Origin of the sequence: Curtobacterium sp. NPDC089185 (assembly GCF_040685235.1) — a bacterium.
Lineage (GTDB): Bacteria > Actinomycetota > Actinomycetes > Actinomycetales > Microbacteriaceae > Curtobacterium > Curtobacterium citri.
Window position 1 is genome coordinate 1 of record NZ_JBFBHK010000001.1, and the last position, 56,755, is coordinate 56,755.

Sequence of the window (56,755 nt, forward strand, 5' to 3'; positions counted from 1 at the left end):
CACGCGGCCCGGGACGGCGCCTGCCGGGACGCTTCCCGAGCCGGTGCTCGCCGGGCCGGCGGTCACCGGGAGCTCCGGCGTCCGGTCAGCACGTCAGTCAGGGCACCCCGGTCGATCTTCCCGGTCACCAGCGCCGCGACGAGGGCACCGACCAGACCGAACACGACCACCAGGACGAAGCCCCAGAACCCGAACTGCAACGCCACGACGGCGAGGATCGCCCCGATCAGGGCACCGATCAGCGTGTTACTCAACGCGGGACTCCTTCTTGTCGTCGTTGTCGTCGTCGTCACCCGGGATGAAGACGTCCTGCACGGTCACGTTGACCTCCGCGACCTCCATGCCAACGATCTGCTGCAACGCACGCGCGACCGAGGAACGCACCCCGTCCGCGACCTGCTGCAGCGACACCGGGTACTCCGCGACGATCACGACGTCAGCGGCGACCTGCTTCTCACCGACCTCGACCTTCACACCCTGACCGTGGTCACGCTGCCCGATCGCGTCACGCAGCGCACCGATCGCACGAGCGGCACCGCCACCGAGCGAGTGCACACCGTTCACCTCACGCGCAGCGATCCCGGCGACCTTCGACACGACCGTGTCGTCGATCGTGGTCTTGCCCGACGTGCCCGAACCGTTCGCCTGCGAACCGGTCGTCCGCGTCGCCGTCGTGGCCGGGGTGGGGGTGGTGGTGTCAGCCATGTTCATGCTCCTCTCGAGACCCGCCGGGACACGTTCCCAGCGGTTGCTGTTCACGGATGAGACGGGGTGACACCGAGGTTCGTCACGTCCCCCGTTCCGCGTCCGGCGATTCCCCAGGAAACAGGCCTCAGGGGTCGATCTTGTCCCCCGATCGCGCCTCGTGCCCGTCGTTGTGGTGCGCAACCGGACAGCGTCGGTGCGTTCGGACCGGAAGGCGCGCGACGACGGACGGGAGGCGCCGCACCGGTCCGGTGCAGCGCCTCCCGTCCGTCAGGGGGCTCAGTGCGCGGCGAGCTGCGCCGTGATCAGCGTCGCCACCTGGTCGACGTGCGGTTCCCGGAGGACCGAGCTGTGCTCGGCGTGCACGCGGACCTCGTCGACCTCGCCACGGAGGTAGCGGGCCCACCGCGCCGGACCCGACTCGTTGCCGTCGGCGATGACGAGCGTGACGGGGCCGTCGTAGGGGCGGGGCTCGTAGCCGCGCGAGATGAGGAGCGCGTGGTCGAAGAAGGCGCGGAAGTGCCGCTGCCCCTCCCAGCGGAAGACCCCGGCGCCGTGGCCGCGCGCCCGGCGGGCGATGCGCGCGAACGGAGCGTCGAGCTTGCTCCGGAGCAACGCCGTCCCGGACGCCGCCCGTTGCAGCGCGCCGGGGAGCGCTCTCCTGGCCGGGCGCCCGAGGTCGAGCTCGCCGAACTCGACGACGTCGGCCTGCTCGGACGCCTGCTCGGGCAGGAACGTGTCGAGGAGGACGACCCGACGGACCTCGTGGCCGGCGTCGGTGAGCACCGCGGCCATCTCGAGCGCGACCAGGCCACCGAACGAGTGACCGACGAGCGTGTACGGCCCCTGCGGCTGCACGACGCGCATGAGCTCGATGTAGCGGCGGGCCATCGCGCCGATGCTCCGGTCGGGCAGTGCGCGGCGCTCGAGCCCGTGCTGCTGGAACGCGAAGAGGGGGCGGTCGCCCAGGTGCCGGGCGAGCGGGACGTACGTCAGCGCGAGCGCCCCCGCGCCGGCCACGCAGAAGAGCGGCTCGGCACCGTCGCCACCGCGTGCGGTGAGCGTCACGATGTCCGGGTGGCTCGGGACCGCCGCGGCGCCGAGGCGGATCCGCGCGGTGAAGGTGCGGAGGGTCGGGTGCTCGAGGAGCTCCGAGGACGGCACGTCGACACCGAGCCGGTCGGCGACGGCGGCGAGCATCTCCTCCGCGGACAGCGAGTCGCCGCCGAGTGCCGAGAAGTCGTTGTCGAGGCCGACGGCGGGGAGCTCGAGCGGGCCGACCGAGGGCAGGCCGAGGACCTCGGCCCAGATCTGCCCGACCGCGAGCTGCCACTGGTCGTAGGTGTCCTCGCCGAGTTCCTCGCCGTCCTCGCCGACGGTCGTGCCGAGCGCCGGGGCCTCGGGCAGCGCTGCCCGGTCGACCTTGCCGCGCTCGTTCCGCGGCAGGGCGGGCAGCGGCACGATCGACGTCGGCACCATGTAGTCCGGCAGGAGTTCGCGGAGTGCCTTGCGGATCGCGGCCGGTGACGGCGAGCGGCGTCCGGGCCGGCTCACCACGTACGCGACGAGCCGGGTCGGGGCCGGCGGTGCCTTGACGGCGATCACGACGGCCTCGAGCACGGCGTCGACCGTCCGGAGCGCCGCCTCGACCTCGCTGGGCTCCACGAGGTACCCGCGGACCTTCACGGCGTCGTCGGCGCGACCGAGCAGCGTGAGCACGCCGTGCTCGTCGAAGCGTCCGAGGTCGCCGATCGCCCACGTCGGGGTGCCGTCGGCGGTCGTCCCCGCACGGGTCGCGGTCACCTCGGGGGCACCCCAGTAGCCGCTCGTCATCGCGTCGGAGATGCAGACGACCTCGCCGCTCTCGCCCGGGTCGGCGAGGCTGCCGTCGGGACGGCGGACCTCGATGCGCTTGCCGGTGACGATCCGGCCGGAGGGCACGCTCCGCTCCGGGACGGGATCGCTCGCGCGGATCTCGTGCACGGCGTACACGGCGGTCTCGCTCGATCCCGTCCAGTTGCAGAACGACGTCTCCGCTCCGAGCAGCGGGCGGATGCCGGCGATGTCCGTGCCGGTCACCGCCTCGCCCACGGTCGCCACGAGGCGCAGGCCGCGCAGTCGGTCGTCCGACGGGTCGAGGGCACCGGTCATCGAGCGGACGAGGTGCGGTGTGGTGTGCAGCGTCGTCAGGCCGGCGTCGTGCACCCACGTGACGAGGCGGTCGACACCGGTCTTCCGGGGGTCGGCGACGTGCAGGGACGCTCCGGCGAGCAGCGCGGACAGGACCAGCGTGAAGCCGGCCGCGAACCCGTGCGGCAGGACCGACGCGATCCGGTCCTCCGGCACGAACCGGAAGGACGCGCGCTGGGCGACGGTGTCGACGACGATCTGCCGGTGCGTCATCGTGACGCCCTTCGGCGCACCGGTCGAGCCGGAGGTGAAGATGATGTCCATCGGGTCGCGCCCGCCGCGGTCGCGGGCCCCGGGGACGACGGCGATGTCGCCGGGGGTCGCGGCGATCACGCGGGCCTCGCCGAGCAGGTCCTCGAAGGGCAGGACCCGACCGTGCGCGGGCACGAGCGTGGCCGCGCGGTCGGCGTGCTCGACGTCCGCGACGACGTCGACGATCCCGGCGAGCGCCATCACGTGCTGCAGACGGGCCTCGGGCAGGAACGGGTCGAGCGCGACGATGACCCGACCGGCGTGGAGCAGTCCGAGGAGCGCGACGACCGACGCGGCCCCGTGCCCGACCATCGTGCCGACGGGGACGGTCTCGACGCCCGCCTCGACGGTGACACCGCGACCGGAGTGGTCGTCGGGCGTCAGGCGCTCGTGGAGCAGCAGGCCGAGCGCGCGGGCGGTGCGGTCGAGCTCGCCGTGCGTGGTCTCGCCGTGCTCGTCGACGAGCGCGAGCGAGTCCGGTGCGCGCTCGGCGACGGCGGCGAGGCCGTCGAGGACGGAGGTCTCGGTGTCCGGTGCGGTGGTCGTGCTGCTCGCAGCCCCTGCCGGTGCCGACACGTCGCGCGCCGTGCTCCCGGCGCTCACGACCCGGGTGGTGCGGTCGTCGGGGTGCGGCGCCGATGCCGCCCCCGTGGTGTCGGTCGAGATGAGCATGCGGGCCCCTGTTCACCGTGCTGCGGACTGTGGTCGGCTGACGCTAACCCGGCGCCGTGCTCCTGCGGACGGGCTGTGCGGGAACCCGCGGAGACCTGCGACTTCCCGCAGGCGGGCGGAGCGGCGGGGTGCGCGGTGCCGCGGGTTCCCGCACCGGGGGTCGCGGGGGCTCGGAACAACGACGAGCACGTCGCACCACGTGATCACGTGGTGCGACGTGCTCGTCGTCGTTCACAGACGCGTTGCGCCGACCGGTCCACCGGCGAGGGCGGGCTCCGACGCAGCGCGCGTCAGTGGATGCGGACGCAGCGCGCGTCAGTGGATGCGGAGCTGCGTCACCATCGGGCAGGCGAACGGGTCGCGGGCAGCGAGTCCGACGCGGTTGAGGTAGCGGACGACGATGCCGTAGGAGCGCAACAGCGTCGTCTCCGTGTAGGGCACGTCGAGGGTGTCGCAGTGGTCTCGGACGAGCAGTCGGGCCTGCTTGAGCGCGGGCCGCGGCATCGACGGGAAGAGGTGGTGCTCGACCTGGTAGTTCAGGCCGCCCATCAGGAACGACACCCACCAGCCCCCGCGGATGTTGCGGGAGGTGCGGACCTGGCGGGAGAAGAAGTCGACCTTCGCGTCGTGCGCGATCGTCGGCATGCCCTTGTGGTTCGGGGCGAACGAGGCGCCCATCATCACGCCGAACACGGCGAGCTGCACACCGAGGAACGCGCAGGCCATGCCGAACGGCAGGAACCAGAAGACGACCGTCAGGTAGATGCCGAAGCGGGCGACGAGCATCGCGGCCTCGAGCCAGCGGTGCTTGCGGTCGGCCTTCGTCCCGTTGCCGGTGACGATCGAGACGACCGCGTACCGGTGCAGGTTGAGGCCCTCGAGGGTGAGGAGCGGGAAGAACAGCCAGCCCTGGAAGCGCGTGAAGGTCCGCAAGATCGGCCCGCGGACCGCGGCGGCGTCCTCGGGCAGGAACCGGATGCCGTCCGGGCTGATGTCCGGGTCCTTGCCCACGGTGTTCGGGTTGCCGTGGTGGCGGGTGTGCTTGTTCATCCACCACGAGTAGCTCAGGCCCACCATGAACGTGCCGAGCCACCGACCCGCGTGGTCGTTCCACTTCTGCGAGGCGAACACCTGACGGTGGGAGGCCTCGTGCGACAGGAAGGCGAACTGGGTGAAGATCACGCCGAGCGCTCCGGCGACGATGAGCTGGAACCAGGAGTCGCCGAGGAAGGCGAACGCGACCCACGCCAGCGCGAGGCCGACGACGAGGCTGCCGAACACCGACCAGTAGAACCCGGTGCGGCGACGGAGCAGTCCCTGTTCCTTCACCTGCGCCAGCAACGCCGAGTAGGTCGAGGTGCCGTTGCGGCTGCCGGGGCCGGGTCGGGTGCGGGTGAAGCCGGGGGCGAGCGGGGTCGTGGTCATCGGGGACCGACCTTCCGTGGTGAGCGATCCTTCGACCGGTCCGAGGAGTTCACGCATCCGCGCTTCCGAGAACCGTAGGGTCGCGACCTGGGGAACCGCCTGGCGTTCCGCGGCGAGTCCGGAGAACGCGAGCGGGCCCGTCCGCGGGCGGGCGTGTTGCCCCGGATGACGCCGCGCGGGAATGCCCGACAGGTGATGTGCGATTGTACGGACCCGTGAGCACCGTCGAGCCCTCCCCCACGTCCGTCCCCGAGCCCGCCTCCTGGCACGCCTGGCGCGAGGCCCGTCGACAGCGGGTCACCGGACCGCAGGGCGACCTGGCGCTGGTGCAGACCACGTGGCTGCCGGACGGCGCGGAGCCGGACCTCGAGCAGGTCCTCGTCGGCCAGCCGGCCTCGGTGACCGCCACGGCCGTGCACCGGAAGGACATCGACACGGGCGCACCCGAGCACGGGTACCGCCTGTGGGACGCCGAGTCGCCCGCGAACCGCTCCTACGACGGCACCCCGGTCTTCCCGTACGACCCCGCGTGGCGCATCGAGGCGCGCTTCACCCCGGCCGAGCCCGGTCGCACGATCCCCTACGAGCACCTCCGCGACGCCGCCGGCAGCACGCGCGACCTCGTCGTCCCCGGGGACATCACCGCGACGATCGACGGTCGCGAGTACCGCCTCAGCGCGTTCGACGACGACGGCACGCTGCTGCTCGTGTTCGGCGACCCGACGAACCGCAGCACCGACGACGCCGAGCGCACCTACGGCACCGGACGCTTCCTGTTCGTCGAGCGGCCCGAGGGGTCGTCGACCGGCGAGGAGTCCGCGGTCGTCCTCGACTTCAACCACGCCTTCGTCCCGCCGTGCGGCTTCAGCGACCAGTACAACTGCCCGCTCCCGCCCGCGCAGAACCGACTGCACGTGCCCGTGCACGCCGGCGAGCGGTACGTCGCACACCGCGGCTGAGCCCGCCCCACCCTCCCCGACCCCCCGCTTCCCCACCAGGAGTCCCGTGAAGTCCCGCACCCTCCCCATCGTCGCCACCGGCGTCGCCCTCGCCCTCGCCCTCGCGGGCTGCTCGTCCGCGAACGGCGGGTCGTCGTCGGGCGCCGACGCGACCGTCGTCGTGGGCTCGCTCTACGAGCCGACGAACCTGTCGAACGTCGACGGCGGCGGCCAGGGCGTCAACGAGGCCTTCCAGGACAACGTGTACGAGGGGCTGTTCCGCCTCGGCGACGACGGCGACGTCACGCCGCTGCTCGCCTCGTCGTACGACACCTCGGAGGACGGACTGACCTACACCTTCACGCTCCGCAAGGGCGTCCGCTTCCACGGCGGCGGCACCATGACGAGCGCCGACGTGAAGAGCAGCATCGAGCGCGTCACCGCCGAGGACTCGCAGTCCTCGCGCAAGTCGAGCCTCGCCGTCATCAAGGCGATCGACACCCCGGACGACGACACCGTCGTGGTGCACCTGTCGCAGCGGTCGATCTCGTTCGTCTACAACCTGTCCTACGTGTGGATCGTCCCGTCGGCCGAGAAGTCGCTCAAGACCGAGGAGGACGGCACCGGTCCGTACGAGCTCGCCGACCGGAAGCGCGGGTCCTCCCTGACCCTCGACCCGTTCTCCGGCTACTGGGGTGAGAAGCCGAAGAACGGCGGCGTCGAGTTCCAGTACTTCACGAGCGCCTCGACCCTGTCGAACGCCCTGGCCAGCGGCAGCGTCGACGTCGTCACGAGCATCCAGTCGCCGGACGCCCTGTCCCGCTTCACCGCGGACACGAGCAAGTACACCGTCAGCGAGGGGAAGTCCACGACCAAGGAGCTCCTCGCCTTCAACGACGCCCAGGGCCCCTTCACCGACGTGGAGCTCCGCCAGGCGATCTCGGCCGCCGTCGACCGCAAGGCACTGCTCAAGGCGATCTGGGGCGACTACGGCACGGTCAACGGCTCGATGGTCCCGCCGACCGACCCCTGGTACGAGGACCTGACGAGCGTCAACGCGTACGACCCGGCGAAGGCGAAGGAGCTCCTCGCCGAGGCCGGCAAGGCGGACGGCTTCACCTTCACGCTCGACACCCCGACGTACGACCCGCACCCCGCCGTCGCGCAGTACCTGCAGAGCGCGCTGCGGAAGGTCGGCGTCACGGTGAAGGTCAACTCGATCAGCGCCGACGAGTGGTACACGAAGGTGTACCAGCAGCACGACTTCGAGGCGACGCTGCAGGAGCACGTCAACGACCGTGACGTCGTGTTCTACGGCAACCCGGACTTCTACTTCGGGTACGACAACACCGACGTGCAGAAGGACATCAGCGACGCCGAGCAGGCGTCCTCGGAGGACCAGCAGACGGCGCTGCTGAAGCAGGCGAACGAGCAGATCGTGCGGGACGCGGCCAGCGACTGGCTGTACCTGTACCCGCAGATCGTCGTGTCCGACAAGGACGTCACGGGATACTGGAAGAACGGGCTGAACTCGCAGTTCCCCGTCTCCGGCATCACCGTCGGGTAGTCCCCGCCCAGCCGAACAGAACCGACAGCACCGCCAGCCCGACAGGATCCCGCTCCCCCGCATGACCCGCTACGTCCTCCGCCGCCTCGGCATCCTCGTGGTGTCCCTGCTCGTGGCACTCGTGGTGGTGTTCGCGCTCCTGCGGATCCTGCCGGGCGACCCGGCGAACGCGCTGCTCGCCGCCAACGCGACCCCGGACCAGGTCGAGGCGGCCCGGCGGGCGGTCGGCTCCGACCTGCCGCTGGCGCAGCAGTTCGCCACGTGGCTCGGGCAGATGCTGCGGTTCGACCTCGGCACCTCGTTCACGAGCGGCCTGCCGGTGCTGCCGGACCTGGCGCAGCGGCTCGTCGTCACCGTGCCGCTGACCCTCATCGCCTTCGTCGTGGCCGTCGTGCTGGCGAGCGTGGTGGGCTTCGTCGCCGCGGCCCGGGCCGACCGCTGGTACGGCGTGCTGCTGTCCGGCATCACCCAGCTCGGCGTCGCCGTCCCGGTGTTCTGGATCGGCATCCTGCTCGTGCAGGTCGTGTCGCTGCAGTGGGGACTGCTGCCGTCGAGCGGGTTCCCCCGCGACGACTGGGCGTACCCGGGTGACGCACTCGAGTCCCTCGCCCTGCCGATCATCACCGTCGCGGTCGTCATGACCGCGTCCATCGCCCGCTACGTCCGGAGCGCCGTGCTCGACGTCCTCGGCGCCGACCACATCCGCACGGCCCGGGCCCTCGGGGCGTCGACCGCGTCGGCGTTCCTCCGGCACGGCGTCCGGTCCGCGGTCGTCCCCGTGATCGCCGTGCTCGGCATCGAGCTCGCGTCGACCTTCCTCGGCACCGTCGTCGTCGAGAGCGTGTTCGCCCTGCCCGGCCTCGGCAGCATGCTCATCACCGGCATCGAGCAGCACGACTACCCGAGCATCCAGGGCGTGCTCCTCGTCTCGACGGTCGCGGTGCTCGTCATCGGCTTCGCCGCCGACGTCGTGCAGCGGATCGTCGACCCGCGCCTGCGCGCGACCGTCTCGGGGAATCGATGAGCGCCCGCCGCTCGGCACGCCGCTCCGTGTCGCTCGTCGTCGGCGCCGTCTTCGTCGGCATCGTCCTCGTCACCGCCGTGGTGTCCCTGTTCTGGCTGCCGTACTCGCTGTACGACACGACCGGCGGTCGACTGACCCCACCGGGCGCAGCGCACTGGCTCGGCACGGACACCCTCGGCCGCGACCTCGCGTCACAACTGCTGGTGGGCGCGCGGATCGCCCTCGCGACCGGCCTCGGCGCGGTCCTGCTCGGCGGGCTCCTCGGCACGGCGATCGGCCTGGTCGCCGCCTTCGCCCGCCCGTGGCTCGACGACACCCTGTCCGCCGTGCTCGACATCGTCATCGCGTTCCCGACGCTGCTCGTCGCGATGCTGCTCGTGGCCGCCCGGGGCGCATCGCTCGGCACCGCGATCGTCGCGATCGGACTCGTGATGTCCGCCGTCGTCGCGCGCATCGTCCGCATCCTCGCCCGTCGCGTGCTGCGGCAGGACTACGTCACCGCGGCCCGCACGTCCGGCACGTCCTGGGCCGGCATCGTCGTGCAGCACGTGCTGCCGAACGCCTGGCCGACCCTCGCCGTGAACCTCGCGCTGCAGTTCGGGCTCGCCGTCCTCGCCGAGGCGAGCCTGTCGTACCTCGGCCTGGGCGCCCCGCCGCCGAACGCGTCCTGGGGACGCATGCTGCAGGACGCGCAGCAGACCGCCTTCGAGGCCCCCGCGGGCGTCCTCGCGCCCGGCATCGCCCTGGTGGTGCTCGTGATCGGCGCGAACCTGCTGGCGGACGGGCTGCGCGACGTCGCCGACCCGACCCGTCGCGGACGCGGCGCGACCCGGGGACGCGGGTCGCGCCTCCAGGCCGGACCGGCGGCCGCGGCCACCGAGACCGGAGCGACGGACGGGAGGCCCGCATGACCCCGGCAGTCCAGGTCACCGACCTGCGCATCACCAGCGCCGACGGCGCGGTCCTCGTGGACGGCGTCACCTTCGCCGTCGGCGACGGCGAGCGCCTCGGCATCGTCGGCGAGTCCGGCAGCGGCAAGTCGCTGACCGCCCTGGCGGTGCAGGGCCTGCTGCCCGCCGGTCTCACCGCGTCCGGGTCCGTCCGCGTCGGCGACGTCGAGGTGGTCGGCGCGTCCGAGCGCACGCTCCGGGGTGTGCGCGGCCGCGCCGTCGCACCGGTCTTCCAGGAGCCGATGACCGCCCTCGACCCGCTCATGCGCGCCGGCGACCAGATCGCCGAACCGCTGCGACGGCACCGGGGACTCCGCGGTGCGGAGCTCCGCGCCGCCGTCCGTGGAGCCGTCACCGACGTCGCCCTGCCCGACCCGGACCGCGTGGTCCGGTCGTACCCGTGGGAGCTGTCCGGCGGGCAGCGGCAGCGGGTCGCGATCGCCATGGCGCTCGCCTGCCGGCCCCGCGTGCTCATCGCCGACGAGCCGACCACGGCCCTCGACGTGACCGTGCAGGCGCAGGTGCTCGACCTGCTCGACCGCGCCGTCGCCGACCGTGGCATGGGACTGCTCTTCATCAGCCACGACCTGCCCGTCGTCGCGCGGACCGTCGACCGGGTCCTCGTGCTCGAGCACGGTCGGACAGTCGAGGAGGGCCCCGTGCAGGACGTCGTCCGGTCCCCCGCCCAGCCGTACACGCAGCGGCTCGTCGGGAGCGCCCGGGCACTGCAGGACGCGCTCGACGCCGGACGGAGGGGTGCCTGATGGACCCGTTGCTCGCACTCGACGCGGTCTCGTACCGGTACCCGGGCCGGAACACCGGCCTCGCACTCGACGACGTGTCGTTCGCCGTGCCGCCCGGCGGGCACGTCGGCATCGTCGGTGAGTCGGGGGCGGGCAAGTCGACCGTCCTCCGGCTCCTGCTCGGGCTGGCCGCGCCGCACACCGGGTCCGTGTCCTTCGACGGCGCACCGCTCGACCTGCGCGACCGGGCCGGCATGCGTCGCTTCCGTGCCGCCGTGCAGCCCGTCTTCCAGGACCCGTACTCGTCGCTCGACCCCCGGCAGCGCGTGGACCGCATCGTCGGCGAGCCGCTCCGGTCGCTCGCCGTGGCGTCCGGGGCCGAGGCGTCCGACCGGATCGAGGCCGCGCTCCGCGACGTCGGGCTCGACGGGGACGCCGGCCGGCGCTACCCGCACGAGTTCTCCGGCGGCCAGCGGCAGCGCATCGCGATCGCCCGGGCCGTCGTGTCCGGGCCGCGGGTGCTAATCGCCGACGAGCCGGTCAGCGCGCTCGACCTGACCACCCGCGTGGCGGTGCTCGAGCTGTTCGAGCGCCTCGCGGCGGAGCACGGGATGACGATCGTGCTCGTGTCACACGACCTGGCGGTCGTGGCACGGCTGTGCGCGAGCACGGTGGTGCTGCGCGGCGGCCGGGTCGTCGAGTCGGGAACGACCGGGCGGGTGCTGGCGGAGCCGGAGTCGGCGTACACGCGGGCACTGCTGGACGCGGTGCCGCGGTTGCCGGTCTGACACCGGGTGCGGTGGGGCATCGTCAGGGACCGGGTCCGCCCGCTCCGCACCGTGCGGACCCGGTCCGGCCGCTCCGCACCGTGCGGACCCGGTGCGGAGCGGCCGGCGACCGTCAGGGGCGGAAGACCGCCCGGACGCACCCGTCGGTCTTCTCCTTGAACATCGCGTAGCCGTCGGGCCCGTCGTCGAGCGGCATGACGTGCGTCGCCAGGTGCTCGGTGACGATCTCGTCGCGCGCCATCCGTTCGAGGAGCATCGGGATGTACCGCTGCCCGTGCTGCTGCGCGGACCGGAGCGTGAGTCCCTTGTTCATCACGGCCCCGAGCGGGAACTTGTCGACGAACCCGCCGAAGACGCCGAGGACGAAGAGGCTGCCGCCCTTGCGCGCCGCGAACACCGCCTCCCGCACCGCGGTGGGTCGGTCGGTCTGCAGCCGGAGCTGCTGCTTCAGCTGGTCGTACGCGAAGTCCGGTCCGTCCCGGTGCGCCTCCATCCCGACCGCTTCGATGCACACGTCGGGGCCGCGACCTCCCGTGAGCTCCCGGAGCTCGGCGGTCACCTCGCTGGTCTCGTAGTTCATCGTCTCCGCCCCGATGACCTGTTCGACCTGCGTGAGCCGCTCCTGGAAGCGGTCGATCACGACGACCCGCTCGGCGCCCAGCAGCAGCGATGCACGCGCCGCCATCTGCCCGACACCACCGGCACCCCACACCGCGACGGTGTCACCGCGCCGGACGCCTCCGAGGTCCGCGCCCATCCACCCGGTCGGCGCGGCGTCGGAGGCGAACAGCGCCCGCTCGTCGCTGACCCCCTCGGGGACGGCGAACGCTCCCTGGTCGGCGTACGGCACCCGGATGTACTCGGCGTGGCTGCCGGCCCAGCCCCCCAGCGCGTGGGAGTAGCCGTAGCAGCCACCGGGAGCCTGCCCCCACAGCATCTCCGGGATCCCCGCGTTCGGGTTGCCGTTGTCGCAGAGCGAGTAGAGCTCGTTGCGGCAGTACCAGCACCTCCCACAGCTGATGAACGAGCAGACCACGACACGGTCGCCGACCGCGTGCTTCCGCACCTCCGAGCCGACCTCGACGACCTCACCGATGAACTCGTGTCCGAGCACGTCACCGGCACGCATCGTCGGCACGTACCCGCCGAGCAGGTGCAGGTCCGACCCGCACGTCGTGCTCAGTGTCACCTTGACGATGACGTCCTGGGCATTGAGGATCCCGGGGTCGTCCACGGTCTCCACCGAGAGTTCGTTCACTCCGGTCCAGCACAGCGCCTTCACAGCACACCCTCGCCCTTCGCATCGTCCTCTGCCGCGTCCACCGCGCCGCCGAGCAGCGTGCGCGGTCGTTCGCCGTGCGGCCGCGGCGTCCCGCGTAGGACCTCGCCCGTCTCGAACACCTGCTTGGCGTCACGGAGTGCCGCACGCAGGACCTTCCCCGGGTCGTCTCCCGAGCCCGGGTCGGCGTCGGCTCGGAACCGGGCGTGGACCTCGAAGCCCTTGTCGCCCGGTGCGGGTTCGATCCGGACCTCGAGCGAGTCGGCGAGCCGTCGCAACGGCTCCGGGTACCCCCCCCTCCGGAACGCCTCGGCGTCGCCGAGCACGGTGACGGCCTTCCACCCCTCCGGGTGCGGGGCGTCCCCGTCGGAGGCGCGGCCCTTCCTGACCAGCGAGCGGGCGACGAGGCCCGCCGCCAGACCCGCGACACCGAGCCCGACCGCGGCAGCGGCCTTCCCGTCGGCCACGGTCAGGCCGCCTTGCCGGGCTTGAGCACGATCTTGGTCCAGCCGTCGTCCCGGTCGTCGAAGTGCTCGTAGGCGTCGGGAGCCTGGTCGAGCGGCAGCTCGTGGCTCACGATGAACGACGGTGACGCCTTCCCGGCGGCGACGAGGTCACGGAGCCGACGGTTGTACTTCTTGACGGGTGCCTGTCCGGTGCCCATCGTCTGGCCCTTGAACCAGTGCAGGCCGATGTCGAACGCGACCTGTCCCTGCTTCGCCAGCTCGTCCGCACCGCCGGGGTCCTGGGGGACGAACACGCCGACGGTGCCGATGCGCCCGGTGAACCGCACGGACTGGACCAGGCGGTTGAGCGTCAGGTTCGGCTGCTCGTCCCCACCCGGATCGTGTGCCTGGTAGCCGACGCACTCGCACCCGTTGTCGGCGCCGAGCCCCATCGTCTGCTCGAGGACGGCCCGCACCGGGTCGACCTTCGAGTCGTCGATCGCGATCGCGCCGATCGACTCCGCCAACCGGAGTCGGTCCGGGTGCCGGTCGACCACCATCACCTTGCTCGCGCCCTTGATGGTCGCCGACAGCGCCGCCATCAGACCGACGGGTCCGGCACCGTAGATCACGGTCTGGTCGCCCGGCTGCACGCCCGCCATCTCGGTCGCGTGGTACCCGGTCGGGAAGATGTCGGCCAGCATGACGTAGTCGGCCGACTTCTCCTCGGCGTCCTCGCCCAGCCGGAGGCAGTTGAAGTCACCCCACGGGACCCGCAGCAGCTCGGCCTGACCGCCGGCCCACGGACCCATGTCGGCGAACCCGTAGGCAGCGCCGGCCCACTCCGGGACGGGCTGCGCGGTGAGGCAGTAGTTCGTCAGCCCGCGCTCGCAGTTCTTGCAGTGCCCGCACGCCACGTTGAACGGCAGCACGACGTGGTCGCCGACCCGGACCTCGTCGACGCCGGGGCCGACCTCGATCACCTCGCCCATGTTCTCGTGCCCGAACCACCGCCCGGTCTCGAAGCTGGTCCGACCCTCGTACATGTGGAGGTCGGATCCGCAGATGTTCGTCGTGGTGATGCGCACCAGCACGTCGGTCGGGCGCTCGATCCGCGCATCCGGGACGTCCTGCACCGCGACCTTCCGTGGCCCCTCGTAGACGACTGCTCTCATGGTGTCCTCCTTCCAGGTACGGCCCGTCCGGCGGTGGACGCGGCTCGGTCGGTCACCCGACGGCTCAGTGTCCGGTCGTCGGGAGCGGAGCCGCCATCGGCAGACCTGCCCACGCGAATGCGCGGCCGACGGGCACGCGCCAGCGCCCCGGTGGTAGGCCAGCACGCAACGGACAGCTCGCTCCGTACCCGTCACCGATCGTCCGAGGGGGCCGCCACCCGTGACACCGAGACCAGCGCTCCGGCTCGTCGGGCCGGACGACATCGCACCCGAGGAGCGTCCCGACGCCGAGGTCGTCGAAGCGACCCGGGCCTCCTCGGCGGAGGACCGCCTCATCCGCGGGCTCGGAGCCTCGGCGGCACTCGTCGACGGCGTCCGGGCGGGTGTTGCCCTGCTCTCCCGACGCCGCGTCGTCCCCCTCCCGGGCCTGCGCGTCGACGAACTCCTCGGCCCCGGCTCCGCGGTGGTCGCCGCCGCGGACGACGCGATCCGCGACGGGGCGGACCACGCCTCGTTCCTCTGGCCGCGCGGGTGCCGGCAGTCACCCGACGGCTACGTCCGGGTGACGGTGCTCGCCTGTGACGGGGCACTCGGTCCGGCGGCCCGGGGCGTGGTCGTCCTGTCGCCCGCCCCGCGGCTGCGCGGCCTGACGCCGCGCGAACTCGAGGTGCTGGGGCACCTGGTCGAGGGTTGCTCGAACCTCGAGATCGCCCGAGCGCTCGCGGTGGCTCCGCGGACCGTAGCCGCGCACGTCGAGCACATCCTCTTCAAGCTCGACGCGACGTCGCGGACGCTGGCAGCCGTCCGCGCCGAGCGCGCCGGCCTCTACGTCCCCGTCGGGTAGCGCGAGCGCCGCGCACCGGGACCACCGTCAGGACACCAGGAGGCACCGTCATGTCACACCTCTCGATGCAGGCCGGGATCGCCGCGCTCGTCGGGCTCGCGGTGGCGGCGGTCGCCGTGCTCACGGGCGTGCCCGACCTGGCGCCGCTCCTGGGGTGGGTGGTGGCGTCGGCGGTGTTCCTCACCTGGGCATGGCGCCGCGCGTGGCCCGCTGACCCCGGCCGGACCCGGGCGCTCGCGCGGCACGAGGACCGGTCCAGGAGGCTCGTCGACGTGCTGATCATCACCGCCACGTTCCTCAGCCTGGTCCTGGTGGTGTTCGCACTCGTCCGCAGCCAGCAGCAGGACCTGGTCGGGTCGGTCGCCGCGATCCTCGCGGTCGTCGGGGTCGTGGCGGCCTGGGCGCTCGTCAACACGGTCTACGCGTTCAAGTACGCACGGATGTACTACCTCGACGACCACCACCGATTCGACTTCGACCAGGACGAGGAGCCGGCCTACAGCGACTTCGCCTTCACGGCGTTCTCGATCGGGATGGCCTACAGCGCGAGCAGCATCACGCAGTCGTCGACCCCGTCGCGCCGCATCGCCATGGGCCACGCGCTCCTGTCCTACTTCTTCGGCACCTTCGTGGTGGCGGTCGCGATCAACCTCATCACCGGGCTCACGCAGGGCGGATGAGGGGTTGCTCCTGCCGGAGACCGGTGACGAGGAGGGTCACCATCCGACGGGCGTCGTGGTCCGGGTCGCCCGGCGCGAACGCCACCAGGTCGCCGACCGCCCGGAGGAGTTGGTAGGGGGTCACCTCCGCGACGACGTCACCGGACCCGCGTGCGGCCGCGAGCAGGTCGGCCAGGACGGGGACGAGACGGTCGACGAACAGGGTGTGCAGCGCCGTGAACCCGGCTGCGTCGCCGTCCCACACGCGCGCCAGCCCGTGCTTCGTCCCGAGGAAGTCCACGAACTCGTGCACCCAGCGCAGGACGGCCGTGAACGGCGTCGGCTCCGACGCGAGCAGCGCGGGTCCGGACGCCGCCAGGCCGTCGATCTGGTGGCGGTAGACGGCCACGACGAGGTCCGACCGCGTCGGGAAGTGCCGGTACAGGGTGGCGACGCCGACCCCCGCGGCCGCTGCCACCTCGCGCACCGGAGCGCCCACGCCGGACCGCGCGAAGACCTCGGCCGCGGCGTCGAGGAGGGCCTGTCCGTTGCGCTGCACGTCCCGACGCCGGGACGGCTCGGGAACGGGGGCAGGAGCGGGGGCGGACGGCGGCACGCTCCGATCCTGCCATGTCCTGCGCCTCGTCGGAACCGTGTTCCGTTTCCTCTTGCGAAACGGATCAACGTTCCGTATCGTTCGGCGGGTCCGACCCTTCCGCTCCGCTCGAGAGGCCCCCGTGTCCCGATCAACGTCACCGTCCCCCGTCCTCAGCATCCGCCCCGTCCTGCTCCCCGCGCCCGACCGCGGCACCGACCTCGCGGTGCGGGTCACCGCACCGACGACCGGGACCGACCTCCCCGTGATCGTCCTCGCCCACGGCTTCGGCGGATCCATGACCAGCTACGACCCGCTCGTCGACCACTGGAGCGCGAACGGCTTCGTCGTCGTCCAGCCGACGTTCCTCGACTCGTCGACGCTCGGCCTGACGCCCACCGACCCGCGGTACCCGGTCATCTGGCAGCACCGGGTCGACGACCTCGTGCACGTGATCGACGAGGTGGACACGCTCGTCGCGTCCCTGCCCGGCCTCCGCGAGCGCGTCGACACCGACCGTCTCGCCGTCGTCGGGCACTCGTGGGGCGGGCAGTCGGTCGGGATGCTGCTCGGTGCCCGCGTCCTCGACGCCGAGGGACGTCCCGGCGCGGACCGCACGGACGACCGCGTGCGAGCGGGTGTGCTCCTGGCCACCACCGGCGTCGCGCGGGGGGACCTCGTGCCGTTCGCCCAGGAACACTTCGCCTTCATGGACCCGGACTTCACCGGGCTCACCACCCCGTCCCTCGTCGTCGCCGGCGACCACGACCAGTCGGCGCTCTCGACGCGCGGACCCGACTGGTTCACCGACGTGTACCACCGGAGCCCCGGCGCACGGCACCTCGTGACGCTCCACGGCGGTGAGCACAGTCTCGGCGGCATCCAGGACTACGCGTCGACGGCCACCACCGACGAGAGCCCCGAACGCGTCGACCTCGTCCGTCGCGCGACGACCGCCTTCCTCCGCACCGCCCTCGACGTCGAACCGGACGCGTGGGCCGAGTTCGCGGCGACGACCACCGAACCCGTGGGTTCCCTCGACTCCGCCCCGACGACACCGCTCCGCTCCGGACTCCGCGGTGGGGACCTCACGGAAGGCTCCGCAGCGTGATCGACGACCAGCACCCGGTCCCCACCGGCTTCACCGCATCCTCGACGGCCGACGACGTCCTCCGCGGGGTCGACCTCACCGGACGCGACGTCGTCGTGACCGGGGGGCACGGGCGCCTCGGACGCGAGGTCACCCGCTCGCTCGCCGCGGCCGGTGCGTCGGTGGTGGTGGCGGCACGCGACACCGAGCGGGCCGCTGCCGCGGTGGCCGGCATCCACGGGGTCGAGGTCCAACAGCTCGACCTCACGGAGCCGACCTCGATCGACGCGTTCGCCCGTCGGTGGGTGATGTCCGGCCGCCCCCTGCACGCCCTGGTGAACAACGCCGCCCTGCTGTTCACCGCCGAGCGGCTCGTCGACGCCCGCGGCAACGAGCGGGCCTTCTCGACGTCGCACCTCGGGCACTTCCAGCTCACCCGGGCGCTCCTCCCAGCGCTCCGGCGAGCGCACGGGGCACGCGTGCTGACGGTGACGTCCGGCGCCGCGCGGATCGGGCAGATCCACTGGGACGACCTCGCCTTCGCCCGACGGTACGACGCCGGTGCCGCCTACGCCCAGTCGAAGCGTGCCAACGTGCTCTTCACGGTCGAGCTCGACCGTCGCCACGCCGAGGACGGCATCCGCGCCTTCGCGGCACACCCCGGTGTGGTCATCGGTCCGGGTCCGCACGCTCCGGACCGGATCGCGGCCTACCGCGAGCAGGGCCTCGTCGACGAGCACGGCGAGACGGTCGTCGACCCCGACAACGGGAAGAAGACCGTCGAGCAGGGCGCGGCCACCCTGGTCCTCGGCGCCGCGAGTCCGCTGCTCGACGGGCTGGGCGGCGTCTACCTCAAGGACGGCGACGTCGCGCGGATCGACGACGAGGTACGGCCGCTCACCGCCGACAGCATCCCCGCCGACGCCTCCTCCGCGATGCTCGACCCCGACGACGCCCGTCGGCTGTGGGCGGTCAGCGAGCAGCTGACGGGTTGAGGTCGACGGCGGGGCCCGGAGTCTGGCCGGTGGCGTCGATGCCGCGCGATCAGCGCGTGATCTCGTCCTCCTACCCGGTGGGACCAGCGCTCCGCGCCCGTCGACCAGCGCGGACGGACGCTCCGATCTGGGCCACGGCGAGGAGCGACCAGACGACCGCCATCACCGTGTGGAAGCCGGACGGCTCGGCGACGGCCACGACGATCCAAACGACCGCCGGGGCGGCCCACACCCATTCGAGCCACGGCAGGCGCTTGCCGACGAGTCGTTCGAGGAGGCTCCGCTGCTTCGTCGCGATCACGAGCGCGAGGCCACCGCCGCCGTCGCGGTGGCGTCTCGCATCCGCCGGACGGGAGGCGCGTGGCCGGGCCGCCCCGCGCCTCCCGTCCGGCGGGTGCTGCGTCCCACCAGCCGGTGCGGTCCCGGTGCTCACCGTGCCGAGCCTGGTGCCACGGTCGGATGGCTTGCTGCTGCTCTTGAGCCCTCGAGCGGCGACACAGTGCCGCTGCCGCTGCCGCTTCCGCGACGACGCCGGTCGCGGTGTGTACCGGGGACTGCTCGATGACGCGCAGTTCGGCAGCAACCGTGCGTCACCCTTCCGGGAATCACTAGCAGCTGGAAGGCATTGTGAATGTGACGTACCACGTGCAAGATGGGCCGTGTCAGGCAGATGCCAGGCCCAGCGTCGCAGCTGGACACGGGAGGACCACCATGAGCTACTTCACCGCCGAGCCCGCTCGCTTCAGCCTCGTCGCGGCCGCCACAGCAGCCGTGGTCGGGTCGATGCTCATCGCCGGACCTGCTGATGCCGCAGAAGCTCGCATCACGTCCGAGGAAGCCGCAGCCATGCGAGCAGCGATGACCGACGCCGGCATCTCGGCGAGCGCGCAGGACTCGTTGATCGCGAAGTTGCAGTCAGGGCGACGTGCCGACTCCGAGCGTCTCGAAGCCCATCCGGTGTCCGTGATCGAGTCGACGCTCCCCGATGGCGGAACCTCGCGCGTGGCGACCTTCGCGGACGGGTCTCAGCGCACGACGTCAGAAGTGCCGATCACTGTCTCGGGAGCGGACGGGCCGATCACGACCTTCACGACGTTCGAGTGCAACCTCCTGCACTGCACTGCGCTCATGAGTCGAGCGCAGACGAAGACGATGGCCACCGGGTCCGCGGCGGCGAGTGCCATCATCGCAGCACTCTGCGGGCCGGCCGCGTGGGCCTGCGCGATCGGGGTCGGGATCATGGTCGACACGGCCAACCGGGCTGTCAACCAGGGCAGGTGCGCCGGCATCCGCAGGTTGACGACTGCGGCGCCCATCTGGCCGGTCATCGAGCCGTGCCGGCAGTGACCTTCGAGAGGACGGAGTGCGGACGATGACCACTGTCACGCGATCGAGCTTTGCACCGCGTACTCGCACAGGGCTGCTGATCAGTTCACTCGGATTCGCGGCGCTCGCGGCTCCGGGAATCGCCCCGGCCGTGGACGCCGCGGTCAGCCCGGTGATGGGGATCGGCTTCGTGGCTGCGATCCTGCTCACCTCGACCGTGCCGAGGCTGATCCGTCCCGGGCGGACCTGGTTCCGAGCTCCCGTGGGACGACGGTCCGCGACGGCCGTCTTCGTCGGGTCCGCGATCGTCGCACTGATCGCGGTGACGGCTCGCGCGTCCCATGGTCCGATCGTGTGGGGGCACGTCGCGACGGCCGTGCTCGTCCTCGGTGCGGTCGTCGTCGCGGCGCTTCCACCCGAGGGCACGCCTCGACGTCGACCCTGATCGCGGAGCAACGAAGCGAGGCCCGCAACCGTCCGGTTGCGGGCCTCGCTTCGTCACGGGGTGCTCGAGCATCCGCTTCGGTGGGCTGTCTTAAGAACTCGCCAAAGCCTGAGCCCGCGCGGGTCTTCGGATCGCAGGACGGCGCCGTATCCCCTGACGAGCAGCGGCCTATCCTCTGACGCTGCCCGCGCGTCCATGAGAGCCCCGTCATCAGGCAATTCTTGCCCTCGGGCTCTTCGTTGCCTAACGAGGGCCAGGACCGTCTGGAAGCCGCTACGTTGAAGCTGAATCACGAGGAGCGCCATCGCTTCTATGATGGGGGCGGTCGGATCCGGCCTGCTGAGGACGCAATCGACAGGTGAGCGGGCGGGAGAAACGTGGCTGACTGGAAACCTCTCTCCCTCGCGTCGCCTCTCTACTCCTCGCCATCCGTCACGACACCAGCGCCGGTGATGGGCAAGCTCGACGAGCTGCCCTTCACATCCCTCGGTTGGGAGGACTTTGAGCGGCTCCAACTCCGGATGATGCGAGATGTCGAGGGACTGCGCGACGCTCAGCTCTACGGCGACCGCGGTCAGGCCCAGCTCGGACTCGACATCGTGGCCCTAGCGCCGGACGGAGACGGCGTCGCACTCCAGAGCAAGGACTACAAGCGCTTCAACAAGTCGCATCTGACGGCTGCGATCAAGAAGTTCCGTGACACGAAGCGCCCCTTCGAGGTCGAGCGCCTAATCCTCGGCGTCGCGTGTGCGGTCAAGAGCACCGGTGCAGTCGAGGAGTTGGCAGTACAGCGCAAGGCGCTGTACCCGATCGTCCTTGACCTGTGGGATGCGCAGGAGCTCTCCACACTGTTGCGTAATCGTCCCGAGATCGTGATCGAGTACTTCGGTCTACCCACCGCCGAGGCATTCTGCCTGCCGTTCGAAGTTGGCCTCGCGCATGTGCCGTCCGCGGACGCGGCGGCTGTCCGTGAGGCGATCGCGCGCACACCAGAAGTATCAACCGGCGCACAGGTTCTCTTCGAGAAGGCGGCCGCCACGACCGTCCCTGCTGACGCGCTCACCCTCGTCGAGGAGGGCCAGTCGACTCTCCGGAGCGCGGGCTTCGGTCCCCACGCCTCGACGCACGACAAGGAGCGCGTCCGCCTTCTGGCGGTTGTGGGACGAGCTGATGAGGCAGCGCGTCAGATCCTCGACGACTTCTGGGTGGCGTTGGACCAGGGTCTGTCAACGACCGCCCAAATGACCCGATCTCGACTCGACGAACTGCCGAGCTCGGCGGACGCCGACGAGACCGTGGCTCGCTATCGCCGGGTGCTCGAGACGGCCATCAACCTCTACCAGAACCCGCTCGGTCACGTTCCAGAAGTTGCCAGCCTGCGGACGGGAGATCCCTTAGATCAGGCTCGTCTCGTCCTGTTGGCAGGCGAGACTGCGCTCGCTGGTGATCAGTCGGAGTGGCTGACGAAAGCCGTGCCCTCGTTCTCGGAGTACTCGTTACTCCCCGCGGTCGATGAGTCTCGGCGCGTGCGGCTCCGCATCCTTCTCGCAGAGTCAACCGGTGAGTGGACGGAGCTTCTCGACGACGCACGAAAGCTGAAGACGGGGTACGGCTTATCCGGCCTCGTCACTGCACGCCACGCGCGAAGTCTCGCCTTGCACCAGAAGTTCCGCGAGGCTGATCTCGCGTGGGACGAGGCATCCGGTGCCGCCTCGTTGGCCTCGCAGTGGGGTGAGGCATCGACTTGGATCTTCAGCCGACGCGCCTTCCGCTCGCGCTGGAACCCATTCACCAGCAATGAGCTACTCCCCCTGCAGACGGCAGTGCGGGAGATGGGTAGTTCCAGGCCGCTTCTTCCAACCTCGAGCGACGCGTACGTAGACGCGCTGGCCGCACTGAGTGAGGGGAACCTGCGATCGGCCTCCATCTCCGCACAGCGAGCACTACGCGACGCCATCACCACAAGCGACTGGGTGGGCGAGGACCGCGCTAGGAGAGCGCTCGCGTCAATCCTCATCGAGTCGGACGAGCCCGCTCTCGCCGCCCACCACCTCGCCCGAGTCGGGGCTACCAAACAGATCGAGGCTCTTGGAAAGTCCCTGACCTCTGACTTCATCGACATCACTCCGGACCTCGACGCTCCAAACTATTGGACGGTCGGCGCAGCCTATCGACTCCTGGGGACGCAGGCAGACCTCGTGCCAGACGATCAGGTCGATCTCATCGCCACGCGCATCACAGCCGAGCTCGACGCCGCGGAGAAGGGCACCTACCCTGACCTGCGCTGGTTTGCTACGTCGCGATACAACAACGCCATCAAGGCACTAGCTGGAATCGCCGGACGTCTCGATTTGACCGCCGCGGACGCCGTCCTCACGCACTTCGTCGCACAGCCCGCCGTCGAAGAGAACCACTACCGGTATCACGATGACGATGAGGCCCTTACGGTCGCCAGGATCGCGCTCACCCATCCGAGCTTGGCGTCGCGTGCCATCGCACACCTCGTGCCCCTCCTTGCACGTGCGCAGGGAGGCCGGAGTCAGACTGCCCGGGAAGCGATCGCCGCACACGCGACACTCGCGCACGACAAACTCGCCGAACTCGCCGAGGAGGGCAACAGCTGGGCTCAGGAGACTCTGGCGCTGGACGATCCAAAAGCCACAGACAGCGCCGTTGCCGCCAACGCACTGGCACGACTCACCACGCCACTCACATACGAGACAGGCGTCTACAGCGTTGGCACGGGCGCGGTCAGAGACTCACTGCTCATCAGCCACCTCGACGCAGGCTCACTCGACACGGCCGTCACGGAGCTTCTCGTCCGAGCAGATCATCCTCATCTCAGCTCCAGCGACCGGGGCGATTACCTGGTAGCCGCGAGCAATCTCGCCCCTCATCTCGACGAGGCGCAACGCTCCAAGCACTTCCCTACCGCGCTGCGACTCGCCGTCTCTCCCACACCATCAGAGCACGACGAGATGAATCAGCAGTTCACCCACAAGCTCGGCGGCCTCCGCATGAATGGCATGCCGCAACACAGCCGTGGGCAAGCACTAGCGCTCGCAGCCACGCTCGCTTCGACTGACGCCGAGCGCAAAGAGGTGCGGCGCGTTGTGTACTCGCTGTTGGGCGAGGACGCGGACTACTGGCCAACGATCGCGCTGCAACGACTCGGCGACACCGTCGACGACGATCTGACATTCCTCGCGGTGCAAGGCTGGGCGATCCGCAGTTTCGTCGCACTGCGTTGGTCGGAACATGGCAAGCCGGAGCACTTAGGCCCAAGGCTTGCGAGAGACCCTGATGCGCGCGTTAGGCGGGCCCTCGCCCGAGCGCTCGCGCAGCAGCCCGACGGCATCCATGCCGAAGTCGAGGATCTGCTCGCCGCCGACCCCGCATACAGCGTCCGAACCGCACTTAGGACTCCTGCACCCTAACGTTGGCAGCAGTCTCAACCAACGAGTTCATCGCCCCTCGAATCAGCGTAGGACACCGGGACCTACTGGCATGAGCGTGTCACAGTTGACGGATGGCCGTTGAGTTGGCAACTCCGCTGAACATGCGGCGCGACCAGACACTCAGAGAGGAAGGTCCACAGACTCTGCCGCGGGTTCCGCGGGTCCGTTAACTGCAGCGTTGTTCATCACCGAGAACAGCGCGACTTGTACCTTGCGCCGTTTAGCACTTGCAGCGACAAACATGTCTTGCTCCGAGGCCACCTCCATCTTCACGTCGTAATGAGCGGTGGACACGGCCCGTGCATCTCTGACGCACGTATCTCGCCACTCTGAGCTCGTCGCAACCACGCCGGACTCCCGCGTCCGCCACAACATTACGAAGTTCGAGACCCCGTGATCCGTCGTCGCTGGTAACTCGACTGCCAGCTTCCTCGAATCGTCGCGGAGCTTGGTTGGCGAGTACGCACCGAATTCGACCCGTGCTTCCTCGTTACGCTTCGCGTTGAACAGGCATACGTCCACCGATCGAGGCCGGCCCCGCTCACCTGTCAGAAAAGTCCGTTCCCAAACAGCCTCTGAACCGTGCGCGGCGAAACTCACGGCCCCCAGGCGCATGAAGCCGTCGACCACAGACACCTCGTACGAATCATGCTTGCCGGCGCTCCTGATGGCTTCAGTCAGGAGTGTGGCTCCTGCCTTCCGGCGCGCCGTCGCCGACACGGAGTCCTGCACCCAGCGTTCGACGCTCGCCAGCGCGACCGCCGCTTCCATGAGCATCACCAGTTCGTTCAGGTTCCCCCGGGCGGCCTCCGTCGGCCGCCCCGATCCCTGCCGATACTTGACGATACGCTTCCGCTCTCCCCCTAGAAGACATCCACTACCTGCCGCAGGCCGGTCGGCTGGCACTCACGATATCTATATAGTCCACGCCAGCACACTCGAGCACGTCGGCATCGTCGTCGCCACACATACTTGATGCTTGTATCCAAGCAAGGTCTCGACTAGTCTGCGTTCTCCGAGCACGTTGCCCAGGCCAGACACGGTCGTCGAAAGCGGTTCGACCGATCGAGATCATCCCGGTTCGCTCGAGATACCGGAGCCCTTCGCGACCTTCGTCCCGGTGATACAGCCGAGGCGAGCGACCGCGATTACATCGCGCCGGAACGCTTCCGCCATAATCAAATCCTTCCTCCGAGGACCATATGCTCGCAGTTTGGGAATCAACCGAACAGCCAGCGGTCCCCCGATTGTGTCAGGCGGACAATCGCTTGCAGGCGAACTCCCCAATCTGGTCCTCGATGAGGAACTCGTCCCCAACCATGTCCGCGTACACGGACGCGATGCCTTCCGGTTCGCCCGCGGCTCGGAAGCGGATGCGGTCAGAGTCTGTATGAATCAGATAGGCGCTGCACTCGCACGAAGTCATGAATGCGTAGAACCGCCCCTGGTGCGCTTCTCGCAGTAGGGCCGCGGGGTAGTAGATGTCGTGCTTGCGGCACAGCGCAGGGACTCTGATTGCGCCGTTCTCGAAGGCGCTCTGCGGGAGGTGAGCTGCGTGAGACCAGGGTCGCAGTCGCACCTCCCCACCCGTTGCGCGCAACATCCCCCCATCCGCGAGAGCGAGCAGAGACTTCTCCGTGCACGTCTGCCCCGCTGGCCACATCACCGACGTCTCCGATGGCCACAGCGCTGGCAACCCCAGCTCCGTCTTCGTGTCCGCCTGAAGACCTGGAGTAGTGAACCGCACGCCGTGCAGGAGGAGCGCTCCGACGACGATCGTCATCGCGTAGCCCTGGGGCAGCGACGGCTCGGGGAGACCTGGGATGCGAACCGTCAGCGGGGTGACGCGTACAGCCGAGAACCCCTTGATTCCCTCGAATCGGCCGACCCAGAACTGGCTGAAATCCAGCGGTTGCACCAGCTCGCGGCGCTCGTAGAGTGCCCTGTATTCCGACGGGGCGAGCCCGTAGCCATTTTCCCGCTGCTCCCTGCTGGAGAGGAGCATCGCGGTCAGCGCGGTCTTCTGCACCCACGTTGCGATCGCCGCCTGGTCTTGCGGCGCGATCATCCCGGGCTCGTCGAGGATCAACGGGGTCAGCACTCGCTGCGCGACCGTTTCGAGGTTGCTCATCCATCCGTTGTTACAAGAGGCGCAGAAGCTCTTCACTGTCTGCCGGAATGGGGGCTGCTCCCCCATGTCCCGCGGCAGAGCATTCAATGGGCCCGCGTGATGACGCATGGGAGCGAGATCTAAGCCAGTCCTGCTCACCCACTCACCGAAAACGTGCTCGCGGGTCAGGGGACCCACCGACCCGCAGAAAGCACATGATTCAGGCATGCACCCATTCTCCGGCACGGGTGCCGCTCCTCGACCTGCAAGACGCGTGATCGCTCTGAGGCCAGGGAACGACGAGGGATCAGGTGGGTCATCGCCGGCATCCGAATCGAGTGCTGTGACGATCGACGGTGGACCCGCTCCGTGGGCGTTGGCACGCACCGACCGAAGTTCAACAGCTTGCAGCAGCGCTTGACGCGCAGCCGCCCTACGGGCTGATGGTCCGTCTCGCGGCCTACACCGGTCGCCGAGCCGGAGACCTGGCTGCGCTCCGCGTCCGCGACGTCGAACTGCTCCACAAGGAGGTCCGGGTGCACCAAAACATGACACACACCTCCGCCGGATACGTGGTCGGAGTGCCGAAGACAGCGAACAGCAAGCGCGAAGTGCCGATCCTCGTCGACTCGCTCTTGCACGAGGTGCGGGACTACCTGGCTCAGCACCCGCACCGCAGCGACCCGAACGCCGGCCTCTGGCCGGGCAAGGTTGAGGGCCACCCATCCTGACCTACGACCGGCCGTTCGATCCCAAGGGCTTTCACCGGTACACGTTCAAGCCCGCGGCAAAGAGCATCGGCCTACCCACGCTCAAGCTGCATGAACTACGCCACACGTTCGCGACGCTCGTTCTGGAGTCTGGCGCGTTCGACATGTTCGAGCTGTCCCGGCTCATGTGTCACGCCTCGGTCGCGATCACCGACAAGATCTATGCGCACCTGCGGAAGAAGGACTACGCCGCGCAGCGGGCTAGATTCTCGGCGTTCCGCAACTTGGCCGAAGAAGTGTCTAAGGACGCCGTTGCGGGGTGACCTTTGCCACCCCGCCTAGCGAAGCCCAGCATCGTCGAGTCGGCGCAGGAGCATCGATGTAAGCCCTAGGTGGTCGAGACAAGTGTCGGGATCATCGACGACCGCCGCTTGGTGTCCGCGGGGGTTGCGGATAGCAGTCATGGTGCCGGCGAAGATGAACTTGAAACCCTCCTGCTCGTTAACCTCAGACGTACTAGTCAACGTGTTCAAGGCTAGCTTCGGATTCTTCTCATTGAATACGTTCATCATCAGCGACTTGCCGAAGTCACTCGATCCAGTAATTCGTTGAATTTCCTCATCAAGAAACTTCAGCGCCTCGAACGTCGACTGGGAATAGTGGCCGTTGTCGAACAATTCTCGAACTACCGCTGGCAAATCGTCATGAATGTTGCGATCACCGAACGGGTGACCATCTGAGAGGGGTTCTGAAGCATCCGTATGACTATGCGCCGCACGCACGATCCGCTCGAACCGGTTGAAGTCATCCACGATCGATCAGGTTTGTTCGGATGCTCTTGAAGATCGCATCGTAGGTGTCCTGGTCACCGTCGGCAGGAAGGTTCACTTCGATTCGAACGGTGAGGCCCACTCGCTCGGAGCCACTGTCGGGCCCCGAGCCGCTGGGGATGCCGCCTACTTGAACAGTTCTAGACTCCTGCCCCTGGGCGATGCTCTTCGGCTTCGCCTGAGCTCGGGACGAACGCGCCGAAGAAGACGGCTTCGCGGCTGTCGCCGTGGGACGTGGTGCCGCAATCTCGCCATGTCCACTTAGCGCCGCCAGCGTCTGGAATGTGAGGGCCTGCCGCTTACCTACGAGATCGGACGACCCATCAGACTCTCTGAAGAAGGTCACGAGTTCATCTCGACCCATTGCCCACCCTCCTTCGCCGTAGAGATCGAACAGTGCACTGTAGCTCTGCTCAACGATTGACTTCAGCAGTTCCGCAAACTTCGAATCATCACTCTGATGGAACGCTTTGGTCCTATCCGCCACGCGCTTGCCGTCTCCATCAATAAGGCCGAGGAACTTCAAGATATTAATGACGTATGACTCGTTCTTCGGAGCAATGCCAAGCTTCCGGAGCGTCTCCGCGGACACCTCTTGGGGAAACTGCTTCCGGAACCGCTCCATCGTCTTGACCACCGGACCCGCAGACGAAATGTAGGGGTACGTAGTGGCCATGGGATCCTCCAGAATGGCGCGAAAAAGGCTGAGTCGCGGACGTCAGCCCGCGAGCGTCAACGTAGCATCGAGTGTCACCTTGAGCGACCGCCACGCTGAGACCTACTCAGGATCGAGGGGTTCTGGAGGGGTTGCAACTCCGGACGAGAACGAAGCCCCGACAGAACCTGGGTCCTATCGGGGCTTTCCGGTCCGGTTCGGTTCGGTGGGCTCTCTTAAAAACCTCCAGATCCTTGAGGTGGAGCGGACGTCCGGTGCTCGAAAGTAGCTCGTATCTCTGGCACGAGCGCCGAGACAAGTGCTGTGGCTCTGATCAGGCATTTGTCTCATGGAGCAAGGTCGGTACCGCACTTGGCTCACAGGAGTTCAGCACCGGTGAGGCCGATGCCGCGCACCCTCGGCATCTTGCCCCCGCGGTCGTCCCTTGGCTGTTTCCGTGTCGCCCTGTTTTCCGCACTCTCCCCTACAACGTCGAGCCAACGGTCGACGTTGCGCCTCGCGCCTCTCCGGTCCTCACTGCATGAGCTCCCGGTAACTCCGTTCTGGCAGTCCAGCCGTTCGAGAAATTTGCGTCGCGGGAACGACGGCCACCACAGCTTCCCGCGCTGACGTCCGGCAAACACCGTCAGCGTTGCTCGCGAGTGCACACCTCATCCGGGGACTGAGGCTGAGCCGCCGATACTTCGGATACCCAATCAATCGCCAATTCACCGTCCAGATCTCCGGTCGGTACTTTCCCTCGTATACAATGAGCAGCCCCGGGGTTGCAGCGTGGCCGTCGTTGCCATCGGGCACTTGCCAGGTAACGAGGTACTCGCCGGGTCGATAACGGGAGTTTGACTGCCGAGGTCTCAGGGGCCGGCTTCATCCTGAGGCTCCGTTCGTTCGCGCAAAGGCGATCATCCGCCGAACAGCGGTGGGCAGGAGCTCTTCGACGTTCGTTCCGTCCACGAGACCTGCCAGATTCGCCCAGACCTGCTCCCGTGCGGCCCACGTGTCGATGCCGTAGATCCTCGCCAGTGCCTGTTCGACATCGCCGACAGATCCCGGTTGCCGGGGTAACGTCGATGCTCGATCGCCGGAGGGATGGTCGGTCTCGGTGAAGATTCTGTCCAGCGGTATCAAGGCGACGTCGCGCGGATGCTTCAGGCCTGCCGCGTTGACCGAGAACCAGCAACCAAGTTCAATGGCACGCTTGGTTTGAGCCTCGTCGCCGCGCCACCAGTGCAGGACCGCCCCCTTAACTGGCGTGTGTGTCAGCGTTTCAAGGACGCGGTCGGCTGAACCGGCACTATGGACCGAGGCGACGCGGGGAGCGCCTTGAAGCTCCTTGAGGATGGACGCGAAAACCCGCTCCTGCTTCTCGAGCGAAACCTTCGAGCGTCCATCCAGTCCGATCTCGCTCACGAACGCAGTGGAGCCAAGCATCGAGCCGAACCAATCTTCGTCGAAGCCGTGCTGTGCCTGCGCCACGCGAGGATGGCACCCAACACCCCAGACGGTGACCTGATCTCGGCGGTTTCTCACGTACTCGAACTCATCCAGCGACCTGGTGGCGGCGAACACGACCGCACCAAGCCGCTCGAGATCGGCTGGCCGCGCCTTCGGATTGATGTGTGCGTGAAGATCGAGCGGGGGAAGCTGGGCAGCCATTAGCAGAGCACCCGCAGTTCCTCGACGCCACGCTGCGAAAGAGCAAGCGCGTCCTGCGCCGCATAGTCCTCGGGGAGCGACATTGCCATCACGTCACGCGCGCGGATGCCACGACCGACGAAGTCCCGGAGCGGCTCAACGATCGACTTCTGTCGAACGAATGCGGCGTACCGGCCGCTCGGATGATTGACGAGGTAGGTGGTGGCGTCCGGGACACCAGAGGCGACGAACGCCGCTCTACGGACGAGACAACCGAAACACACGCCGCAGGACGACCCGACCGGGGCGCCGCTGTAGCGCGCATCGGTGTGCGAGCACGAGTTGGTGCTGCTGAGGTACTTCGATGCAGCGTCAACACCCACAGCGTCCGCAACGCGGCGGAACATCTCGCCCTTTGTCAGGGCTTCAAAAGGATTTTCAAGAAGGCCATGTCCACCCACGTTCTGCATCAGCGCGGAGAGTTCGCGCAGGAAGCGTGGATGGGTCGTGTGCGTCGAAAGGCTGCCACGACGGTCCGGACCGAGCGGCGGGTTGAGCGAGGCGAAGCCGTTCTCGGCGATCCACAGGATCGAGCCAGAACGCTCAGCGACGGCGAGCCCGAGTGCAAGAAACAGAAGCGAACGTGAACGAGTCGAGGTCTCGCTCCGGAACGATGAACCGTCCAGACGCCTCGACCCACGATGAAGATGGAACTGGCGGTGCACCTGACCTATGCCGGGCACAAGATCTGCGATCGCACTGACGATTCCCTGCTGCACAGGAGAGATCGCGGTTGAGCTGTAGTGCGACACCAGGGTCTGTGAGTGATCGGCGCCAAGCTCGACGGCGGAGAGCGCGGCACCGGCGGCCGAGTCTGCACCGCCGCTCAGAAGCACCGTCCGGTCGTGGTGCTGCTCGTCGATCGGAAGGCCCGTCTCTTCGGCTTCGGTTGCCTGCGTGAAGATGAACGTCCAATGGTCGCCCGACAGGAAGCCGACCATGCGCGCCAGCTGCTCAGCGTGTGACGCCCATACGGCAGGAGCGCCTACCTCCACGGTGACGTCGAAGTCACGTGCATTCCAACTGGAGCCGCCGCCCTCCCGAAGCACCGAGCGATCCGCGGCGAGGACGCTCAGGGCAATCCGTACGAGGTCGACGTTGCGCGGGTTCACCATGCCGAGTCCCGCAAGGTACGGATCGATACCGCCGGTGAAGGTTGTGCGGCCGTTTCGGGTCCAGAGATACACCTCGTCGTAGATGCCATCCTGCTGTGCCTTATCGGCGGTCGTCTCCGAGAGCGTGAGCAGCAGTCGAATCATGACCTAACCCCGAAGATCTGCCCGATGTCGCGGAGGCCGTTCTCAATGGCCTGCGCCATCTGTTGTTCGGTCGCGCCGCGTGAATTCAGCGTCGCCTGGGCCGCGTACTCCGCTGCCACGTCTCGAATCTGACGCTCCAGGCTGCGGCGCTTCTCAAAGCTGGCGTCCTTCGCGTAGGCGGTCGCGGACACCTCGGTCAGAGCGGTCTCTGCGATCGTCGTCTCGATGGACTTCCTGACAACGTCCTCTGGTGTTGGCGGCTGGTCCGCAGGCTGCTCCAGAATCCACTCGACCACGCTTGCGACGATGTCGCGTTCCTCAGCACCCGCGACAGTACTGTCTGCCTGGGACTCGAAGGCAGCCTCAATGATCTTGAGTCCGATAGCGACAGGGTCACCGAGCCCCTGCAGCTCATCGTAGTTGAGACCCGCCTCACGCAGCGCCTCCCGGTTGCCCGACGAGTAGGCAAGAGCAAGTCGTCCGGCGCGTCCGGCCGCACGAGACACCCGTCCAACAGAGCGAGTTGCGCCGCCTGACGAACGGCTACCGCCCCCGCCCCGGGCACCACCGCCACCTCCGCCCGGGCCGTCGTTCCTTCCACCGCGCCCGCGCGAGTTGAGCAACACCCGGAGTGCTGGTCCGAGGTCAAGCTTCGGCATCTGTCCGGAAGTTCCTGGCTGCGAGGGATCAGCAGGCTGGTCTGTCCGGTCCGCGTCACCGACGTCGGTTCCGTCCGCGCCACCAAGCTCGCCAACGGCATCAAGCCAGGCCGCAATGTTGTCGCGGAGGTCGCCTGCGTCTTTGCCGCCACTGCCGCCAAAAGAGCCGCTAGTTCCCATTGCCTCTCCACGCCTTCTCGACGATGCCCACCGATGCCTGGAGCTGTTCGTCGTCCGAGCCAACCTTCCAAGCGTCGAGCACCGGACGGTAGACCGCCTGATCCAGCGGTCGAAGCTTGATGACCGTCGCTGGTTCGACGTTCGCCGCAGGAAGCCCCTTGAGCGCCGTAACCACGTTCGGCTGGGTGGTCGGCTGCTGCGCAGCGAGGCGAAGCAGGCTCTCGACGGAGAACCTCTGCAGTCCCGGCTGGTCACGGGTACGGCGTCCAAGATGGCCGACCAGGATGTGGGCGTCGCCCTCCGGCAGCAGTTTCAGGGCTCCGTCAGTGACACCTGCACGATCAAGTTTGAGGCTCGAGGTCAGTGCAACCGCAAGGTCGCGAAGTCGCTCGGGTAGCCCGGTGTCGATTACCTCGATCTTCGCAAACGACGCTGCAAGGTAGAGGTACCCTGAGATGGCCGAGGCATCGAGCACTGGCGGAAGCTTCGCCCAACGTCGAAGCGTGTCGCTAAAGTCGTCGCCACGGGCCGGTTCCTGGTCCGACTGAGCTGCGGCAGGCTTCTTGGCCGACCCGGTCTGCGGAGCCTCGTCTTCGGGCGGCTCGGGTGTCGTCTCTTCGGTCTCCTCAACGCGGCCATTGGCGGCGACGTCAAGTGCATCGAGCTTGTCGCGCAACTGGTTTGAGGCGAGCCAGCCGAGCACGGTCTCGAAGTCGTCGGTAAGGATGCGTTCCAGCACCATGAGCTTGGCGACTTCATCCGGCTCCAACTTGAACCCACGACGCAGCGCAACTGCCTGGCGTACATTCAAGTCGTTCAGGAACCGCTTGATGCGTCGCGGATTGCCGTGGAACTTTTCGTAGAGAATCGGTGTCAGGCGCGTTGCTGTGACGAGATGTTCTGCAAGCGCGCTGCCCTCCTCCACGTCCAGGTCATCCAGGCTGCCACCGTCAATGCGCAGCTCATCGCACCTGGCGACGAAAGCCGCATACGCAGCCCCGTCGTCACCTGTCTCGGCCATCGCCAACAGAAGGAAGAGGAACGCTTCGGTGTCGAACCTGCTCAGCGCGGGAAGCGGAATGGTTGTCTGAACAATCTTGTGCAGGTAGAGCTTGGCAGGATCCTCGTCCTCGTTCTTCGGGTCCGGGGTCTTGAGCTTCTGCTGAATAGCTTCGGCCACCCGGTCCTCATCGGCGGCGATGACGAAAGACATGCCCTCAGCCGAAAGGAAGAGTCGGATCGCCTCAAGCGTCTCGACCACGGTGTCCGGCAGACAACGGTCTAGATCGTCAACAAGCACCACCACGCGCGACACGTGCGCCAGTGCGGGATCGGCCAGAAGCTTCTCGAAGTCTTCGCGGAAGCCAGCCATGCCTTTCTCGCTGTCCAGGCTCTCTGGCTCGTCGCTGACCAGGCCGAAGACGTCGTCGATGTCGGGCAGCTGCATGGTGATGGCCGTCCGTGCCGCCATCTTGACCGCCTTGGACCAGTTCACCTTGCGGACGAGCTTTTTGAAGACCTCGAGTCCAGCCTTACCGACCGGGTCTGACTCCTCGAACTCCTTGCTGAGCGCTCCCAGTACCTCGGCGATGAGGCTCTCCTTCGGGCCAACCGCCGGATCGTAGAGCCACGGCTGAGTTGGAATGACGAGCACTTTGCGATCGCTGACCTCGGATCGCTCGGTGATCTCTGACTTGACCAGTTCGAGCACACTCGTCTTGCCGCTGCCCCACGCACCGGAGAGACCGATCGCGACCGGGTCGAGCGCGTCATCGAAGATGGCGTCGGCAGCAGTCTCAGCTACGGCACGGAAGGCGAGCAAATCTTGCGTCGCCGGTTCATCTGACCAGAGCGGGTAGCGCGAAGTCATAGCTTCCACTGCCCCGGCACGGACACCGCGTAGTCGCCGACGCCCGCGGCATCCCGCACTGAGGCAGCGACGAGGAACGACTTGGGGTCGGCGGTGGGAGGCATCCTTGTCCTTACTATGAGAGCGCCTCAAGCTTAGACCAGCGGAAATCCGAGTCAGGCGGTGCGCAGGGTCTACCGAAGTCTTCGGCGCCCCGCGCCGCCCGTTCCATCGAGCGCTAGGGCGTGCGCTCCTCGAGCGAGCGAGCCGAGCACCCACGCAAGCCTGAGACTGAAGAACGAGGACGAAGAGAGGCCCGCAGCCTGACGGCTGCGGGCCTCTCTTCGGTGTTGAGTTCTTAAGACAGTTCTTAAGACACCCCGTTGGTTCGGTCGGGCTGACAGGATTTGAACCTGCGACCCCTTGACCCCCAGTCAAGTGCGCTACCAAGCTGCGCCACAGCCCGTGAGCCCCGAGGGGCTCGGAACCCCGTCGCCGGCGCTCCACCACCCGCGTCCGACCGGAGCGTGAGCAGCCCGTCAAGCATAGCGGACCCGAGACCGTGCTCGTGCCACGGCGCGTCGCCGCCCCACGGCTCAGCGCCGCGGCGGCCGCACGACCTCGCGGTCCTTCGCCAGCCAGGGCAGTGCGAACCCGACGAGCAGCCCGCCGAGGCCGTCCGCCGCCAGGTCACCGATCGTGTCGTCGTACCCGACGTAGATCCGCGAGTCGACGAACTCGTGCCCGAGCCACTCCCCCATCTCCCACACGGAGCCGATGGCCAGGCCGGCACAGAACACCAGGACGGCGACCGAGACCCGACCGGCGTCGGGCGCGTGCGGCACCAGGCGCAGGTCGGCGGCGACGACCGCGAGCAACGCCGCGAGCAGTCCGGTCAGCACGATGTGGATCAGCTTGTCCCAGAGGAACACCGAGGTGTACCACTCGAGTGCGCTCGACCACCCGGCGACGAGCACGAGCACGCACACGGCGACGTCGAACACGGGTCGGAGTCCGAGCATCCGCGGCAGCACGACGCCGAACAGCGCGAGCGACATCACCGCGAACGAGGTCGCGCCCCACCCGACGGTGGCGACGGGCACGCTCACGAGCGTGAGCAGCCGGACGACGTCGGCGGCCAGGAACCGCCGACGCAGGAACGTGGTCCCCAGGGTCGCGATCACGAGGCCCACCGCACGACGGCGTGGACGGCGGCGTGGTCGGACGGCCAGACACCGCCGGGCCGCCGGACCGACACCGCCACCCGGTCCACCACCGCGTCGGTGGTCACGAGCACGCCGTCGATGCGCCGGCCCCCGACACGCGGGCGCCCGTAGTGCGGGTACGTCCCGTACGGCTCCCCCACCTGCCGGGAGGCACGGTCCCAGCTGTCGACGACACCCGCCTCCGCCAGTGCTCGCCAGGGCGCCGACCCGGCCGGGCAGTTCCAGTCGGCCATGACGACGGCGGGCAGCCCCCGCTCGCGGACGATCCGTCCGAGCAGCTGCGCGCCGCGCAACCGCGCCCAGGGCGAGGCGACGTCGAGGTGCGTGGCGATCGCGGTGAACTCCCGGCCGGTGGCGCGGTCGTGCACGACGGCGCCGACGGCGTGCCGGGGGAACGCGGTCGCCCACGACCGCGAGCCGGGCCGGGAGGGCGTCCGGGACAGCGCCCATGTCCGCCGCTCGACCACGTCGAGCCGCTCGCGGTCGAGGAACAGCCCGACCGCCTCGCCACCGCCGCGTGCTCCGCGGCCGACGACCACGGGTTCCCAACGCGACCCCACGGCGGCGGTGAGGTCGGCGGTCTGGGTGGGCAGGGCCTCCTGGACGGCGAGCACGGTGGGTTCCTCGGAGGTGACGAGCGCAGCCACGGCGTCGCGTCGACGCTCCCACGCATCCGGGTGACCGGCGGGGCGCGGCACGGGACGCCGGAGGTTGAGGGTCGTGCAGTGCACCTCGGGTGCGACCACCCCCCCGATGATCGGGCGGTCGTCGTCCGGTGCTGCTGGCATGGTTCCTGTCTACGAGACGACACCCGTTGCGTTCACAGGGACTCGTCCGGCAGGTCCGTAGGGTGGCCCGATGCGTTCCGGCCCTCCCACCCGTGTCCTGCTCGCGCTCTCGGTCTCCGGGCTGCTGCTCGGTGCCGCCGGGTGCACGTCGTCGGAGCCCGCGCCGACCGTGGCGGAGCTCGCGGAGGAGCCGGCCGGGTCGGTGTCCGTCGCCGCGCAGCGCGACCCGTCGGCGCGGTCGGTGGCGACCAGCCGCGCGCTGTTCGCGTCGGCTCCGGGGGCCATCGTCGCGGCTGCTGACGACGCCGGTGCGGTGCGGGAGGCGGCGAGCGCCGCCCGTTCCGCGCACGTGCCCGTCCTGCTCACGGACGGCGACGGTGGCGGCGTCGCCCGTGAGCTGCGCCGGCTCGGCGCGGACTGGTACCAGGCCGAGGGCGACGTGACGGTCGACACCGACGTCCCGGAGCGGGACGCGCCGGACCGGGGTGACGCGCCGGAGACGGGTGGTGCCTCCCGGCCGGCGACCGTGGTGGTGGCGGACCGTGCCCCGGACGCGGCTGCCGTGGCGACGGCGCAGGCGGCCGGTGCCCGCGTGGTCGTCATGCCGGACGGTGTCACGGACCCCGCCGCGGCGCCCGACGTCGTGACGGCCCTGCACGAGCGAGCCGGGCACCCGACGGTCCTGGTCGGGACCGCGTTCGGCGACCTGCCGGACCCGGGGTGGACGGTGCGCGCCGCGGCGAGCGGGTGGCAGCTGCCGCACGGCGGACAGCGGCCCTTCGACGGGCACCGGTACGTCGCGCTGTACGGCGCGCCCGGAGCGCCGGTCCTCGGCGTCCTCGGCGAGCAGGACCCCGCGGCCACGGTCCGTCGCGCGGAGGCCACGGCGGAGCAGTACGACGGCCTCGGCGACGAACCCGTCACGCCCGCGATGGAGGTCATCGCGACCGTCGCGGCCGGCGACGCCGGAGCGGACGGCGACTACTCGACCGAACTCCCGGTGTCGACGCTCGAACCGTACGTCGACGCGGCGCACGACGCGGGGATGCCGGTGATCCTCGACCTGCAGCCCGGCCGCTCCGACTTCCTGTCGCAGGCGAAGCGGTACGAGTCGCTGCTCAGGAAGCCGGGCGTGTGGCTCGCGCTCGACCCGGAGTGGCGGTTGACCGCGGACCAGGTGCCGCTGCGGCAGATCGGGAGCGTGTCGGCGTCCGAGGTGAACGAGGTGTCGTCGTGGCTCGCCGACCTCGTGCGGAGCGAGGGGCTGCCGCCGAAGGCGCTCGTGCTGCACCAGTTCCGGCTGTCGATGATCCAGGACCGGGCCTCGCTGGCGTCCCACCCGGAGCTCGACCTGCTCGTCCACGTGGACGGCCAGGGATCGCAGCCCGACAAGCAGGCGACGTGGGAGGCCCTGCACCAGGACGCACCGGCGGGCGTGCACTGGGGCTGGAAGAACTTCTACGACGAGGACACGCCCATGCTGTCGCCGGAGCAGACGATGGACCAGGTGTCGCCGACGCCGTCGCTGATCACGTACCAGTAGCGGGTCGCTCGTCCACAGCCTGGAGGGACGGGGCCGGTTCCGTCGGTCGGTGCTGACAGCATGGGGGCATGTCTGGTCTCGGTGTCGGTTCGTCCGTCGGCTCGCCTGTTCCCGCGACGGCTCCGCCGTCCGCCGAGATCGCCGCGGAGGCGCAGGAGGCCCTCGCCGCCCTGACCGGGCGGCCGGACGCGGTCTTCCACCCCGGGCAGCTCGAGGCGATCTCGGCGCTCGTCGACCACCGGCAGCGCGCGCTCGTCGTGCAGCGGACCGGATGGGGCAAGTCGGCGGTGTACTTCCTCGCGACGCTGCTCCTCCGGCGACGAGGGGGCGGTCCGACGGTGCTCGTCTCCCCGCTGCTCGCCCTCATGCGCGACCAGGTGGCGGCGGCGGCCCGAGCGGGTGTGCGGGCGGTCTCGATCAACTCCGCGAACGCGCACGAGTGGTCGGACACGCAGGCCGCCCTCGCGCGCGACGAGGTCGACGTGCTCCTCGTCTCCCCCGAGCGGCTCAACAACCCGCGGTTCCGCGACGAGCAGCTGCCGACGCTGATCGCGCGGATGGGGATGCTCGTCGTCGACGAGGCGCACTGCATCTCGGACTGGGGCCACGACTTCCGGCCGGACTACCGCCGGCTCGCCGAGCTCATCCGGTCGCTCCCGCACGGGGTCCCCGTCCTCGCCACGACCGCGACGGCGAACGAGCGCGTGGTCGAGGACGTCGCCGAGCAGCTCACGGCCGGTCCGGACGCCCCGGTCTTCACCATCCGTGGCTCGCTGGCCCGGGCGTCCCTGCGGCTCGGCGTGCTGACGCTGCCGGACGCCCGGCAGCGCCTCGGGTGGCTGCTCGCGCACCTCGGCGACCTGCCCGGCAGCGGCATCATCTACACGCTCACGGTGTCCGGGGCCGAGGACATCGCCCGGCTCCTGCGCGAGAACGGCTACGCCGTGCGCGCGTACACGGGACGGACCGACACCGAGGAACGCGAACAGCTCGAGCAGCAGCTCAAGGGCAACGAGCTCAAGGCGCTCGTCGCCACGAGCGCGCTCGGCATGGGCTTCGACAAGCCCGACCTCGGGTTCGTCGTGCACGTCGGTGCGCCCTCGTCGCCGGTCGCGTACTACCAGCAGATCGGTCGCGCCGGCCGTGCCACCGACAACGCCGACGTCCTGCTCCTGCCCGGACGCGAGGACCGTGAGATCTGGCAGTACTTCGCCAGCGCCTCCATGCCGACCGAGGCGCGGGCGTCGGCCGTGCTGTCGGCGCTGTCCACCGACACGGCGATGTCGACCGTCGCGCTCGAGGGACTCGTCGACATCAAGCGGTCGACGCTCGAACTGCTCCTCAAGGTCCTCGATGTCGACGGTGCCGTCCACCGGGTGGCCGGCGGGTGGGTGTCGACCGGGCAGCCGTGGCAGTACGACGCCGCGCGGTACGAGCGGGTCGCCGCCGCGCGTGAGGCCGAGGCGTCCTCGATGCTCACCTACGAATCGACCTCGGCGTGCCGGATGCAGCTCCTGCAGCAGGACCTCGACGACCCGTCCGCCGAGCCCTGCGGCCGCTGCGACAACTGCGCCGGCGTCTGGTACCCGACGTCGATCTCGGACTCGGACACCTCCGGTGCGGCCGCCGCGCTCGACCGGGTCGGCGTCGAGATCGCGCCGCGCGCCCAGTGGCCCTCGGGCATGTCGTCGCTCGGCGTGGCCGTGAAGGGCCGGATCCCCACGGGTGAGCTCGTCGAGCCGGGCCGCGCCGTCGCCCGGCTCACCGACCTCGGATGGGGCGGCCCCCTGCGCGCGCTGTTCGCCGCGTCGACGCCGGACGGCCCCGTCTCGCGCGAGCTCGTCGACGGGTGCATCCGAGCGCTCAAGGACTGGCCGTGGGCGGAGCGGCCGACCGGGGTCGTGGCGATGTCGTCGCGGTCGCGGCCGGAGCTCGTCGGGTCGCTGGCGCAGGCACTGTCGTCGATCGGGCGCCTGCAGTTCCTCGGGACGCTCGGGCGGAACGGCGGGGAGCCCCGAGGGGACGGCGCGACGAACAGCGCCTACCGGTTGGCCGGGGTGTGGGACACGTTCGTGGTCGACCCGGCGCTGGCGGCGGCGCTGGGGTCGCACCAGGGGCCGGTGCTGCTCGTGGACGACCTGGTGGACAGCCGGTGGACGATGACCGTCGCCGGGCGGGAGCTCCGCCGTGCGGGGGCGGCGGCCGTGCTGCCGTTCGCGCTCGCCACGGTCGCCTGACACCGAGCTCCAGCGTCAGGCTCCGGCGGTCGGCCCCGCCGGTCAGGCGGCGGCGATCGCGTCGAGTTCGGCGAGTGCGTCCGACGGCAGGGTGATGCCCGCGCCGGCGACGTTCGCGCGGAGGTGCTCCACCGAGGACGTCCCGGGGATGAGCAGCATGTTCGGCGAGCGCTGCAGCAGCCACGCGAGCGCCACCGACAGCCGCGACTCCCCCAGACGCTCGGCGACGGCGTCGAGTGCGCCGGACTGGATCGGCGAGAACCCGCCCAGCGGGAAGTACGGCACGTAGGCGATGCCCTCGGCCGCGGTGTGGTCCACCATGGCGTCGTCCTCGCGTCGGGCGACGTTGTAGGAGTTCTGCACGCAGACGATCGGCGCGATGGTCCGCGCCTCAGCGAGCTGCTCGGCGTCCACCGTCGACAGGCCGAGGTGCCCGATGAGGCCCTGCTGCTGGAGTGCGGCGAGCGCCTCCACCTGCGGCGCGATGCTGCCCGGTTCGGGAGCGTCGACGCCACCCATGCGCAGGTTCACCACGTCGAGCCGTTCGAGACCGAGGGTGCGCAGGTTGTCGTGCACCTGCTCGACGAGCTCGTGCGGCTCGCGGGCGTGCGGCCAGTTCCCCGCGGCGTCGCGTCGGGCGCCGACCTTCGTCACGATGTGCAGCTCGTCCGGGTACGGGTGCAGGGCCTCGCGGATGATCTCGTTGGTGACGTGCGGGCCGTAGAAGTCGGACGTGTCGACGTGGGTGATGCCGAGTTCCACCGCGCTGCGGAGGACCCGGACCGCCTCGTCACGGTCGGCGGGCGGGCCGAACACGCCGGGGCCGGCGAGCTGCATGGCGCCGTAGCCGATCCGGGTCAGGTCGAGGTCGTCAGCGAGGCGGAAGGTGCCGCCGGGGAGGGTCGTCGTGCTCATGCCCACCACGATGCGTCCGCCGGGCGCGACGGGACAGGTCCCCCGCGTCCCTGGGACCACGGGGACCAGGAACGGAACGCAGGCGGTCCGTAGCATCGCGGTGTGAGCGACAACAGCCTCGGTGCGTACCTGCGGGCTCGGCGCAGCCTGGTCCGACCGGAGGACGCCGGCATCCGCGTGACCGGGGTGCGTCGTACCCCGGGACTCCGACGCGAGGAGGTCGCGACGCTCGCGGGCATCAGTGCCGACTACTACCTCCGGCTCGAGCAGGGTCGCGACCGGAACCCGTCGGGTCAGGTGCTCGACGCACTGGCGCGGGTGCTCGATCTCGACACGACCGCCACCCGCTACCTGCACTCGCTCGCCGCGCACGAGGCCGGTGGCGCACGACCCCGTCGGGGCGGCTCCGGCCGGGCCTCCGCTCGCACCACCGGGGAGCGCGTGCCGTCCGGCACCCTGCAGCTGCTCGACGTGATCGGTCTGCCGGCCTTCGTCGAGGGCCGCGCGTTCGACGTCCTCGCCGCGAACGCCCTCGCGACGGAGCTCGCGCCGGGGATGCGAGCGGGCGAGAACCGTCTGCGGACGATGTTCCTCGACGGCGCCGAGCAGGAGCGCTACCCCGACTGGGAACACCAGATGGCCGGCATGGTCGCGGCCTTCCGGGCCTCCATCGGCACCGACGTCGACGACCCCGGCGTCACGTCGCTCGTCGGCGAGCTGTCCCTCGGCAGTGAGGACTTCCGCCGGCTGTGGGCCCGCCACGACGTCCGGCCGCTCGCCGGCGGAACCGTCCGGATGTGGCACCCCGAGGTCGGCGGCCTGGAGCTCCGGCGCGAGAAGCTCGGCGTCGGGGGCACCGACGGGCAGCTCCTCGTGGTGCACCACGCCGAACCGGGCTCCCCCTCGGCGCGGGCCCTCGCGCTCCTCGGGAGCCTCGCCGCCTCAGCCGCCTCAGCCGCCGATGGCGTCGAGCTCCCGGACCGCGTCCGCCGGCAGGGTGAACCCGGCTCCGGCGACGTTCTGGCGCAGGTGGTCCACCGACGACGTCCCGGGGATGAGCAGGATGTTGTCGGACCGCTGCAGCAGCCAGGCGAGCGCCACCGACAGGCGTGACTCCCCCAGCCGCTCCGCGACCGCGTCCAGCGCCGCCGACTGGATCGGTGAGAAGCCGCCGAGCGGGAAGTACGGCACGTAGGCGATGCCCTCGGCCGCGGTGAGGTCCACGAGGTCGTCGTCGGCACGCTGCGCGACGTTGTACATGTTCTGGACGCACACCACCGGTGCGATCCGCAGCGCCTCGACGAGCTGCGCGCCCGTGACCGTCGACAGGCCGAGGTGTCGGACGAGCCCCTGCTGCTGCAGACCGGCCAGTGCCTCGAACTGCGGGGCGATGCTCCCCGGTTCCGGGGCGTCGAACCCGCCGACGCGCAGGTTGACGACGTCGAGCTGCTCGACGCCGAGCCGCTCGAGGTTCGCGTGCACGTCCTCGACGAGCTGCTCCGGCTTCCGGGCCGGCGGCCACTGCCCCTTGTCGTTGCGGCGGGACCCGACCTTGGTCACGATGTGGACCTGTTCCGGGTACGGGTGCAGGGCCTCGCGGATGATCTCGTTCGTGACGTACGGGCCGTAGAAGTCCGCGGTGTCGATGTGGGTGATGCCGAGCTCGACCGCCGTGCGGAGGACCCGGACGGCCTCGTCCCGGTCGGCCGGCGGACCGAACACCTGCGGTCCCGCGAGCTGCATCGCGCCGTACCCGAAGCGGGTGACCTCGAGGTCGCCGAGGTCGTAGGTGCCGCCGGGGAGCGTGTTCGTCGTCATGCGTCGACGATGCACCCGTTCGCTCCGGTGTGCCTGGCCGTGGGTGTCCCCTGGTGCCGCCCGGGTGCCGCCCTGGCGCCGCCTTGGTGCCGCGGACTCAGCGCGCCGTGCGGGGCTTCGGGAACGTCGCTCGCATGTGGTCGCTCGTCAGGACGTCGCCGATGCCGATCATGAGCAGCGAGAACAGGATCTGCTCGATCACCATCCAGAAGGGGTAGAGCCCGGGGATCGCGGCGACGACGAGCGTCACGACCGGGAAGATCCTGCTGAACAGGCGGAGTCGCTGGTACGCCCAGTAGTAGCCGAGCTGCGCCCGCCACGCGAACACGTAGAGCGTCAGGGTGATGAGCAGCACGACCGTCGCCCGGAACCACACGGCCCACGCCACCGTCTCCCCGGCACGGGTGAGCAGCACGGCGACGACGATCGCGGCGAGGCCGACGGCGGTCTCGGCGACGAGCAGCCACCGGATCCACCGGAAGGAGCGCACGGTGTCGGGGTGCGCGAGCATGTCCTCGCGGATGACGTAGCCGGCCTGCCGACCGCCGGCCAGGCGGTCGAGGTGCAGCCGGCACCACACACGGTCGGCGAGGGCGGGGAGACTCACCCGTCAATCGTGCCGCATCCGGGCGCTACCCGGGCGACGTCAGTCGACGGGGACCAGCAGGGCGACGCCGAGCACCTCGCCGGAGTCGTCGTCCAGCACCGCCACGGTCCGGACGTCCGCCTCGAGCGACGTGGGATCGGTGACGATCGACGTGTCCCCGGCGACGGCGGGCACCGCCGTGAGCGTGTGCGCGGCTGCGAGCGCCGCCGTGTCGAGGGCGACCTGGCGGGACAGCACGATCCGCAGCGAACGGTGCCCTGGCGGCACGGTGAGGCCCTGCAGGCGGACGGCCACCGACGCGTCCCCCACCCGCTCGATTCGCACGGTCCCGCCGAAGTCGTCGCCGACCGGGAGGATCGGCCCGGCGACCGGCAGCGTGCGTGCGACCCAGTCCTCGACGTCGCGTGGCGTGGCTCGGACCGGCGGCTCCGGGATCGGCGCTCCGAGGGCGTTCGACACCCCGATCGGCGCCGACGGCTGCGGTCGCGTCAGCGCTCGGTCGCGGTCGACACCAGCGTGTCGGTCGACGAGGGCATCACCCCCGCGGGGTGTGCTGACCGTCCACGCGATCCCGACCCCGCCCACGACGACGGCGAGCACCACCAGGACCGTCGCCGGTCCCCGTGGTGCTCGCCGTCGCACGTCGTCCCCCCGGACCGACTACGTGCGCTTCCGGCGCTCGCGCACCCGCATGTTGACGTTGATCGGGGTCCCCTCGAAGCCCCAGACCTCGCGGAGCCGGCGCGTGATGAAGCGTCGGTACTGCGGGTCGAGGAAGGCCGAGGTGAAGAGCACGAACGTCGGCGGCTGGCTCGACGCCTGGGTACCGAACAGGATGCGTGGCTGCTTGCCGCCGCGGACGGGGTGCGGGTGCTCCTGCACGAGCTCGGCGATGAAGGCGTTGACCTTGCCGGTCGGGATGCGGGTGTCCCACGACTCGAGCGCGGTCTCGAGCGCGGGCACGAGCTTCTCGAGGTGCCGGCCGGTGCGGGCGGAGATGTTGACGCGCGGGGCCCAGGCCACGTGGGCCAGGTCCTGCTCGATCTCGCGCTCCAGGTAACGGCGGCGGTCGTCGTCGAGCAGGTCCCACTTGTTGTAGGCGAGGACGAGCGCGCGACCGGACTCGAGCACCAGGTCGATGATGCGGAGGTCCTGCGTCGAGATCGTCTCGGTGACGTCGAGCACGACGACCGCGACCTCGGCCTTCTCGAGGGCCGCGGTGGTGCGGAGCGACGCGTAGAAGTCTGCGCCCTGCTGCAGGTGCACACGCTTCCGGATGCCCGCGGTGTCGACGAAGCGCCAGACCCGGCCGCCGAGCTCGATCTGCTCGTCCACCGGATCGCGCGTGGTGCCGGCGAGGTCGTTGACGACCACGCGCTCCTCACCCGCGGCCTTGTTGAGCAGCGAGCTCTTGCCGACGTTCGGGCGTCCGAGGATCGCGACGCGACGGGGACCGCCGACCTCCTGCTTGGCGACGGCCGACGTGTCGGGGAGCGTCGCGATGATGAGGTCCATCAGGTCCGCGACGCCGCGGCCGTGCAGCGCCGAGACCGGGTGCGGCTCACCGAGGCCGAGGTTCCAGAGCTCGAAGGCGTCGAGGTCGCGGCGCTCGTCGTCCGCCTTGTTGGCGACGACGATGACCGGACGGTCGGTGCCGCGGAGCATCTTCACGACGTGCTCGTCCGTGGCGGTGATGCCGACGGTGACGTCGACGACGAAGAGCACGGCGTCGGCGAGGTCGACCGCCACCTCGGCCTGCGCGGCGACCGAGGCGTTGATGCCGCGGGCGTCGGGCTCCCACCCACCGGTGTCCACGAGCGTGAAGCGCTTGTCGTTCCACTCGGCCTTGTAGCTCACGCGGTCGCGCGTGACGCCGGGGACGTCCTGCACGACGGCTTCGCGCCGACCGATGATGCGGTTGACGAGCGCCGACTTGCCGACGTTCGGGCGACCGACGATCGCGAGCACCGGGTAGGCGGGCAGGTAGTGCACGCCGTCCTCGCCGAGGGCACCGGCGTCGAGGAGCGCGACGTCCTCCTCGTCGAGCTCGTACTCGTCGAGGCCGACGCGGAGCGCGTTCGCGCGCTGCTCCGCCTCGGCTTCGTCGAGTCCGGCGAGCCGCTCACCGAGGGCGTCGTCGTACTCCGGGAAGTCGTCGTTGTCGTGGCTGTCCTGCTGGGCCATGGTGGGGTTCCTCGTGTGCGACCGGAGTCGCGGTGTCGGTGGCCGTTCCCGGCCGGGCCGGTCACCCGGCTGTGGTGACCGGGCGACCCGGTCGTGTGACCGGACGGCGCCCGGTCTGCGTCAGTGCGTGGCCGCTCGGGCCAGGTCGACGACCGCCTGGACGGTCTGGTCGAAGTCGAGGTCGGTGGAGTCGAGCGTCGTGACACCGTCCGCGGCGTTCATGAAGTCGACGACCTTCGCGTCCGCTGCATCCCGGCGAGCGAGTGCGGCGGAGGTCTCGGCGGCCGACTGGGTCGTGACCTCAGCAGATCGCCGAGCCATCCTAACCGACTCGTCGGCCGTCAGCAGGATCCGGACCTCGGCGTCGGGGGCGACGACGGTCGTGATGTCGCGCCCCTCGGTGATGATGCCCTGCCCGTCCGCCTTCCGCATGACCTGGCGGAAGAGCTGGACGAGCCGCTCGCGCACCTCGGGCAGCTTCGCGATGTGCGCCACCGCGGCCGTGACCTCCGGCGTCCGGATGGCCTCGGTCACGTCGGTGTCCCCGACCCGGACGAAGTAGTCGTCGGGGTCGGTGCCGATCGCGTAGTCGAAGGTGTCCCAGCTGGCGAGGACCGCCGACGGGTCGTCGAGGTCGACGCCCTGCTGCAGCGCGTGCCACGCGAGGGCACGGTAGGCGGCGCCGGTGTCCTGGTAGCCGAACCCGAGGGCGCGGGCCGCGGCACGCGAGACGCTGGACTTGCCGCTGCCGGCCGGTCCGTCCACCGCGATGACGGTCTTCGCCACGAACGCGCCCTGGGGCAGCCCGGACGGAACGGGTGCGCTCGTCGAACCGGGCTCGCCACCGCCCTGGCCGTCGAGGCCGCCGGCGATGTCGCCGCCGCCGATGGGTCCGGGCTGGCCGCCCGGGGCCGGCAGCCCGGAGTCGGGGCCGTCCGGTCCGCCGGTGACGCCGGACTGTTCGAGCGCGGTGTTCGTGTCGTCGTTCAGGCCCATGCTGCTGCGATCCTCCATCCGCGACCCTCGAGCTCTTCGACGAGTCGCTGTTCCTGCTCGGGCACGACCGCCACCTCGACGATGCCGATCGGTGCGCCCGGTGAGTGCTCGAGGCGCATGTCCTCGAGGTTGATGCCGATCTCCCCGATGAACGCGAGGAGTGCGGCGATCTGGCCCGGGGTGTCGTCGACGAGGACGACTACCTGGGCGAAGCGCTTGGTCGTGCCGTGCTTGCCCGGCAGGCGCTCGACACCGCGGTTGCCGGCGGCGATCGTCTCGGCGATGGTGCGCGGCGAGCCCTGGCCGTCCGGGTCGTCGAGTGCTCGGAGCACCCGGTCGAGGTCGTCGCGCAGGTCGGCGAGCACCGGTCGGATGTTCGCGGCGTTCGCACCGATGATCTGCACCCAGAGCCCCGGATCGCTCGCGGCGATGCGGGTGACGTCGCGGACGCCGCCGCCCGCGAGGTCGAGCGACCCGTCCGGTGCCTCCTGCAGCCGCGCGGCCATGAGGGTGGAGACGAGCTGGGGCGCGTGCGAGACGTAGGCGACCGCGAGGTCGTGCGCACTCGGCTCCATGGGCACCACCGTCGCACCGACGTCGAGGGCGAGGTCCTCGACCACCGCGGCCCGCTGGTAGGAGATGCCGTCGTGCCCCGCGATGACCCACGGGCGCCCGACGAACAGGTCGGCCCGTGCCGCGGTCGGACCGCTGCGCTCGCGACCGGCCATCGGGTGCGACCCGATGTAGCGCGCGACGTCGGCACCGGCGGCACGCAGGCGCTCGAGCGGCCCGGTCTTCACGCTCGCCACGTCCGTCACGACGGCGCCCGGGAAGGCGGCGAGCTCGCGCTCGACCACCGTCGCCACGACGTCCGGGGGCACCGCCACGACCACGAGCTCCGGCTCGTCGCCCGCTGCGGGACGACGACCGGCGCCGTAGTCCACGGCGAGCGCCAGCGCGGCCGGCGACACGTCATCGAGGACCACGTCGACGCCCTTCTCGCGCAGGGCGAGCCCGATGGAGGCCCCGAGGAGCCCGGCCCCGACGACCCGCACGGGTCCGCGGAGCCGCCGGTCGATGTCCGGTTCGGCGAGCGGGGCGGGGGCGTCGGTCACGCGGTCAGCCTACCGAGGCCTCAGTCGGTGGTCTCCTCGTCCCCGGCGCCCTGTGGAGCGACCTGCGCCTCGCGGGCGATGCGCAGGAGTGCACCGAGCTCGACCGTCGACAGCTCACGGACCCGGCCGACCGGCAGCGAGCCGAGCTGCAGCGGTCCGAAGGAACGCCGGACGAGTTCGAGCACCGGGTGGTCGACGGCCTCGAGCATGCGGCGGACGATGCGGTTGCGCCCCGAGTGCAGGGTGACCTCGACGAGCGACTCGCCGCGCGCCGACTCGAGCAACCGCACCTTGTCCGCGGCGATCGGTCCGTCCTCGAGCTCGACGCCGTCGAGGAGTCGCTGCACGGTACCCGGGTTGACGTTGCCCGCGACCTTCGCGATGTACGTCTTCGCGACGCCGAACGACGGGTGGGCCAGCACGTGCGCCAGGTCGCCGTCGTTCGTCAGGAGCAGCAGCCCCGAGGTCTCCGCGTCGAGCCGGCCGACGTTGAACAGCCGTTCCTCGTACCGGTCGACGAACTCGGACAGGTCGCGCCGGCCCCGCTCGTCCTGCAGGCTCGACACGATCCCGGTCGGCTTGTTGAGGAGCACGTACCGCCGCGAGGTGTCGACCTGCACCGGCACGCCGTCCACCGCGATCGCGTCGGACTCCGGGTCGACCCGACGCCCGAGGGCGTCGACGACCTCGCCGTTGACGGTCACGCGACCCTCGACGATCAGGTTCTCCGCCACCCGGCGGGACGCCACGCCCGCAGCGGCGATGACCTTCTGCAGGCGCTCACCGTCGGCCTGGAGGCTCGGCTCGCCCCCGGTGGGCGCGCTCCCCTCCGTCGCGTCCCAGTCCGGGATGATCGGACGCTCCGGCGTGCCCTCCAGCGGTGCGCCGTGCTCGTCGCGCGCGCCCGCAGGGCGCGGCGTCGTGCGGGCGTCGGCGCCGCGGGGTCCGGCTGCCCGAGCACCTGCTGCTCCCCGAGCACCCGCGCCACCGGGGCGGTCGCCGTTGCGCGCGGTCGTCGTGCCACCGACGTAGCGGCGGCCGTTGTGCCAGACGGTGCTCGGTCGACCGTCCGGGGTCCGGCGGTCCTCGCGCGCCGGGTCGCGGCGGCGGTCATCGCGCCGGTCGTCGCGGCGGTCGTCCCGCCCACGGGAGGCACCGGCAGTCCGGTCGTCACGCCCGCGGTACCCGCCGCGGTCGTCGCGGTCACGGCCGCCGCCCCTGCGGTCGTCGCGCCCGCGGTCGTCACGGCCGCGGTACCCGCTCGTGGAGCGGTCGTCCTCGCGGCGGACGAACCCGCCGTCCCCGCCGCGGCGGTCGTCGTCGCGACTCACGAAGCGGCCGCGGTCACCACTCGGTCGGTCGTCCCGCCCGCGGTACCCACCACGGTCGTCGCCGCCCCGGTACCCGCCGGTGCCGCGATCATCACGACCCCGGTACCCGCCCCGGTCGTCGCCGCCACGGGCGCCGGCCGGACGGTCGTCACGGCCGCGGTACCCACCACGGTCGTCGCCGCCCCGGGCGCCACCGGAACGGTCGTCACGGCCGCGGTACCCACCACGGTCGTCGCCGCCCCGGTACCCGCCGCCGTTCCCACCGGAACGGTCGTCGCGCCCGCGGTACCCACCACGGTCGTCGTTGCTGCGTGCGCGACCGGAACGATCGTCGCGCCCCCGGTACCCGCCGCCGGCTCCACCGGACCGCTCGTCGCGCCCCCGGTACCCACCACGGTCGTCGCCGCCCCGGGTGCCGCCCGGACGCTCGTCGCGCCCGCGGTACCCGCCACCGTTCCCACCGGAACGGTCGTCACGACCCCGGTACCCACCACGGTCGTCGCCCGACCGGCCACCCGCACGAGCGGAGCCGCCGTCGCGGTCGCGGGGCGTGCCTCCCGTCCGGCCACCGTCGCGACCCGACCCGCCGTCGCGACCCGACCCGCCGTCGCGACCCGACCGTCGGGGGCCTCCTCGTCGTTCGTCCTCATACGCGGCCATCGGGGATCCCTTCGTTCTGCTCGAAGCCGCCGACGCCGTCCTCGAGGAGGGGCGAGATGAGCGGCAGCTCGTCGAGCGAGTTGATGCCGAGCTGCTGGAGCAGCAGGTCGGACGTGACGTAGTTGATGGCGCCGGTCTCGGCGTCGGTGAACGACTCCTCGATGAGGCCGCGCGCGACGAGGGTGCGGACGACCCCGTCCACGTTCACCGCGCGGATCGACGCGATCTGCGACCGGGTGATCGGTTGCTTGTAGGCGACGACCGCCAGGGTCTCGAGGGCCGCCTGCGACAGCCGTGCCGGGCGCTCCGCCTCGACGAACTGCTCGACGACGACGTCGAGCTCCCGGCGGACGTAGAACCGCCAGCCGCCGCCGACCTCGCGGAGCTCGAAGCCGCGGCGGACGGTCCCGGCAACGCCGTCGAAGTCCGCGACGAGCCGCTCGATCGCCTGGCGCACGGCCGGGACCGGCGCGCCGACCGCGGCGCCGAGTGACACCAGCGACTGGGGCTCGTCGGCGATCATGAGGATCGCCTCGAGCTGACGGTCGACCGGGAGCTCCGTGCGGGCGTGGCCGGCGTCGCGCAGCTCCTGCTCGATCGCGCGGGCGTCGGCGACCTCGTCCGCTCCCCCGGGTTCGGCGCTCGAGGCGGCGGCGCGTGCGTCATCCGTCATAGTCGGCTCCCAGGTTCGCGAGGCTCTCCTCGGACCAGTCCTCGGCGGTCCACCGGAGTGTCAGCTCCCCCAGCGGTTCGAGCTGTTCGAACGAGATCGACGCGTTCCGGTACAGCTCGAGGATCGCCAGGAAGCGAGCCACCACGATACCCGTCTCCGAGACACCGGCGACCAGCTCGCGGAACGAGACGTCCTCGTCGGCACGGGTCCGGAGGATCGACACGACGATCGCGGCCTGCTCGCGGATGCTCACGAGCGGCGCGTGCAGGTGGTCGAGTCCGACCGTCGGGATCTCCCGCGGGGCGAACGCGAGCGTCGCGATCGCCGCGAAGTCCTGCACGGTCAGGGTCCACACGAGCTCGGGCGTCCGCGCTCGGAAGCGCTCCTCGAGCCGCACCCGGCGGACATGGCGGCGGGACTCCTGCTGCCACTGCTCCCCGAACCACTCGGCGGCCTGCTTGAACGCCCGGTACTGCAGGAGCCGGGCGAACAGCAGGTCGCGGGCCTCGAGCAGGGCGACGTCCTCGGCGTCGACGAGTTCGCCCTGCGGCAGGAGCCCGGCGATCTTCAGGTCGAGCAGGGTCGCGGCGACGACGAGGAACTCGCTGGCCTCGTCGAGCTCGTCGGCGGACTCCGCCTGGCGCACGTACTGGATGAACTCGCCGGTGACCGCGCCGAGCGACACCTCGGTGATGTCGAGCTCGTGCTTCGTGATCAGCGACAGCAGCAGGTCGAACGGGCCGTCGAAGTTGCGCAGCCGGACCCGGAAGCCGGACGGCGTGGTCGCGTCAGGCGACGGCGCCACGCTCGACGAGCTCCCTGGCGAGCGCCCGGTAGGCGTGCGCCGCGGCGTGCTCGGGTGCCGTCTGCGTGATCGGACGTGCCGAGACGGTGGCGTCCGGGAACTTGACGGTCCGGCCGATGACCGTGTCGAGCACGTGGTCGTCGAAGGTCTCGACGACGCGCTCCATGACCTCGCGGGAGTGCAGGGTGCGCGAGTCGTACATGGTCGCGAGGATGCCGTCGAGCCGCAGGGCGGGGTTGAGGCGGTCGCGCACCTTGTCGATCGTCTCGATGAGGAGCGCGACGCCGCGCAGGGCGAAGAACTCGCACTCGAGCGGGATGAGGACGCCGTGCGCCGCGGTGAGCGCGTTGACGGTGAGCAGGCCGAGCGACGGCTGGCAGTCGACGAGGATGAGGTCGTAGTCGTTCGACACCTTGCGGAGCACGCTCGCGAGGATCTGCTCGCGGGCGACCTCGTTCACGAGGTGCACCTCGGCCGCGGACAGGTCGATGTTCGCGGGGATGACGTCGAGCATCGGCACGTTCGTCGGCTGGATGACCTCGCGCGGGTCCTTGACGGCGCCCATGAGCAGGTCGTAGACCGTCGGGATGTCGTGCGTGCGGACGCCGAGGCCGGCGGACAGGGCGCCCTGCGGGTCGAAGTCGACGGCGAGGACCTTGCGGCCGTACTCGGCGAGCGCGGCGCCGAGGTTGATGGACGTCGTGGTCTTGCCGACGCCGCCCTTCTGGTTGCAGAGCGCGATGATGCGAGCCGGGCCGTGACCGTCGAGTTCCTCGGGCACGGGGAACTGCCGCACGGGCCGACCGGTGGGGCCGACCGGGGTCTCGCCGGTGCCGGGGGTGCTCGTCGGGTTCGTCCTCACCCGGTCATCGTACCGGCGTGCCCTGCCCGGCCCGGGCCGCACCGCCGCGGCGCCGCGTCACCGGACCGTCGGACCACCGGACCGCAGCCGGACCGTCGGACGCGAGTCGTGCCTCCCGTCCGGGCCCGGACCGGCGTCACGCTCGCCGCAGCGCCACCCGCATGCTGTCCACCCGGTCGGCGATCACGGCGTCTGCCGTCCAGCGCTGCTGCAGCCGGCCGACCAGGGCCTGCACGTCCGCCTGGTCGAGTCCGGGGTGCAGCGCCAACCCGACGGTCAGTTCGGCGCCCGCGAAGCGGCCGAGGGGGTCGCCGGGCGACAGCTCGACGCGGGCGACCGCCGGTTCGTCGGCGACGGAGTCGGCGAACGCCTGCCCCACCTCCGGGTCCTCGAAGCAGGGCGTCCACGGCAGGTCCTGCCCGATCGCCCACACCGCGGGCCGGCGTAGGACGAACTCGGTCGGTGCCGTCGGGTCGAGGACGACGAGCTGCGTCTCCTCGCTCGCCGCGGCCATCGCCACGCGGCGTGCGTCCGCCGGCACCGGTCGTGCGGTCGCGTCCCAGGAGCGCATCGCCTCGGCCGAGGTGAACGCGGGCATCACGCTGCGGCCGTCGGGTCCGGCGACCGTGACGATCGACAGCTCCTGCGTCTTGTCGACGAGCTTCCCCTCGGCGGTGTGCCCGACGTCACCGGCCTCGGCGACGAGCGGGATGAGCAGCCGGGCCCCGCGCAGCGCCTCGACGACCGCGGCCTGGGACCCGCCCTGCTGCAGGGCCGTGATCGCGGCGACGAGTGCCGGGTCGGCCAGGCCGTCGTCGTCCGCGTAGGCGTCGTCGTGGGCGTCGAAGGTCCGTCCCGCCCAGGGGTTCCCCGCCGAGTCGGCGGCACCGCCCGGGGTGTGGGCGTCGTCGGTCGCGCCCGGCTCCGGCGCCTCGGGTCCGGTGCCGCGCCCGTTCGAGATGCCCGCCACCGCGGCTACTCCGACGCGATGTCGAGGGCGGCCGGCAGGGTGAACGCGCCGGAGTACAGGGCCTTGCCGATGATCGCGCCCTCGAGGCCGTGCGGCACGAGCTCGCGCAGGGCACGGAGGTCGTCGAGCGTCGAGATCCCGCCCGAGGCGACGACGGGCTGGTCGGTGCGGTCGCAGACCTCGCGGAGGAGCTCGACGTTCGGCCCCTGCAGCGTGCCGTCCTTCGTGACGTCGGTGACGACGTACCGGGCGCACCCGGCGGCCTCGAGCCGGTCGAGCACCTCCCACAGGTCGCCGGCGTCCTCGGTCCACCCGCGGCTCGCCAGGGTGGTGCCGCGGACGTCCAGGCCGACGGCGATCTGCTCGCCGTACTCGCCGATGACGCGCGCCGCCCACTCCGGCTTCTCGAGCGCGGCGGTGCCGAGGTTGACGCGGGCGGCCCCGGTCGCGAGCGCGGCCTCGAGGGAGGCGTCGTCGCGGATGCCGCCGGACAGCTCGACCGAGACGCCCTCGACCTCGTGGACCGCCTTCGCGATCAGCCGGCGGTTGTCGCCGCGGCCGAACGCCGCGTCGAGGTCGACGAGGTGGATCCACTCGGCACCCTGGTCACGCCAGGTGCGGGCCGCGGCGACCGGGTCGCCGTACGCGGTCTCGCTGCCGGCCTCGCCCTGGGTGAGGCGGACCGCCTGACCGTCGACGACGTCGACGGCGGGCAGCAGGACGAGGGGCGGGGTGGCGGTGAGGTCGGTCATGGTCCTGTCGGTTCTGTTGCTGGTGCGGTCACGCGGGTGGTCGGGGTCGGCCGGGAGGCACGGCTCGGTTCCGGCGGTGCCGTCGCGTCGGACACGGTGCCGGTCCGGTGTCGGTCCGGGGCAGACGGGTCAGAGCGAGTCGACCCAGTTGCGGAGCAGCCGGATGCCCGGCTCGCCGGACTTCTCGGGGTGGAACTGGGTCGCGGTGAGCGGGCCGTTCTCGACCGCCGCGACGAAGCGTTGCCCGTGCTCGGCCCACGTCAGCCGCGGGGCGCGGAACGGGCCGTAGGCGTCGAGCGGGAAGTCGGTCACGCCGTAGGAGTGCACGAAGTAGAAGCGCTCGTCGCGCAGGCCGTCGAACAGCACGGAGTCCTCCGGTGCCTGGACGGTGTTCCACCCCATGTGCGGCAGCACCTCGGCCCGGATCTCCTCGACGGTGCCCGGCCACTGGCCGAGGCCCTCGACATCCGCGCCGCGCTCCACACCGCGGGCGAACATGACCTGCATGCCGACGCAGATGCCGAGCACCGGTCGCCCGCCGGCAAGGCGGTGGTCGACGATCTCGCCGCCGCGCACCCCCTCGAGCTGGTCGACGACCGCGGCGAACGCGCCCACGCCCGGGACGAGCAGGCCGTCCGCGCGCAGGGCCTCCTGCTTGTCGGCGGTGAGCGTCACGTCGGCACCCGCGCGCTCGAGCGCCTTCGCCGCCGAGTGGACGTTGCCCGACCCGTAGTCGAGGACGACGACGTTCGGCCTGGCGCTCACAGTGCGCCCTTCGTGGACGGGATGCCGTCGACGCGCGGGTCGAGTTCGACGGCGCGGCGCATCGCCCGGGCGAAGGCCTTGAACTCCGCCTCGGCGATGTGGTGCGGGTCGCGACCGCCGAGGACGCGGACGTGCACGGTGATCCCGGCGTTGAACGTGATCGCCTCGAACACGTGCCGGACCATCGACCCGGTGAAGTGGCCGCCGATGCGGTGGAACTCGAAGCCGTCGGGCTCGCCCGAGTGCACGAGGAACGGACGGCCGGACACGTCGACCACGGCCTGCGCCAGGGCCTCGTCGAGCGGGACGAGCGCATCGCCGTAGCGACCGATGCCCGACCGGTCGCCGAGTGCCTGCTTGAGGGCCTGCCCGAGCACGATGCCGGTGTCCTCGACGGTGTGGTGCACGTCGATGTCGGTGTCCCCGGTCGACCGCACCCGCAGGTCGATCAGCGAGTGCTTGCTGAAGGCGGTCAGCATGTGGTCGAAGAACGGCACGCTCGTCGAGACGTCGGACGAACCGGTGCCGTCCAGGTCGAGCGACAGCTCGATGCTCGACTCGCTCGTGCTCCGGCTGATCGAGGCGGTGCGGGCGGTCATGCGTCAACCCTAACCGGCGGCTGCACGGCGGCCACGCGGCGCATGGCCTCGAGGAACGCCGTGGTCTCCTCCTCGGTCCCCGCGCTCACCCGCAGGTGGTTCGGGATGCCGAGGTCGCGGACGATGACGTCCTGCTCGAGGAGCGCCTCGAACGCGGCGTTCGGGTCCGCGACACCACCGAAGAGCACGAAGTTCGACCACGTCTCGTAGGTGCGGTACCCCATCGCCCCGAGCTCGGTGACCATCCGGTCACGCTGGCGCTTGATGTCGTCGACCATCGCGAGCATCGCCGGGGCGTGCCGGAGCGCGGCGATCGCGGCGGCCTGGGTGAGCGCGGACAGGTGGTACGGCAGGCGGACGAGTCGGAGGGCGTCGACCACCGCCGGGTCGGCAGCCAGGTAGCCGACGCGGGCACCGGCGAACGCGAAGGCCTTGCTCATCGTGCGGGACACGACCAGTCGCGGTCGTCCCGGCAGCAGGGTGATGGCGCTCGGCGCGTCGGCGGGCATGAACTCCGCGTAGGCCTCGTCGACCATGACGATGCCGTCCGTCGCGTCGTAGGCGGCACGGATCGTCTCGATGTCGAGCGGGGTGCCCGTGGGGTTGTTCGGGCCGCAGAGGAAGACGATGTCCGGACGGTGCTCGGCGATGGCCGCGACCACCGTCTCCGGGGCGATGCGGAACTCGTCGTCGCGCTGCGCCGCGATCCACCGCGTGCCGGTGCCGGCGGCGAGGATCGAGTGCATCGAGTACGTGGGCGGGAAGCCGAGCACCGAGCGGCCAGGACCGCCGAAGGCCTGGAGGAGCTGCTGCAGGACCTCGTTGGACCCGTTCGCCGCCCAGAGCTGCTCCGGGGTCAGCTGCTGGTCCGCCGTGAGGCCGCCGTTCAGGTACGCGGTCAGCGACCGACGCAGCTCGGTGAACTCGCGGTCCGGGTACCGGTTGACGGTGGCCAGGGCCTGCCGGATCGAGGCCACGATGTCCTCGGCGACGTCCTCGGGCACGGGATGCGTGTTCTCGTTGACGTTGAGCTGCACGCGCACGTGCTTCTGCGGAGCGCCGTAGGGGCTCTGCCCACGGAGGTCGTCGCGGATCGGGAGGTCTTCGAGCGAGGTTGCCACCGATCCATCGTAGGCCGGGCCCCGTGTGCGGCGACCGGCCGTCCGGACGGTGGGCCGTGCCGGCCAGGGTCCGCCGGGCTGGAGGCTGCGGTCAGTCGCCAGTCGTGTACTTCGCGGGGATGGCGATCTGCTCGCCGGCCTGCAGCGAGGACCCGTCCAGCGCGTTGAGGCTCACGACGTCCTGCACGAAGTCGCGCGGGTCGGCCTGCGGCGCGGTCTCCTCGGCGAGCTGCCAGAGCGTCTCGCCCGGCTGGATCGTCACGGTGTCGAAGTGCACGGGCTCGCCGGCGCGGGAGGAGTCTCCGGCCGAGGCCTGACCGCCGTTGAGCACGGACAGGGCGACGATCACGAAGACCGGGAGCGCGACGAGCGTCGTCAGGACGATGCGGCCGCGGCGCGTGATGCGCAGGCGCGTACGGACGGCGGGCGTCGCGGTGCGCTGGTCAGCGATGGCCATGGTGCTCATGTCGTTCTTGCCTTCCCGTTCGGAGGAACCGAAGTCGTGTACCGAACATAGTTTCGAATCCGACCCCACACAAGTCCCAGGAAGGAATCTGTGGGGGATTTCTTGCCGACACGCTCGAACAGGTGTTTGTCCGGCCCGCGCCGGTCGGATACTGTTTCGATCGACTGGGACGAGTCAAGCGGAGACCACCGACATTCCCGCCCGACCGCCCGGCACCGACGAAGGGCGACACGACGTGGCGGACGAACTGCGGGTCCAGAAGCCGTTGACGGCGAAGCAGCAGGCGATCCTCGACGCGATCCGCGCGTCGATCGCCAGCCGGGGCTACCCGCCGAGCATGCGCGAGATCGGCGACGCCGCCGGACTGTCGTCGCTGTCGAGCGTCTCGCACCAGCTCGGTCAGCTCGAGCTGGGCGGGTGGATCCGCCGCGACCCGAACCGACCCCGTGCGCTCGAGGTCCTCGTCGACGAGCCCACCCCGGACGTCGACACCCCCGATGTCGACGCGACCACCCTCGTGCCGCTGGTCGGGCGGATCGCGGCCGGTGTCCCGATCACGGCCGAGCAGCACGTCGACGAGATCGTGCCGCTCCCCCGTCAGCTCGTCGGGACGGGCGACCTCTTCATGCTCAAGGTCGTGGGCGAGTCGATGATCGACGCCGCGATCTGCGACGGGGACTGGGTGGTCGTCCGCTCGCAGCAGACGGCGGACAACGGGGACATCGTCGCCGCGATGCTCGACGAGGAAGCGACCGTGAAGGTCTTCCGCCAGCGGGACGGCCACACGTGGC

General features: G+C 70.4%; 55 protein-coding genes, 1 tRNA gene and 1 pseudogene (1 of these 57 cut by a window edge). 19 read left to right on the forward strand and 38 right to left on the reverse strand.

Going from position 1 to position 56,755, the window contains the following annotated elements; all coding sequences use genetic code 11:
• Window positions 1-62: 62 nt before the first annotated feature.
• The 4 genes from AB0N84_RS00005 to AB0N84_RS00020 all read right to left on the reverse strand — a co-directional run bounded on the left by AB0N84_RS00005 (window position 63) and on the right by AB0N84_RS00020 (window position 5,244).
• Window positions 63-254, reverse strand: coding sequence for a DUF2273 domain-containing protein (locus AB0N84_RS00005; RefSeq protein ID WP_069712986.1), 192 nt, complete (start codon window positions 252-254; stop codon window positions 63-65).
• A complete protein-coding gene (locus AB0N84_RS00010) occupies window positions 247-705 on the reverse strand; it encodes an Asp23/Gls24 family envelope stress response protein (RefSeq protein ID WP_363542912.1) in 459 nt (152 codons plus the stop codon). The genes AB0N84_RS00005 and AB0N84_RS00010 overlap by 8 nt, the downstream gene beginning before the upstream one ends.
• 279 nt (window positions 706-984) lie before the next feature.
• The gene (locus AB0N84_RS00015) at window positions 985-3,819 is read right to left on the reverse strand and encodes a non-ribosomal peptide synthetase (RefSeq protein WP_363542914.1); all 2,835 of its coding nucleotides are present in this window, start codon (window positions 3,817-3,819) and stop codon (window positions 985-987) included.
• A 315-nt stretch (window positions 3,820-4,134) separates the two neighbouring features.
• A complete protein-coding gene (locus tag AB0N84_RS00020; RefSeq protein ID WP_363542916.1) occupies window positions 4,135-5,244 on the reverse strand; it encodes an acyl-CoA desaturase in 1,110 nt (369 codons plus the stop codon).
• A gap of 215 nt (window positions 5,245-5,459) precedes the next feature.
• On the opposite strand from AB0N84_RS00020, the gene AB0N84_RS00025 reads away from it, so the two are divergent.
• The 6 genes from AB0N84_RS00025 (at window position 5,460) to AB0N84_RS00050 (ending at window position 11,254) form a co-directional block, all read left to right on the forward strand.
• Window positions 5,460-6,203, forward strand: coding sequence for a DUF1684 domain-containing protein (locus tag AB0N84_RS00025; RefSeq protein ID WP_363542918.1), 744 nt, complete (start codon window positions 5,460-5,462; stop codon window positions 6,201-6,203).
• A gap of 46 nt (window positions 6,204-6,249) precedes the next feature.
• On the forward strand, window positions 6,250-7,749 hold the full coding sequence (locus AB0N84_RS00030; protein ID WP_363542920.1) for an ABC transporter substrate-binding protein: 1,500 nt from the start codon (window positions 6,250-6,252) through the stop codon (window positions 7,747-7,749).
• Between the two features lie 61 nt (window positions 7,750-7,810).
• A complete protein-coding gene (locus AB0N84_RS00035; RefSeq protein WP_363542922.1) occupies window positions 7,811-8,773 on the forward strand; it encodes an ABC transporter permease in 963 nt (320 codons plus the stop codon).
• Window positions 8,770-9,684 (forward strand): ABC transporter permease, encoded by a 915-nt coding sequence (locus AB0N84_RS00040; RefSeq protein ID WP_182047504.1) that lies wholly within the window; start codon window positions 8,770-8,772, stop codon window positions 9,682-9,684. Before AB0N84_RS00035 ends, AB0N84_RS00040 begins: the two co-directional genes overlap by 4 nt.
• The gene (locus AB0N84_RS00045; RefSeq protein WP_363542925.1) at window positions 9,681-10,487 is read left to right on the forward strand and encodes an ABC transporter ATP-binding protein; all 807 of its coding nucleotides are present in this window, start codon (window positions 9,681-9,683) and stop codon (window positions 10,485-10,487) included. The genes AB0N84_RS00040 and AB0N84_RS00045 overlap by 4 nt, the downstream gene beginning before the upstream one ends.
• The gene (locus AB0N84_RS00050; RefSeq protein ID WP_363542927.1) at window positions 10,487-11,254 is read left to right on the forward strand and encodes an ATP-binding cassette domain-containing protein; all 768 of its coding nucleotides are present in this window, start codon (window positions 10,487-10,489) and stop codon (window positions 11,252-11,254) included. The genes AB0N84_RS00045 and AB0N84_RS00050 overlap by 1 nt, the downstream gene beginning before the upstream one ends.
• A 112-nt stretch (window positions 11,255-11,366) precedes the next feature.
• Here AB0N84_RS00050 and AB0N84_RS00055 read toward each other — a convergent pair whose 3' ends face one another.
• The 3 genes from AB0N84_RS00055 to AB0N84_RS00065 are packed head-to-tail and all read right to left on the reverse strand — an operon-like array spanning window position 11,367 to window position 14,154.
• Window positions 11,367-12,497 (reverse strand): zinc-dependent alcohol dehydrogenase, encoded by a 1,131-nt coding sequence (locus AB0N84_RS00055; protein ID WP_363542929.1) that lies wholly within the window; start codon window positions 12,495-12,497, stop codon window positions 11,367-11,369.
• Window positions 12,498-12,532: 35 nt separating this feature from the next.
• A complete protein-coding gene (locus tag AB0N84_RS00060) occupies window positions 12,533-13,000 on the reverse strand; it encodes a hypothetical protein (RefSeq protein WP_363542931.1) in 468 nt (155 codons plus the stop codon).
• 2 nt (window positions 13,001-13,002) lie between these two features.
• Window positions 13,003-14,154, reverse strand: a complete 1,152-nt coding sequence (locus AB0N84_RS00065; protein ID WP_363542933.1) for a glutathione-independent formaldehyde dehydrogenase — start codon at window positions 14,152-14,154, stop codon at window positions 13,003-13,005.
• Window positions 14,155-14,374: 220 nt separating this feature from the next.
• Here AB0N84_RS00065 and AB0N84_RS00070 point away from each other — a divergent pair, with 220 nt between their 5' ends.
• Both AB0N84_RS00070 and AB0N84_RS00075 read left to right on the forward strand, forming a co-directional pair.
• On the forward strand, window positions 14,375-14,998 hold the full coding sequence (locus tag AB0N84_RS00070) for a LuxR C-terminal-related transcriptional regulator (protein ID WP_363542935.1): 624 nt from the start codon (window positions 14,375-14,377) through the stop codon (window positions 14,996-14,998).
• A 50-nt stretch (window positions 14,999-15,048) separates the two neighbouring features.
• Window positions 15,049-15,678 carry a DUF1345 domain-containing protein gene (locus AB0N84_RS00075; RefSeq protein ID WP_363542937.1) on the forward strand — a complete coding sequence of 210 codons (630 nt, stop codon included), beginning with the start codon at window positions 15,049-15,051 and terminating at the stop codon, window positions 15,676-15,678.
• On the opposite strand, the gene AB0N84_RS00080 is transcribed toward AB0N84_RS00075, so the two are convergent.
• Complete coding sequence (locus tag AB0N84_RS00080) at window positions 15,662-16,273, reverse strand: TetR/AcrR family transcriptional regulator (protein ID WP_363542939.1); 612 nt, start codon at window positions 16,271-16,273, stop codon at window positions 15,662-15,664. The genes AB0N84_RS00075 and AB0N84_RS00080 overlap by 17 nt on opposite strands.
• A 121-nt stretch (window positions 16,274-16,394) precedes the next feature.
• Here AB0N84_RS00080 and AB0N84_RS00085 point away from each other — a divergent pair, with 121 nt between their 5' ends.
• Window positions 16,395-17,363 (forward strand): alpha/beta fold hydrolase, encoded by a 969-nt coding sequence (locus AB0N84_RS00085; RefSeq protein ID WP_363542941.1) that lies wholly within the window; start codon window positions 16,395-16,397, stop codon window positions 17,361-17,363.
• Complete coding sequence (locus AB0N84_RS00090; protein ID WP_363542943.1) at window positions 17,360-18,337, forward strand: SDR family NAD(P)-dependent oxidoreductase; 978 nt, start codon at window positions 17,360-17,362, stop codon at window positions 18,335-18,337. The genes AB0N84_RS00085 and AB0N84_RS00090 overlap by 4 nt, the downstream gene beginning before the upstream one ends.
• A gap of 70 nt (window positions 18,338-18,407) precedes the next feature.
• Here AB0N84_RS00090 and AB0N84_RS00095 read toward each other — a convergent pair whose 3' ends face one another.
• Window positions 18,408-18,638 (reverse strand): hypothetical protein, encoded by a 231-nt coding sequence (locus AB0N84_RS00095; RefSeq protein WP_363542945.1) that lies wholly within the window; start codon window positions 18,636-18,638, stop codon window positions 18,408-18,410.
• A gap of 410 nt (window positions 18,639-19,048) precedes the next feature.
• Between AB0N84_RS00095 and AB0N84_RS00100 the strand changes: the two genes are divergently transcribed.
• The 3 genes from AB0N84_RS00100 to AB0N84_RS00110 all read left to right on the forward strand — a co-directional run bounded on the left by AB0N84_RS00100 (window position 19,049) and on the right by AB0N84_RS00110 (window position 23,545).
• Complete coding sequence (locus tag AB0N84_RS00100; RefSeq protein ID WP_363542947.1) at window positions 19,049-19,684, forward strand: hypothetical protein; 636 nt, start codon at window positions 19,049-19,051, stop codon at window positions 19,682-19,684.
• Between the two features lie 130 nt (window positions 19,685-19,814).
• A complete protein-coding gene (locus AB0N84_RS00105; RefSeq protein ID WP_363542949.1) occupies window positions 19,815-20,108 on the forward strand; it encodes a hypothetical protein in 294 nt (97 codons plus the stop codon).
• Window positions 20,109-20,560: 452 nt separating this feature from the next.
• Window positions 20,561-23,545: a hypothetical protein gene (locus tag AB0N84_RS00110; protein WP_363542951.1), complete on the forward strand. Its 2,985-nt coding sequence runs from the start codon at window positions 20,561-20,563 to the stop codon at window positions 23,543-23,545.
• 141 nt (window positions 23,546-23,686) lie between these two features.
• On the opposite strand, the gene AB0N84_RS00115 is transcribed toward AB0N84_RS00110, so the two are convergent.
• Window positions 23,687-24,343, reverse strand: a complete 657-nt coding sequence (locus tag AB0N84_RS00115) for a hypothetical protein (RefSeq protein WP_363542953.1) — start codon at window positions 24,341-24,343, stop codon at window positions 23,687-23,689.
• Between the two features lie 475 nt (window positions 24,344-24,818).
• Window positions 24,819-25,697 (reverse strand): hypothetical protein, encoded by an 879-nt coding sequence (locus tag AB0N84_RS00120; RefSeq protein ID WP_363542955.1) that lies wholly within the window; start codon window positions 25,695-25,697, stop codon window positions 24,819-24,821.
• Between the two features lie 335 nt (window positions 25,698-26,032).
• Between AB0N84_RS00120 and AB0N84_RS00125 the strand changes: the two genes are divergently transcribed.
• Entirely contained in the window at window positions 26,033-26,407 is a 375-nt protein-coding gene (locus AB0N84_RS00125) for a tyrosine-type recombinase/integrase (protein ID WP_363542957.1), read from the forward strand.
• Complete coding sequence (locus AB0N84_RS00130; RefSeq protein WP_363543384.1) at window positions 26,404-26,709, forward strand: tyrosine-type recombinase/integrase; 306 nt, start codon at window positions 26,404-26,406, stop codon at window positions 26,707-26,709. Before AB0N84_RS00125 ends, AB0N84_RS00130 begins: the two co-directional genes overlap by 4 nt.
• 15 nt (window positions 26,710-26,724) lie before the next feature.
• Here the strand turns inward: AB0N84_RS00130 and AB0N84_RS00135 are convergent, their stop codons facing one another.
• The 9 genes from AB0N84_RS00135 to AB0N84_RS00175 form a co-directional block, all read right to left on the reverse strand.
• Window positions 26,725-27,198, reverse strand: coding sequence for a TIGR02391 family protein (locus AB0N84_RS00135; protein WP_363542959.1), 474 nt, complete (start codon window positions 27,196-27,198; stop codon window positions 26,725-26,727).
• Window positions 27,191-27,892 carry a DUF5343 domain-containing protein gene (locus AB0N84_RS00140; protein WP_363542961.1) on the reverse strand — a complete coding sequence of 234 codons (702 nt, stop codon included), beginning with the start codon at window positions 27,890-27,892 and terminating at the stop codon, window positions 27,191-27,193. Before AB0N84_RS00140 ends, AB0N84_RS00135 begins: the two co-directional genes overlap by 8 nt.
• Before the next feature lie 864 nt (window positions 27,893-28,756).
• Window positions 28,757-29,545 carry a TatD family hydrolase gene (locus AB0N84_RS00145; RefSeq protein WP_363542963.1) on the reverse strand — a complete coding sequence of 263 codons (789 nt, stop codon included), beginning with the start codon at window positions 29,543-29,545 and terminating at the stop codon, window positions 28,757-28,759.
• Window positions 29,545-30,843 (reverse strand): hypothetical protein, encoded by a 1,299-nt coding sequence (locus AB0N84_RS00150; protein WP_363542965.1) that lies wholly within the window; start codon window positions 30,841-30,843, stop codon window positions 29,545-29,547. The genes AB0N84_RS00145 and AB0N84_RS00150 overlap by 1 nt, the downstream gene beginning before the upstream one ends.
• Window positions 30,840-31,349 carry a hypothetical protein gene (locus AB0N84_RS00155; RefSeq protein WP_363542967.1) on the reverse strand — a complete coding sequence of 170 codons (510 nt, stop codon included), beginning with the start codon at window positions 31,347-31,349 and terminating at the stop codon, window positions 30,840-30,842. Before AB0N84_RS00155 ends, AB0N84_RS00150 begins: the two co-directional genes overlap by 4 nt.
• Window positions 31,350-31,671: 322 nt before the next feature.
• Window positions 31,672-33,552, reverse strand: a complete 1,881-nt coding sequence (locus AB0N84_RS00160) for a P-loop NTPase fold protein (protein ID WP_363542969.1) — start codon at window positions 33,550-33,552, stop codon at window positions 31,672-31,674.
• A 371-nt stretch (window positions 33,553-33,923) separates the two neighbouring features.
• A tRNA-Pro gene (locus tag AB0N84_RS00165) sits at window positions 33,924-33,997 on the reverse strand.
• A gap of 130 nt (window positions 33,998-34,127) precedes the next feature.
• Window positions 34,128-34,715, reverse strand: coding sequence for a hypothetical protein (locus AB0N84_RS00170; protein ID WP_363542971.1), 588 nt, complete (start codon window positions 34,713-34,715; stop codon window positions 34,128-34,130).
• The gene (locus tag AB0N84_RS00175; protein WP_363542973.1) at window positions 34,712-35,545 is read right to left on the reverse strand and encodes an endonuclease/exonuclease/phosphatase family protein; all 834 of its coding nucleotides are present in this window, start codon (window positions 35,543-35,545) and stop codon (window positions 34,712-34,714) included. The genes AB0N84_RS00170 and AB0N84_RS00175 overlap by 4 nt, the downstream gene beginning before the upstream one ends.
• Window positions 35,546-35,615: 70 nt before the next feature.
• On the opposite strand from AB0N84_RS00175, the gene AB0N84_RS00180 reads away from it, so the two are divergent.
• Window positions 35,616-37,088 carry a hypothetical protein gene (locus AB0N84_RS00180; protein ID WP_363542975.1) on the forward strand — a complete coding sequence of 491 codons (1,473 nt, stop codon included), beginning with the start codon at window positions 35,616-35,618 and terminating at the stop codon, window positions 37,086-37,088.
• 68 nt (window positions 37,089-37,156) lie between these two features.
• Window positions 37,157-39,325, forward strand: coding sequence for a RecQ family ATP-dependent DNA helicase (locus AB0N84_RS00185; protein ID WP_363542977.1), 2,169 nt, complete (start codon window positions 37,157-37,159; stop codon window positions 39,323-39,325).
• 42 nt (window positions 39,326-39,367) lie between these two features.
• On the opposite strand, the gene AB0N84_RS00190 is transcribed toward AB0N84_RS00185, so the two are convergent.
• Window positions 39,368-40,240 carry an oxidoreductase gene (locus AB0N84_RS00190; RefSeq protein WP_363542979.1) on the reverse strand — a complete coding sequence of 291 codons (873 nt, stop codon included), beginning with the start codon at window positions 40,238-40,240 and terminating at the stop codon, window positions 39,368-39,370.
• A gap of 102 nt (window positions 40,241-40,342) precedes the next feature.
• Between AB0N84_RS00190 and AB0N84_RS00195 the strand changes: the two are divergent.
• Window positions 40,343-41,155 (forward strand): annotated as a pseudogene (locus tag AB0N84_RS00195) (helix-turn-helix domain-containing protein); the annotation flags it as partial.
• Window positions 41,156-41,191: 36 nt separating this feature from the next.
• Here AB0N84_RS00195 and AB0N84_RS00200 read toward each other — a convergent pair.
• The 17 genes from AB0N84_RS00200 to AB0N84_RS00280 all read right to left on the reverse strand — a co-directional run bounded on the left by AB0N84_RS00200 (window position 41,192) and on the right by AB0N84_RS00280 (window position 55,964).
• The gene (locus AB0N84_RS00200) at window positions 41,192-42,058 is read right to left on the reverse strand and encodes an oxidoreductase (RefSeq protein ID WP_363542981.1); all 867 of its coding nucleotides are present in this window, start codon (window positions 42,056-42,058) and stop codon (window positions 41,192-41,194) included.
• Between the two features lie 97 nt (window positions 42,059-42,155).
• Entirely contained in the window at window positions 42,156-42,665 is a 510-nt protein-coding gene (locus tag AB0N84_RS00205) for a hypothetical protein (RefSeq protein WP_289457578.1), read from the reverse strand.
• 39 nt (window positions 42,666-42,704) lie between these two features.
• Window positions 42,705-43,265, reverse strand: a complete 561-nt coding sequence (locus AB0N84_RS00210; protein ID WP_363542984.1) for a hypothetical protein — start codon at window positions 43,263-43,265, stop codon at window positions 42,705-42,707.
• A 60-nt stretch (window positions 43,266-43,325) separates the two neighbouring features.
• On the reverse strand, window positions 43,326-44,849 hold the full coding sequence (gene der, locus AB0N84_RS00215) for a ribosome biogenesis GTPase Der (RefSeq protein WP_069713021.1): 1,524 nt from the start codon (window positions 44,847-44,849) through the stop codon (window positions 43,326-43,328).
• 120 nt (window positions 44,850-44,969) lie between these two features.
• Window positions 44,970-45,635, reverse strand: a complete 666-nt coding sequence (cmk, locus tag AB0N84_RS00220) for a (d)CMP kinase (RefSeq protein WP_259346185.1) — start codon at window positions 45,633-45,635, stop codon at window positions 44,970-44,972.
• Between the two features lie 200 nt (window positions 45,636-45,835).
• Window positions 45,836-46,960, reverse strand: coding sequence for a prephenate dehydrogenase (locus AB0N84_RS00225; RefSeq protein WP_363542987.1), 1,125 nt, complete (start codon window positions 46,958-46,960; stop codon window positions 45,836-45,838).
• A 20-nt stretch (window positions 46,961-46,980) separates the two neighbouring features.
• A complete protein-coding gene (locus tag AB0N84_RS00230) occupies window positions 46,981-47,736 on the reverse strand; it encodes a pseudouridine synthase (RefSeq protein WP_259346186.1) in 756 nt (251 codons plus the stop codon).
• Between the two features lie 551 nt (window positions 47,737-48,287).
• The gene (locus AB0N84_RS00235; protein WP_363542989.1) at window positions 48,288-48,941 is read right to left on the reverse strand and encodes a hypothetical protein; all 654 of its coding nucleotides are present in this window, start codon (window positions 48,939-48,941) and stop codon (window positions 48,288-48,290) included.
• Window positions 48,938-49,624, reverse strand: coding sequence for an SMC-Scp complex subunit ScpB (scpB, locus tag AB0N84_RS00240; RefSeq protein ID WP_083264044.1), 687 nt, complete (start codon window positions 49,622-49,624; stop codon window positions 48,938-48,940). The genes AB0N84_RS00235 and scpB overlap by 4 nt, the downstream gene beginning before the upstream one ends.
• A complete protein-coding gene (locus AB0N84_RS00245; RefSeq protein WP_363542991.1) occupies window positions 49,614-50,429 on the reverse strand; it encodes a ScpA family protein in 816 nt (271 codons plus the stop codon). The genes scpB and AB0N84_RS00245 overlap by 11 nt, the downstream gene beginning before the upstream one ends.
• On the reverse strand, window positions 50,413-51,291 hold the full coding sequence (locus AB0N84_RS00250; RefSeq protein WP_069713529.1) for an AAA family ATPase: 879 nt from the start codon (window positions 51,289-51,291) through the stop codon (window positions 50,413-50,415). Before AB0N84_RS00250 ends, AB0N84_RS00245 begins: the two co-directional genes overlap by 17 nt.
• 136 nt (window positions 51,292-51,427) lie before the next feature.
• Window positions 51,428-52,261: an SseB family protein gene (locus AB0N84_RS00255; RefSeq protein WP_182047065.1), complete on the reverse strand. Its 834-nt coding sequence runs from the start codon at window positions 52,259-52,261 to the stop codon at window positions 51,428-51,430.
• A gap of 5 nt (window positions 52,262-52,266) precedes the next feature.
• Complete coding sequence (gene priA, locus AB0N84_RS00260; protein ID WP_069713530.1) at window positions 52,267-53,013, reverse strand: bifunctional 1-(5-phosphoribosyl)-5-((5-phosphoribosylamino)methylideneamino)imidazole-4-carboxamide isomerase/phosphoribosylanthranilate isomerase PriA; 747 nt, start codon at window positions 53,011-53,013, stop codon at window positions 52,267-52,269.
• A 129-nt stretch (window positions 53,014-53,142) separates the two neighbouring features.
• The gene (gene hisH, locus AB0N84_RS00265; protein WP_289457582.1) at window positions 53,143-53,778 is read right to left on the reverse strand and encodes an imidazole glycerol phosphate synthase subunit HisH; all 636 of its coding nucleotides are present in this window, start codon (window positions 53,776-53,778) and stop codon (window positions 53,143-53,145) included.
• The gene (hisB, locus tag AB0N84_RS00270) at window positions 53,775-54,377 is read right to left on the reverse strand and encodes an imidazoleglycerol-phosphate dehydratase HisB (RefSeq protein WP_069713532.1); all 603 of its coding nucleotides are present in this window, start codon (window positions 54,375-54,377) and stop codon (window positions 53,775-53,777) included. The genes hisH and hisB overlap by 4 nt, the downstream gene beginning before the upstream one ends.
• Window positions 54,374-55,498, reverse strand: coding sequence for a histidinol-phosphate transaminase (locus AB0N84_RS00275; protein WP_182047068.1), 1,125 nt, complete (start codon window positions 55,496-55,498; stop codon window positions 54,374-54,376). Before AB0N84_RS00275 ends, hisB begins: the two co-directional genes overlap by 4 nt.
• A 91-nt stretch (window positions 55,499-55,589) precedes the next feature.
• The gene (locus AB0N84_RS00280) at window positions 55,590-55,964 is read right to left on the reverse strand and encodes a LysM peptidoglycan-binding domain-containing protein (RefSeq protein WP_289457584.1); all 375 of its coding nucleotides are present in this window, start codon (window positions 55,962-55,964) and stop codon (window positions 55,590-55,592) included.
• 235 nt (window positions 55,965-56,199) lie between these two features.
• Between AB0N84_RS00280 and lexA the strand changes: the two genes are divergently transcribed.
• Window positions 56,200-56,755, forward strand: the 5' portion of a protein-coding gene (lexA, locus tag AB0N84_RS00285) for a transcriptional repressor LexA (RefSeq protein ID WP_069713535.1). It continues 89 nt past the right edge of the window; 556 of the gene's 645 nt are visible here — the first part of the coding sequence; it begins with the start codon at window positions 56,200-56,202; its stop codon lies off the right edge, out of view.

Excerpts from the sequence above, each read along its gene's own strand:
- AB0N84_RS00010 (WP_363542912.1), bottom strand. The coding sequence starts at position 705 with ATGGCTGACACCACCACCCCCACCCCGGCCACGACGGCGACGCGGACG.
- AB0N84_RS00015 (WP_363542914.1), bottom strand. The coding sequence starts at position 3,819 with ATGCTCATCTCGACCGACACCACGGGGGCGGCATCGGCGCCGCACCCC.
- AB0N84_RS00020 (WP_363542916.1), bottom strand. The coding sequence starts at position 5,244 with ATGACCACGACCCCGCTCGCCCCCGGCTTCACCCGCACCCGACCCGGC.
- AB0N84_RS00035 (WP_363542922.1), top strand. The coding sequence starts at position 7,811 with ATGACCCGCTACGTCCTCCGCCGCCTCGGCATCCTCGTGGTGTCCCTG.
- AB0N84_RS00040 (WP_182047504.1), top strand. The coding sequence starts at position 8,770 with ATGAGCGCCCGCCGCTCGGCACGCCGCTCCGTGTCGCTCGTCGTCGGC.
- AB0N84_RS00045 (WP_363542925.1), top strand. The coding sequence starts at position 9,681 with ATGACCCCGGCAGTCCAGGTCACCGACCTGCGCATCACCAGCGCCGAC.
- AB0N84_RS00050 (WP_363542927.1), top strand. The coding sequence starts at position 10,487 with ATGGACCCGTTGCTCGCACTCGACGCGGTCTCGTACCGGTACCCGGGC.
- AB0N84_RS00065 (WP_363542933.1), bottom strand. The coding sequence starts at position 14,154 with ATGAGAGCAGTCGTCTACGAGGGGCCACGGAAGGTCGCGGTGCAGGAC.
- AB0N84_RS00075 (WP_363542937.1), top strand. The coding sequence starts at position 15,049 with ATGTCACACCTCTCGATGCAGGCCGGGATCGCCGCGCTCGTCGGGCTC.
- AB0N84_RS00100 (WP_363542947.1), top strand. The coding sequence starts at position 19,049 with ATGAGCTACTTCACCGCCGAGCCCGCTCGCTTCAGCCTCGTCGCGGCC.
- AB0N84_RS00110 (WP_363542951.1), top strand. The coding sequence starts at position 20,561 with ATGGGCAAGCTCGACGAGCTGCCCTTCACATCCCTCGGTTGGGAGGAC.
- AB0N84_RS00115 (WP_363542953.1), bottom strand. The coding sequence starts at position 24,343 with ATGCTCATGGAAGCGGCGGTCGCGCTGGCGAGCGTCGAACGCTGGGTG.
- AB0N84_RS00120 (WP_363542955.1), bottom strand. The coding sequence starts at position 25,697 with ATGAGCAACCTCGAAACGGTCGCGCAGCGAGTGCTGACCCCGTTGATC.
- AB0N84_RS00140 (WP_363542961.1), bottom strand. The coding sequence starts at position 27,892 with ATGGCCACTACGTACCCCTACATTTCGTCTGCGGGTCCGGTGGTCAAG.
- AB0N84_RS00145 (WP_363542963.1), bottom strand. The coding sequence starts at position 29,545 with ATGGCTGCCCAGCTTCCCCCGCTCGATCTTCACGCACACATCAATCCG.
- AB0N84_RS00150 (WP_363542965.1), bottom strand. The coding sequence starts at position 30,843 with ATGATTCGACTGCTGCTCACGCTCTCGGAGACGACCGCCGATAAGGCA.
- AB0N84_RS00160 (WP_363542969.1), bottom strand. The coding sequence starts at position 33,552 with ATGACTTCGCGCTACCCGCTCTGGTCAGATGAACCGGCGACGCAAGAT.
- AB0N84_RS00175 (WP_363542973.1), bottom strand. The coding sequence starts at position 35,545 with ATGCCAGCAGCACCGGACGACGACCGCCCGATCATCGGGGGGGTGGTC.
- AB0N84_RS00180 (WP_363542975.1), top strand. The coding sequence starts at position 35,616 with ATGCGTTCCGGCCCTCCCACCCGTGTCCTGCTCGCGCTCTCGGTCTCC.
- AB0N84_RS00185 (WP_363542977.1), top strand. The coding sequence starts at position 37,157 with ATGTCTGGTCTCGGTGTCGGTTCGTCCGTCGGCTCGCCTGTTCCCGCG.
- AB0N84_RS00190 (WP_363542979.1), bottom strand. The coding sequence starts at position 40,240 with ATGAGCACGACGACCCTCCCCGGCGGCACCTTCCGCCTCGCTGACGAC.
- AB0N84_RS00200 (WP_363542981.1), bottom strand. The coding sequence starts at position 42,058 with ATGACGACGAACACGCTCCCCGGCGGCACCTACGACCTCGGCGACCTC.
- der (WP_069713021.1), bottom strand. The coding sequence starts at position 44,849 with ATGGCCCAGCAGGACAGCCACGACAACGACGACTTCCCGGAGTACGAC.
- AB0N84_RS00235 (WP_363542989.1), bottom strand. The coding sequence starts at position 48,941 with ATGAGGACGAACGACGAGGAGGCCCCCGACGGTCGGGTCGCGACGGCG.
- scpB (WP_083264044.1), bottom strand. The coding sequence starts at position 49,624 with ATGACGGATGACGCACGCGCCGCCGCCTCGAGCGCCGAACCCGGGGGA.
- priA (WP_069713530.1), bottom strand. The coding sequence starts at position 53,013 with ATGACCGACCTCACCGCCACCCCGCCCCTCGTCCTGCTGCCCGCCGTC.
- hisB (WP_069713532.1), bottom strand. The coding sequence starts at position 54,377 with ATGACCGCCCGCACCGCCTCGATCAGCCGGAGCACGAGCGAGTCGAGC.
- AB0N84_RS00280 (WP_289457584.1), bottom strand. The coding sequence starts at position 55,964 with ATGAGCACCATGGCCATCGCTGACCAGCGCACCGCGACGCCCGCCGTC.